The 56,013-nt window shown below is 60.5% G+C and carries 52 protein-coding genes (1 of these 52 running past the window's edge); 24 read left to right on the plus strand and 28 right to left on the minus strand.

Going from position 1 to position 56,013, the window contains the following annotated elements:
* On the plus strand, positions 1–772 hold the 3' portion of the coding sequence (locus AC1RBR_RS11050; protein ID WP_492564328.1) for an SDR family NAD(P)-dependent oxidoreductase. The gene continues 26 nt to the left of window position 1, outside the view; the window shows 772 of its 798 coding nt (coding positions 27–798); the start codon falls outside the window, past its left edge; the stop codon is at positions 770–772.
* 30 nt (positions 773–802) lie between these two features.
* Positions 803–1,213 (plus strand): SRPBCC family protein, encoded by a 411-nt coding sequence (locus AC1RBR_RS11055; protein ID WP_492564330.1) that lies wholly within the window; start codon positions 803–805, stop codon positions 1,211–1,213.
* Positions 1,214–1,340: 127 nt separating this feature from the next.
* Here AC1RBR_RS11055 and AC1RBR_RS11060 read toward each other — a convergent pair whose 3' ends face one another.
* Together AC1RBR_RS11060 and AC1RBR_RS11065 are read right to left on the minus strand one after the other, a co-directional pair.
* Complete coding sequence (locus AC1RBR_RS11060) at positions 1,341–2,735, minus strand: sensor histidine kinase (RefSeq protein ID WP_204894771.1); 1,395 nt, start codon at positions 2,733–2,735, stop codon at positions 1,341–1,343.
* Positions 2,713–3,396, minus strand: coding sequence for a response regulator transcription factor (locus AC1RBR_RS11065; RefSeq protein ID WP_027613239.1), 684 nt, complete (start codon positions 3,394–3,396; stop codon positions 2,713–2,715). Before AC1RBR_RS11065 ends, AC1RBR_RS11060 begins: the two co-directional genes overlap by 23 nt.
* A gap of 307 nt (positions 3,397–3,703) precedes the next feature.
* On the opposite strand from AC1RBR_RS11065, the gene AC1RBR_RS11070 reads away from it, so the two are divergent.
* From AC1RBR_RS11070 to hcnC, 4 genes are all read left to right on the plus strand, one after another.
* On the plus strand, positions 3,704–4,645 hold the full coding sequence (locus AC1RBR_RS11070; RefSeq protein WP_115987391.1) for a hypothetical protein: 942 nt from the start codon (positions 3,704–3,706) through the stop codon (positions 4,643–4,645).
* Positions 4,646–5,078: 433 nt separating this feature from the next.
* Positions 5,079–5,393: a cyanide-forming glycine dehydrogenase subunit HcnA gene (gene hcnA / locus AC1RBR_RS11075; RefSeq protein WP_027613237.1), complete on the plus strand. Its 315-nt coding sequence runs from the start codon at positions 5,079–5,081 to the stop codon at positions 5,391–5,393.
* Positions 5,390–6,799, plus strand: coding sequence for a cyanide-forming glycine dehydrogenase subunit HcnB (gene hcnB, locus AC1RBR_RS11080; protein ID WP_492564333.1), 1,410 nt, complete (start codon positions 5,390–5,392; stop codon positions 6,797–6,799). Before hcnA ends, hcnB begins: the two co-directional genes overlap by 4 nt.
* Positions 6,792–8,051, plus strand: coding sequence for a cyanide-forming glycine dehydrogenase subunit HcnC (hcnC, locus tag AC1RBR_RS11085; RefSeq protein WP_115987393.1), 1,260 nt, complete (start codon positions 6,792–6,794; stop codon positions 8,049–8,051). The genes hcnB and hcnC overlap by 8 nt, the downstream gene beginning before the upstream one ends.
* A 123-nt stretch (positions 8,052–8,174) precedes the next feature.
* Here the strand turns inward: hcnC and AC1RBR_RS11090 are convergent, their stop codons facing one another.
* Complete coding sequence (locus AC1RBR_RS11090; protein WP_492564335.1) at positions 8,175–9,983, minus strand: monovalent cation:proton antiporter-2 (CPA2) family protein; 1,809 nt, start codon at positions 9,981–9,983, stop codon at positions 8,175–8,177.
* Between the two features lie 251 nt (positions 9,984–10,234).
* Between AC1RBR_RS11090 and AC1RBR_RS11095 the strand changes: the two genes are divergently transcribed.
* The gene (locus AC1RBR_RS11095; RefSeq protein WP_096795894.1) at positions 10,235–11,149 is read left to right on the plus strand and encodes a LysR family transcriptional regulator; all 915 of its coding nucleotides are present in this window, start codon (positions 10,235–10,237) and stop codon (positions 11,147–11,149) included.
* Here AC1RBR_RS11095 and AC1RBR_RS11100 read toward each other — a convergent pair.
* From AC1RBR_RS11100 to AC1RBR_RS11110, 3 genes are all read right to left on the minus strand, one after another.
* Positions 11,139–11,906 carry a substrate-binding domain-containing protein gene (locus AC1RBR_RS11100; protein WP_443536232.1) on the minus strand — a complete coding sequence of 256 codons (768 nt, stop codon included), beginning with the start codon at positions 11,904–11,906 and terminating at the stop codon, positions 11,139–11,141. The two genes, AC1RBR_RS11095 and AC1RBR_RS11100, sit on opposite strands and share 11 nt — an antisense overlap.
* Before the next feature lie 12 nt (positions 11,907–11,918).
* On the minus strand, positions 11,919–13,211 hold the full coding sequence (locus tag AC1RBR_RS11105) for an MFS transporter (protein ID WP_443536230.1): 1,293 nt from the start codon (positions 13,209–13,211) through the stop codon (positions 11,919–11,921).
* A gap of 189 nt (positions 13,212–13,400) precedes the next feature.
* Positions 13,401–14,318 carry an IS110 family RNA-guided transposase gene (locus AC1RBR_RS11110; RefSeq protein ID WP_480403306.1) on the minus strand — a complete coding sequence of 306 codons (918 nt, stop codon included), beginning with the start codon at positions 14,316–14,318 and terminating at the stop codon, positions 13,401–13,403.
* A 470-nt stretch (positions 14,319–14,788) separates the two neighbouring features.
* On the opposite strand from AC1RBR_RS11110, the gene AC1RBR_RS11115 reads away from it, so the two are divergent.
* From AC1RBR_RS11115 to AC1RBR_RS11125, 3 genes are all read left to right on the plus strand, one after another.
* Entirely contained in the window at positions 14,789–15,097 is a 309-nt protein-coding gene (locus tag AC1RBR_RS11115) for an RcnB family protein (protein ID WP_223007986.1), read from the plus strand.
* Between the two features lie 101 nt (positions 15,098–15,198).
* A complete protein-coding gene (locus AC1RBR_RS11120) occupies positions 15,199–15,663 on the plus strand; it encodes a hypothetical protein (RefSeq protein WP_492564340.1) in 465 nt (154 codons plus the stop codon).
* Positions 15,664–15,762: 99 nt separating this feature from the next.
* Positions 15,763–16,101: an FKBP-type peptidyl-prolyl cis-trans isomerase gene (locus AC1RBR_RS11125; RefSeq protein ID WP_108591595.1), complete on the plus strand. Its 339-nt coding sequence runs from the start codon at positions 15,763–15,765 to the stop codon at positions 16,099–16,101.
* A 51-nt stretch (positions 16,102–16,152) separates the two neighbouring features.
* Here AC1RBR_RS11125 and AC1RBR_RS11130 read toward each other — a convergent pair whose 3' ends face one another.
* The 3 genes from AC1RBR_RS11130 to AC1RBR_RS11140 form a co-directional block, all read right to left on the minus strand.
* Positions 16,153–16,464 (minus strand): helix-turn-helix domain-containing protein, encoded by a 312-nt coding sequence (locus tag AC1RBR_RS11130; protein WP_492564342.1) that lies wholly within the window; start codon positions 16,462–16,464, stop codon positions 16,153–16,155.
* Positions 16,465–16,467: 3 nt separating this feature from the next.
* Positions 16,468–16,791: a type II toxin-antitoxin system RelE/ParE family toxin gene (locus tag AC1RBR_RS11135; protein ID WP_027613227.1), complete on the minus strand. Its 324-nt coding sequence runs from the start codon at positions 16,789–16,791 to the stop codon at positions 16,468–16,470.
* A 237-nt stretch (positions 16,792–17,028) separates the two neighbouring features.
* A complete protein-coding gene (locus tag AC1RBR_RS11140; RefSeq protein ID WP_492564344.1) occupies positions 17,029–18,132 on the minus strand; it encodes a cytochrome P450 in 1,104 nt (367 codons plus the stop codon).
* A 78-nt stretch (positions 18,133–18,210) separates the two neighbouring features.
* Between AC1RBR_RS11140 and AC1RBR_RS11145 the strand changes: the two genes are divergently transcribed.
* From AC1RBR_RS11145 to AC1RBR_RS11155, 3 genes are all read left to right on the plus strand, one after another.
* Positions 18,211–18,966: an ArsR/SmtB family transcription factor gene (locus AC1RBR_RS11145; RefSeq protein WP_492564346.1), complete on the plus strand. Its 756-nt coding sequence runs from the start codon at positions 18,211–18,213 to the stop codon at positions 18,964–18,966.
* A 150-nt stretch (positions 18,967–19,116) separates the two neighbouring features.
* Positions 19,117–20,337 carry a putative DNA modification/repair radical SAM protein gene (locus AC1RBR_RS11150; RefSeq protein WP_225138591.1) on the plus strand — a complete coding sequence of 407 codons (1,221 nt, stop codon included), beginning with the start codon at positions 19,117–19,119 and terminating at the stop codon, positions 20,335–20,337.
* Positions 20,334–21,155, plus strand: a complete 822-nt coding sequence (locus AC1RBR_RS11155) for a TIGR03915 family putative DNA repair protein (protein ID WP_492564348.1) — start codon at positions 20,334–20,336, stop codon at positions 21,153–21,155. Before AC1RBR_RS11150 ends, AC1RBR_RS11155 begins: the two co-directional genes overlap by 4 nt.
* 159 nt (positions 21,156–21,314) lie before the next feature.
* On the opposite strand, the gene AC1RBR_RS11160 is transcribed toward AC1RBR_RS11155, so the two are convergent.
* The 5 genes from AC1RBR_RS11160 to AC1RBR_RS11180 all read right to left on the minus strand — a co-directional run bounded on the left by AC1RBR_RS11160 (position 21,315) and on the right by AC1RBR_RS11180 (position 27,562).
* A complete protein-coding gene (locus AC1RBR_RS11160) occupies positions 21,315–22,334 on the minus strand; it encodes a branched-chain amino acid aminotransferase (RefSeq protein WP_027613221.1) in 1,020 nt (339 codons plus the stop codon).
* A 270-nt stretch (positions 22,335–22,604) separates the two neighbouring features.
* Complete coding sequence (gene lpdA, locus AC1RBR_RS11165; protein WP_492564350.1) at positions 22,605–23,978, minus strand: dihydrolipoyl dehydrogenase; 1,374 nt, start codon at positions 23,976–23,978, stop codon at positions 22,605–22,607.
* Positions 23,979–23,985: 7 nt separating this feature from the next.
* Positions 23,986–25,266, minus strand: coding sequence for a dihydrolipoamide acetyltransferase family protein (locus tag AC1RBR_RS11170; RefSeq protein WP_492564352.1), 1,281 nt, complete (start codon positions 25,264–25,266; stop codon positions 23,986–23,988).
* Complete coding sequence (locus AC1RBR_RS11175; RefSeq protein WP_003224000.1) at positions 25,267–26,325, minus strand: alpha-ketoacid dehydrogenase subunit beta; 1,059 nt, start codon at positions 26,323–26,325, stop codon at positions 25,267–25,269.
* A 1-nt stretch (position 26,326) separates the two neighbouring features.
* Positions 26,327–27,562, minus strand: a complete 1,236-nt coding sequence (locus AC1RBR_RS11180; RefSeq protein WP_003224001.1) for a 3-methyl-2-oxobutanoate dehydrogenase (2-methylpropanoyl-transferring) subunit alpha — start codon at positions 27,560–27,562, stop codon at positions 26,327–26,329.
* Between the two features lie 185 nt (positions 27,563–27,747).
* On the opposite strand from AC1RBR_RS11180, the gene bkdR reads away from it, so the two are divergent.
* On the plus strand, positions 27,748–28,236 hold the full coding sequence (gene bkdR, locus AC1RBR_RS11185) for a Bkd operon transcriptional regulator BkdR (RefSeq protein ID WP_027613216.1): 489 nt from the start codon (positions 27,748–27,750) through the stop codon (positions 28,234–28,236).
* A 93-nt stretch (positions 28,237–28,329) separates the two neighbouring features.
* Here bkdR and AC1RBR_RS11190 read toward each other — a convergent pair whose 3' ends face one another.
* Positions 28,330–29,193 (minus strand): MBL fold metallo-hydrolase, encoded by an 864-nt coding sequence (locus AC1RBR_RS11190; protein ID WP_492564354.1) that lies wholly within the window; start codon positions 29,191–29,193, stop codon positions 28,330–28,332.
* A gap of 91 nt (positions 29,194–29,284) precedes the next feature.
* Between AC1RBR_RS11190 and AC1RBR_RS11195 the strand changes: the two genes are divergently transcribed.
* From AC1RBR_RS11195 to AC1RBR_RS11205, 3 genes are all read left to right on the plus strand, one after another.
* Positions 29,285–29,626, plus strand: a complete 342-nt coding sequence (locus AC1RBR_RS11195; protein ID WP_007965280.1) for an ArsR/SmtB family transcription factor — start codon at positions 29,285–29,287, stop codon at positions 29,624–29,626.
* A 166-nt stretch (positions 29,627–29,792) separates the two neighbouring features.
* A complete protein-coding gene (locus tag AC1RBR_RS11200; RefSeq protein WP_492564356.1) occupies positions 29,793–31,037 on the plus strand; it encodes an NAD(P)/FAD-dependent oxidoreductase in 1,245 nt (414 codons plus the stop codon).
* A 9-nt stretch (positions 31,038–31,046) separates the two neighbouring features.
* Positions 31,047–31,847 carry a sulfite exporter TauE/SafE family protein gene (locus tag AC1RBR_RS11205; RefSeq protein ID WP_480405068.1) on the plus strand — a complete coding sequence of 267 codons (801 nt, stop codon included), beginning with the start codon at positions 31,047–31,049 and terminating at the stop codon, positions 31,845–31,847.
* A 102-nt stretch (positions 31,848–31,949) separates the two neighbouring features.
* Here AC1RBR_RS11205 and AC1RBR_RS11210 read toward each other — a convergent pair whose 3' ends face one another.
* The 6 genes from AC1RBR_RS11210 to AC1RBR_RS11235 form a co-directional block, all read right to left on the minus strand.
* Positions 31,950–33,230, minus strand: a complete 1,281-nt coding sequence (locus AC1RBR_RS11210; protein ID WP_027613212.1) for a TRAP transporter large permease — start codon at positions 33,228–33,230, stop codon at positions 31,950–31,952.
* Complete coding sequence (locus AC1RBR_RS11215; protein ID WP_047601543.1) at positions 33,230–33,757, minus strand: TRAP transporter small permease; 528 nt, start codon at positions 33,755–33,757, stop codon at positions 33,230–33,232. Before AC1RBR_RS11215 ends, AC1RBR_RS11210 begins: the two co-directional genes overlap by 1 nt.
* Before the next feature lie 76 nt (positions 33,758–33,833).
* The gene (locus tag AC1RBR_RS11220; protein WP_123588209.1) at positions 33,834–34,805 is read right to left on the minus strand and encodes a TRAP transporter substrate-binding protein; all 972 of its coding nucleotides are present in this window, start codon (positions 34,803–34,805) and stop codon (positions 33,834–33,836) included.
* Between the two features lie 64 nt (positions 34,806–34,869).
* Positions 34,870–35,763, minus strand: coding sequence for an SMP-30/gluconolactonase/LRE family protein (locus AC1RBR_RS11225; RefSeq protein WP_492564358.1), 894 nt, complete (start codon positions 35,761–35,763; stop codon positions 34,870–34,872).
* A gap of 30 nt (positions 35,764–35,793) precedes the next feature.
* Positions 35,794–36,618: an NAD-dependent epimerase/dehydratase family protein gene (locus tag AC1RBR_RS11230; protein WP_492564360.1), complete on the minus strand. Its 825-nt coding sequence runs from the start codon at positions 36,616–36,618 to the stop codon at positions 35,794–35,796.
* A 273-nt stretch (positions 36,619–36,891) separates the two neighbouring features.
* A complete protein-coding gene (locus AC1RBR_RS11235; protein WP_492564362.1) occupies positions 36,892–38,187 on the minus strand; it encodes an OprD family porin in 1,296 nt (431 codons plus the stop codon).
* Positions 38,188–38,576: 389 nt separating this feature from the next.
* Between AC1RBR_RS11235 and AC1RBR_RS11240 the strand changes: the two genes are divergently transcribed.
* Positions 38,577–40,232, plus strand: a complete 1,656-nt coding sequence (locus AC1RBR_RS11240) for an MFS transporter (RefSeq protein ID WP_492564364.1) — start codon at positions 38,577–38,579, stop codon at positions 40,230–40,232.
* Positions 40,229–41,371, plus strand: a complete 1,143-nt coding sequence (locus AC1RBR_RS11245) for an HlyD family secretion protein (protein WP_492564365.1) — start codon at positions 40,229–40,231, stop codon at positions 41,369–41,371. The genes AC1RBR_RS11240 and AC1RBR_RS11245 overlap by 4 nt, the downstream gene beginning before the upstream one ends.
* A gap of 118 nt (positions 41,372–41,489) precedes the next feature.
* On the opposite strand, the gene copD is transcribed toward AC1RBR_RS11245, so the two are convergent.
* Together copD and copC are read right to left on the minus strand one after the other, a co-directional pair.
* A complete protein-coding gene (gene copD / locus AC1RBR_RS11250; protein WP_492564367.1) occupies positions 41,490–42,347 on the minus strand; it encodes a copper homeostasis membrane protein CopD in 858 nt (285 codons plus the stop codon).
* Between the two features lie 3 nt (positions 42,348–42,350).
* A complete protein-coding gene (copC, locus tag AC1RBR_RS11255) occupies positions 42,351–42,713 on the minus strand; it encodes a copper homeostasis periplasmic binding protein CopC (RefSeq protein ID WP_492564369.1) in 363 nt (120 codons plus the stop codon).
* 138 nt (positions 42,714–42,851) lie between these two features.
* On the opposite strand from copC, the gene AC1RBR_RS11260 reads away from it, so the two are divergent.
* The gene (locus tag AC1RBR_RS11260) at positions 42,852–43,472 is read left to right on the plus strand and encodes a TetR/AcrR family transcriptional regulator (RefSeq protein WP_027613201.1); all 621 of its coding nucleotides are present in this window, start codon (positions 42,852–42,854) and stop codon (positions 43,470–43,472) included.
* 118 nt (positions 43,473–43,590) lie between these two features.
* Here AC1RBR_RS11260 and preA read toward each other — a convergent pair whose 3' ends face one another.
* From preA to hydA, 3 genes are all read right to left on the minus strand, one after another.
* Entirely contained in the window at positions 43,591–44,865 is a 1,275-nt protein-coding gene (preA, locus tag AC1RBR_RS11265; protein ID WP_492564371.1) for an NAD-dependent dihydropyrimidine dehydrogenase subunit PreA, read from the minus strand.
* Positions 44,866–46,233 (minus strand): NAD(P)-dependent oxidoreductase, encoded by a 1,368-nt coding sequence (locus AC1RBR_RS11270; protein WP_492564373.1) that lies wholly within the window; start codon positions 46,231–46,233, stop codon positions 44,866–44,868.
* A gap of 159 nt (positions 46,234–46,392) precedes the next feature.
* Positions 46,393–47,832, minus strand: a complete 1,440-nt coding sequence (gene hydA, locus AC1RBR_RS11275; RefSeq protein ID WP_115987420.1) for a dihydropyrimidinase — start codon at positions 47,830–47,832, stop codon at positions 46,393–46,395.
* Positions 47,833–48,456: 624 nt separating this feature from the next.
* On the opposite strand from hydA, the gene AC1RBR_RS11280 reads away from it, so the two are divergent.
* Positions 48,457–49,941, plus strand: a complete 1,485-nt coding sequence (locus AC1RBR_RS11280) for an NCS1 family nucleobase:cation symporter-1 (RefSeq protein WP_492564375.1) — start codon at positions 48,457–48,459, stop codon at positions 49,939–49,941.
* Between the two features lie 143 nt (positions 49,942–50,084).
* Positions 50,085–51,368 carry a Zn-dependent hydrolase gene (locus AC1RBR_RS11285; RefSeq protein ID WP_492564377.1) on the plus strand — a complete coding sequence of 428 codons (1,284 nt, stop codon included), beginning with the start codon at positions 50,085–50,087 and terminating at the stop codon, positions 51,366–51,368.
* A 113-nt stretch (positions 51,369–51,481) separates the two neighbouring features.
* Here AC1RBR_RS11285 and AC1RBR_RS11290 read toward each other — a convergent pair whose 3' ends face one another.
* Positions 51,482–51,691, minus strand: coding sequence for a hypothetical protein (locus tag AC1RBR_RS11290; RefSeq protein ID WP_095139658.1), 210 nt, complete (start codon positions 51,689–51,691; stop codon positions 51,482–51,484).
* 185 nt (positions 51,692–51,876) lie between these two features.
* Here AC1RBR_RS11290 and AC1RBR_RS11295 point away from each other — a divergent pair, with 185 nt between their 5' ends.
* Together AC1RBR_RS11295 and AC1RBR_RS11300 are read left to right on the plus strand one after the other, a co-directional pair.
* The gene (locus AC1RBR_RS11295) at positions 51,877–53,373 is read left to right on the plus strand and encodes a helix-turn-helix transcriptional regulator (protein WP_492564379.1); all 1,497 of its coding nucleotides are present in this window, start codon (positions 51,877–51,879) and stop codon (positions 53,371–53,373) included.
* A gap of 134 nt (positions 53,374–53,507) precedes the next feature.
* Positions 53,508–53,765, plus strand: coding sequence for a DUF1652 domain-containing protein (locus AC1RBR_RS11300; protein ID WP_492564381.1), 258 nt, complete (start codon positions 53,508–53,510; stop codon positions 53,763–53,765).
* A gap of 1,468 nt (positions 53,766–55,233) precedes the next feature.
* Here AC1RBR_RS11300 and AC1RBR_RS11305 read toward each other — a convergent pair.
* Positions 55,234–56,001 (minus strand): SDR family oxidoreductase, encoded by a 768-nt coding sequence (locus AC1RBR_RS11305; RefSeq protein ID WP_492564383.1) that lies wholly within the window; start codon positions 55,999–56,001, stop codon positions 55,234–55,236.
* Positions 56,002–56,013: the final 12 nt, after the last annotated feature.

The following is a 56,013-nucleotide window of genomic DNA, read 5'->3' on the forward strand; positions in this document are numbered from 1 at the left end:
GGCCATTGTCAGCGGCAGTACAGGTGGCATTGGTCTGGGCATCAGTCAGTCGCTGGCCGACGCGGGGGCCACGGTGGTGGTGATCGGCCGCGAGACGGCCAAGGTCGAGCAAGCGCTGGCGAGCATTCGGCAGAACGTGCCGGGTGCGCAGTTGCGGGGTCTGACGGCTGATCTGGGCACTGCCGAAGGTGCGGAAAAGATGTTCGCCGCTGAACCGCGCGCAGACATTCTGGTGAACAATCTGGGGATCTTCGACGCCGTGGATTTCTTCGACACCCCGGACAGCGAGTGGACGCGTTTCTACGAGGTCAACGTGATTTCCGGCGTGCGCCTGTCGCGCCATTACGTGCCGGGGATGGTCGAGCAGGGCTGGGGACGGGTGATTTTCCTGTCTTCGGAATCCGGCGTGGCGACGCCCGCCGACATGCTCAACTATGGCGTGACCAAGAGCGCCAACCTCGCGGTATCCCATGGCTTGGCCAAGCGTCTGGCGGGCACCGGTGTGACGGTCAATGCGATCCTGCCGGGCCCGACCTTTACCGGTGGCGTTGAACACATGCTCAAGGACGCCGCCGCCGAGTCCGGCCGTAATCTGCGTGAAGAGGCTGATGCGTTTGTGCGCAGAGCGCGGCCGACGTCGATCATCCAGCGGGTGGCCGATGTTGCCGAGGTGGCGCATCTGGTCACGTACATCGCTTCGCCGTTTTCCTCCGCCACCACCGGCGCGGCCTTGCGCGTGGATGGCGGTGTAGTCGACAGTATGGCGATCTGAACCGCGAAGACTCTGGAGAAGCGTTTATTTATGGCAACTGCATCAGCAACGATCGATATCCCGGCTTCGGCCGATCAGGTCTGGCAATTGATCGGCGGCTTCAACACGCTGCCGGACTGGCTGCCGTTGATTCCCAAGAGTGAACTGAGCGAAGGCGGCCGCGTGCGCACCCTGCAAACCGCCGACGGCGCGGTGGTGATCGAGCGTCTGCAAGCGTTCGACAACGCTGCCAGGACCTACAGCTACTCGATCGAACAGGCACCGTTCCCGGCGACTGACTATCTGGCGACGATCAAGGTTGAAGCTCAGGGGCAGGGCGCTCGAGTGACGTGGTCGGGACGCTTCAAGGCCAAGGGCGTGAGTGATGAAGAAGTAGTGGCACTGTTCAACGGCATCTATCAGGGTGGCCTTGAGGCGCTGCGGGCCAATTACCCAGCCTGATTGAACACCACAAAAACCCTGGTAGGAGTGAGCCTGCTCGCGATAGCGGTCGATCATTCAACAATTATGTTGGCTGACCCACCGATATCGCGAGCAGGCTCACTCCTACAATGCTGCGCGGTGATTTTCAGGACTGCGAGATCAAACTCTGCCGACAATCCAGCACCAGTTTCGCACCGCCCAGCTCACTGCTGCCGACCTCAAGATTGAAGCCATGCAGGCTGACAATCGCCGCGACAATCGACAATCCCAGGCCAAAGCCGCTCTGCGGTTGCCCACCCTCGGCCCGATAGAAACGCTGAAACACCGCCTCACGCTCTGCCTCGGGAATCCCCGGCCCGGAATCGTGGACTTCGATCCGCGTGTGCCCGGCATCATTCACACCACGCAAAATTACCGTGCCACCCGCCGGGGTGAACTTGATCGAATTGCTCAACAGATTGGCCAGTGCCTCGAACAGCAACGCCCGGTCGCCATTCAGGGGTGGAAGGGTTTCCGGCATGTTCAGCACGAACAGCAGTTCGCCTTCCTCGGCCAGCGGCAGGTAAAACTCATGCAGTTCTTCGAGCAATTGCACCGGATCGAGCTCGACAAAACCTGAGCGGCGCTGACGATCTTCCAGCTCGGAAATCCGCAGCAACCCGCGAAACCGCGCCATCAGCGTATCGGCCTCGGCCAGCACCAGGTCCAGTTGCGCCGCTTCCTGCGAACCTTCACCAGCCTGCTGTTGCATGCGATACAACTGCGCGCGCAAACGCGTCAGCGGCGTGCGCAGGTCGTGGGCGATGTTGTCGCATACGCCTTTGACTTCGTGCATCAGCCGTTCGATGCGATCGAGCATGGCGTTGACGATGGCGGCGAGCATGTCCAGTTCATCGCGGCGGTTGGACAGCGGCAAACGGTGGGTCAGGTCGCCGGCGACAATCGCCTGGGCGCTGTCTTGAATCGCGCGGATGCGGCGCATCGGTCGGCGGCGCAGCAAATGCCAACCGGCAATCCCCGGCAGGATCGTCAGCGACACCCCCCAGAACAACGCATGCAGAATGATCCGCGTCACCGCGAACAGCGAGCCGTTGTCGCGCAGCAACACCAGCCAGCGACCATCGCGGGTCTGGGTTGCCACCGCGTCACAGCTGTCGGCGGGCAGGGTCGGGTCGTCGGAATCAGCGCACTCATTCAGGGTATGAATCTTGCCGTCCAGCGGCAGGCCTTCGGGCAGTTGCTGCAACGCGCCGCCGAGGTACATGCCCTGGGCGTCGAACAAGCCATAGGCGTCGATGCCGCGGATGTCGAAGGTCATGCTGGCGGCGAGCGCTTCTTCCAGTTGCTCACCGCGAAAGTGCGAAAACAGATGCTGACGTTGCATCAGCGAATGCTTGGCAAGGTTATCGAGGTAGCTGGACACCTCGAAATACATGACCCCCATGAGGATCGCGCTCCAGGCCACGAACAGTGAACTGTAGAGCGCCAGCAAGCGGCTGCTGGAGGAGCGCCAGCCGTCAGACGGGTTCGGCAATGACATAACCCGAGCCCCGTACCGTGCGAATCAGCGGGACATTGCCCGCCGCGTCGATCTTCTTGCGCAGACGACCGATGTGTACGTCGATCAGGTTGGTGCCCGGGTCGAAGTGATAGCCCCAGACTTCTTCGAAAATCATCATTCGCGAGAGGATCTGCCCGCTGTTGCGCATGAGGAATTCCAGCAGCTTGTATTCGGTCGGCAGCAGCGTCAGCACCTGCCCGGCGCGGCGTGCTTCGTGGCTGATCAAATCCAGTTCGAGGTCGGCGACCTGCAGCGTGGTGGCCTGGGTGGCGACGCTGTTCTGCCGGCGCAGCAAGACCTCCACACGCGCGGCCATCTCGTCGGTGGCGAACGGTTTGGTCAGGTAATCATCGCCGCCGGCGCGCAAGCCGCGCACGCGCTCATCGACATCGGAGAGGGCGCTGATCATCAGAATCGGCGTGGCCACGCCCATGGTGCGCAGGGTGGTGACGATCGCCAGGCCATCGAGTTCCGGCAGCATGCGGTCGAGGGTGATCAGGTCGTAGTTGCCGCTGACGGCACGGTCGAGGCCTTCGCGGCCATTGTCGACCCAATCCACTTGCAGGCCGTGGCTGCTCAGTTCGGCGACGATTTCACGGGCAGTCACGGCGTCGTCTTCGATGGTCAAAATACGCGTCATAGGGCAGGCCTTGATCGGTTCAAACGGAATGGCTGCATTTTGCCAAGTATTTCGCGTCGCGCTTTAAATTAACTTTCATGTACAGCCTGTCACAAACGTCAATCCAGGGCGCTTTGCCGCTTTGGCGTCAATGCATAAAACCCGCTGCTTTCAGTCCATTGTTGCAAATTGCAATGAATGTAGAAGTTCAGTCTTTTTAAGTCATTGAAACTCAAAGATTTATTTAAAGTTGTCGACTGGCACGGTCGCTGCAATTCCTCTCGTGACGAGTTGTAACACCATTTTTCATGCCTGGAGCACTACAACAATGAATAGATCCCCTGATGGGTTTTATCCTGCCTTCGAAGGAGAGTCGAGCAACGTGTCAGGCGTGTCCTGGGGCGCGATTTTCGCGGGCGCAGCGGCGGCCGCAGCACTGTCGATGATTTTGGTGCTGCTTGGCTTCGGTTTGGGATTCTCTGCCGTTTCACCTTGGGCCGGGGAGGGCGTCAGCGCCAAGAGTCTGGGGATTTCGACGATTGTCTGGCTGGCGGCGACGCAAATCATCGCTTCCGGTCTGGGTGGCTACATCGCCGGTCGCCTGCGGGTGAAGTGGGCCAACATGCACGGGGATGAAGTGTATTTCCGTGATACTGCCCATGGCTTCCTTGCCTGGTGTGTGGCTACGCTGGTCACCGCAGTATTGGTAGTCGGCTCGGTCAGCAGTGTGATCAGTGGCGGTGTGCAGGCCGGTGCCAGTGTCGCCGGTGGCGCAGCGGCTGCCGCGACTCAGGCTGCCGGTAGCGCAGCGGCCAACACCGACAGCAATCAGTACGGTTACTACATCGACAATCTGTTCCGCGATGACCGTCCTGCGTCGGTCAGTGATGATGCCGCCCATGGCGCCGTAGCGCGGATCTTCGCCCAGAGCCTGGCCAACGGCCAACTCAGCCCGGAAGACCGTACCTACCTCGCGCAACTGGTCGCACAACGGACCAATCTGAGTCAGGCCGACGCCGAGCGTCGTGTCGATGAAGTGTACGCCCGCACTCAGAAAGCCATCGCCGACGCCAAAGTCAAAGCCCAACAGGCTGCCGACACCGCCGCGAAAGTCGCTGCCTGGACCTCGCTGTGGATGTTCATCGCGCTGCTGGCCGGTGCGTTCTTCGCCAGTCTCGCCGCCACCTTCGGCGGTCGTCGCCGGGATGCGGTCGAGTACGTTGAAGTCGAGACCTACGCCACCACGACCACTCTGCCTCCAGTCCGTTAACAAGGAGAATCACCATGCGCTCTCTATTACTGTTTTTCCTCGGTGTGCCAATCCCGATCATCATCCTGATCGCCCTGTTCGTACACTGATTCAAATGCTCCATTGAGGCCCATGCCTCGGCCGCTTTCACTTCACGGTGAAAGCGGCTTTTTGCTTTCTGGCGTGCACCATTCGTCTTCTCCAACCGAATCGTTGAACAATCCGACCGCTTTCACTGGCCTGGATCAATATTCGCGTTTGTAACTTCCCCTAACGTAAATGTTCCAGGCCTTTGCTGAGGTTTGAACTACAGTGCTTCACGCGCACTTTGCTGCGCTGACGAAGTACCCGCGAGCCCGCCCGCGATCCAACAATTAAACGGGCCGCACGGTGTAGAGCAGCAAGGAGCTGACGCAATACATTCCCCTGAACCTTTTCACGGATGAACTTCGTAATGCACTGCCTAGAACGCACTTTCGATATCCAGCCCCTGACCCAGGCGGATATGACCGTCCACATCAATGGTCAACCGGTGACGGCGGCCATTGGCGAAACCGTCCTGAGCGTTATCCAGTCCCTTGGCGTGCGCCAGGTCGCACGCAATGACCATGGCCAGATCAGCGGCGCCTACTGCGGCATGGGCGTCTGCCAGTGCTGCCTGGTGAAAATCAACGGCCGCCACAAGCGCCGTGCCTGTCAGACCGTGGTGCGCGACGGCATGCAGATCGAAACCCAGGTCAACCGCATCAACGAGCAGGAGGTCGTATGAGCCTGCAACCGGTGATCGTCGGCGGTGGTCCGGCGGGGATGGCGGCGGCCATCGAGCTGGCAAGTCATGGTGTGCGCTGCACCTTGCTCGAAGAGGCCTCGCGCCTTGGTGGGGTGGTCTATCGCGGGCCGTTGCGCGACGGCGTGCAACTGGATTATCTGGGGCCGCGCTATTCCGAAGCCCTGAACAAACTCCACGGTGATTTCCAGGAACAGTCGGGGTTGATCGACGTGCGCCTCAATCATCGCGTGGTCGGTGCCGAAGGCACCCGTGCGCTGGTGGTGCTCGACGGCGACGAGCAGCTTCACGAGATCGAATATCCGCAATTGCTGCTGGCCGCCGGTTGCCACGAACGCAGCGTGCCGTTCCCCGGCTGGACCCTGCCGGGGGTGATCATGCTCGGCGGCTTGCAACTGCAAATCAAAAGTGGCGTGGTCAAGCCGCAGGGGCCGGTGGTCATCGCCGGTACCGGGCCACTGCTGCCACTGGTGGCAACGCAGCTGCACGCGTCCGGCGTCAAGGTCGCGGGCGTGTACGAAGCCTGCGCCTTCGGCAAGATCGCTCGCGAAAGCCTGGCGTTGCTGAACAAGCCGCAGCTGTTCCTCGATGGTTTGAGCATGCTCGCTTACCTGAAACTGCACGGCATCCCGATGAACTACGGCTGGGGCGTGGTCGAAGCCCACGGCGACGGCGAGCTGAAAAGCGTCACCGTGGCACCGTACTCGGCCAACTGGGAGCCGGACCTGACGCGCATCGAGCGCTTCGAAGCGCAGACCCTGGCGGTCGGTTACGGCTTCATTCCGCGCACTCAGCTCAGTCAGCAGATGGGCCTCGATCACGGTTTCAGCGACGATGGTTACCTGCGCGCCAATTCGAACAACTGGCAGCAAAGCAACGAGCCGCATGTGCACCTGGCCGGTGACATGGGGGGAATTCGCGGCGGTGAAGCGGCGATGCTCGCCGGCAAGATCGCCGCGACTTCGATCCTGCTGCAACGCGGGGTAATCGAAGAAGAACTGGCTCGGGTACGCCGCGACCGTTATCTGGGCAAACTCAAATCCATCGTGCGCTTCCGTGCGGCCGTCGACCGTTACACCGAACGTGGTGTCGGCCAGACCGCTTTGCCGGCCGCCGACACCGTGATCTGCCGCTGCGAACACGCCACCCGCGCGGATATCGATCTGGCACTGGAGCAGGGTGTGCAAGACATCGCCAGCCTGAAAATGCGCACCCGCGTCAGCATGGGCGATTGTCAGGGGCGGATGTGCGTCGGCTACTGCAGCGACCGTCTGCGCCAGGCCACCGGGCGCAAGGACGTTGGCTGGCTGCGCCCGCGCTTCCCGATTGATCCGATTCCTTTTTCCGCGTTCCAGTCCGTCGGCACGGAGGCCGCATCCCATGAGTAAGTTCTATGACGTGATCATCGCCGGCGGCGGCGTGATCGGGGCGTCCTGCGCCTATCAATTGTCCAAGCGCCAAGGCCTCAAGGTGGCGGTGATCGACGCCAAGCGCCCGGGCAACGCGACCCGCGCTTCGGCCGGAGGCTTGTGGGCCATCGGCGAGTCGGTAGGGCTGGGCTGCGGGGTGATTTTCTTCCGCATGATGTCGGCCAACCGCAAGCGCGAAACCCAGGGCGCGGCTGTGGCGGTGGACGCCAGCACGCCACACATCCTGCCGGAGTCGTTCTTCGATTTCGCCTTGCAGTCCAACGCGCTGTACCCGGCGTTGCACCGCGAGCTGAAGGACAAGCACGGGATGGATTTCAAGTTTGAAAAGACCGGGCTGAAGTTCGTCATTTATGACGACGAAGACCGGCTCTACGCCGAGCACATCGTCAGTTGCATTCCGCACCTCGCTGATCAGGTGCGCTGGCTCGATCAGGCCGCGCTGCGTGAAGCCGAACCGAGCGTCAGCCATGAGGCCCGTGGCGCGCTGGAATTTCTTTGCGATCATCAGGTCAGCCCGTTCCGTCTGGCCGATGCCTACATGGAAGGTGCGCGGCAGAATGGCGTCGACATCTTCGTCAACACCAACGTCACTGGCGTGTTGCACCACGGCAGCCGCGTGACGGGTGTGCAGACGGCCGAAGAGGGCGTGTTCCACTGCAAGACGCTGATCAACGCCGGCGGTGCCTGGGCGGCGGATTTGAGCGAGTGGGCCACCGGTGTGCGGATTCCGGTGAAACCGGTCAAGGGCCAGATCCTGCTGACCGAGCGCATGCCGAAAATCCTCAACGGCTGCCTGACTACCAGCGATTGCTATGTGGCGCAAAAGGACAACGGCGAAATCCTGATCGGCAGCACCACCGAAGACAAAGGTTTCGACGTCACCACCACCTACCCGGAAATCGCCGGACTGGTGCAGGGCGCGGTGCGCTGCCTGCCGGAACTCAAGGACGTCAACCTCAAGCGCACCTGGGCCGGCTTGCGTCCGGGTTCGCCGGATGAACTGCCGATCCTCGGGCCGATGCGTGGAGTGGAGGGGTATCTGAATGCCTGCGGACACTTCCGCACCGGTATCCTGACCTCGGCGATCACCGGGGTGCTGCTGGACAAGCTGGTCAACCAGGAAGCGCTGCCGCTGGATATCACACCGTTCCTCGCGGATCGGTTTGAGGTGGCACCGGTCAAGCAAGAACGTGAATTGGAAATGGCCTAAGTCCATCCACAATTCCTGTAGGAGTGAGCCTGCTCGCGATGGCGGTGTGTCAGTAACAGAGATGGCTACTGATAGATTGCAATCGCGAGCAGGCTCACTCCTACAATTGGAATTGTGGTGAATTCAGACCTTGCGCGCTTCCTCTTCCAGTTGATCCGACTCGAACAACCGCGCCAGTTCCGACCGGGCTTCCTGGGCGGTTTGCAGGACTTTGGCCGCGTCGTCGTAAACCGCGTGCTGGGCTTCCAGCACTTGTTCGTCGTGATGCTTGAAGCGCTTGATCCGCGCATCGGCCTGGGCCTGGGTCAGACCGAGGCCGACCAGGGTGCGGCGGCTCATTTCCAGACTGGAGTAATAGGTCTCTCGAATCGGCTCGGCGCCGACATCGACCAGGCGGTGCACGTGCTGACGGTTACGTGCGCGGGCGATGATTTTCATGTGCGGATAGAGCTTGCGCACGATCTCGGCGGTCTTGATGTTGGTCTCCGGATCGTCCGTGGCAATCACGAAATACTCCGCCTCGCCAACCTTTGCCGCATTAAGGATCTCCGGGCGCATCGGGTCGCCGTAGAACACCGGCACACCGCCAAAACTGCGCGACAGTTCGATGGTTTCCACCGAGGTGTCCAGCGCTACGAACTTGATGTTCTGCGCCCGCAGAATCCGCGCCACGATCTGGCCCATCCGGCCCATGCCGGCGATCACCACGCGCGGCGCCTCGGTGTCGATCTCGCGGAATTTCTCCGGTACTTCCACCGGCTGCACCTTAGGGCTGACCAACCGCGCGCAAATCAGCAGCAGTAGCGGCGTCAACGCCATCGACAGAGTAATGGTCAGTACCAGCAGGTCATACAGGCGCGGTTCGAACAGGCCCTGATCGCGCCCGATCTTGAACACCACAAAGGCAAATTCACCGCCGGCGGCGAGCACGATACCCAAGCGAATCGCACTGACTTTCGTCAGCCCACCGGCCAGACGCCCGACCACAAACAGCAGCGGCAACTTCAAACCGATCAACAGTAGCGTCAGGCCCAGCACGGTGATTGGCGCGCTGAGCAGCAGGCTCAGGTTGGCGCCCATGCCGACGCTGATGAAAAACAGCCCGAGCAGCAAGCCTTTGAACGGCTCGATCTGCGCTTCCAGTTCATGGCGATACTCCGAATCCGCCAGCAGCAGGCCGGCGAGGAAAGCTCCGAGGGCCATCGACACGCCGACAAGATCCATCAGCCACGCCGTACCGATCACCACCAGCAAGGCGGTGGCGGTGGACACCTCCGGAAGACCGGTTTTCGCCACTACGCGAAACACCGGACGCAACAGATAACGCCCGCCGACCACCACCACGGCGATCCCGCCGAGCACTTGCAAACCGTGGTTCAGGCTTTCCGCGTTACTGCTGGCGTGGGCGCTGCCGGCGAGCATCGGCACCAGCGCGATCAGCGGGATCGCGGCGATGTCCTGAAACAGCAGAATCGCAAACGCCAGCCGCCCGTGGGGGCTGGTCAGTTCCTTGCGCTCGGCCAGGCTTTGCAGGCCGAATGCGGTGGACGACAGCGCCAAGCCAAGACCGAGCACGATCGCACTGTTCAGCGGCTGACCGAACACGTACAACGCCAGCACACCAATCACCGCCGCCGTCAGCAGCACCTGCGCCAGACCGACGCCGAACACCGACTTGCGCATCACCCACAAGCGGCGGGGTGACAGCTCAAGGCCGATGATGAACAGCAGCAACACCACGCCCAGTTCGGAAATATGCGCAACGCTCTGCGGATTGCCGATCAGTCCCAGCACCGACGGGCCGATGATCACCCCCGCCAACAGATAACCGAGCACCGCGCCCAGTTGCAGACGCTTGGCCAGTGGCACGGTGAGCACGGCTGCGAAGAGAAACACGACAGCGGCTTGTAACAGGTTGCCTTCATGGGGCATGGGTTGACTCCTGACAGCGGTACGGCGGGGGGTGACAAGGATAAAGGCTGCGCCGCTCGTCAATCCACCACAAAACCCTGTGGGAGCGGGCTTGCTCGCGAAAGCGCTGGTTCAGTCGATGTTGATGGCGACTGGTACATCGCATTCGCGAGCAAGCCCGCTCCCGCAAGGGCGATATCATCAAAACTGTAATAATTTGCATCATTTGGTTACATTGATAGCCTTCGCGAATCAATCTTTTCGAGTCCGCCATGGCCATCAACTTCGACCTCAACGACCTGCAAGCCTTTCGCGCCGTGGTCGAGCAGGGCAGTTTCCGCAAGGCCGCCGACACCGTGCGCCTGTCACAACCGGCCCTGAGCCGGCGCATCGAAAAGCTCGAAGACGCCCTCGGCGTAAAGCTGTTTGAGCGCACCACGCGCAAAGTCAGCCTGACCCAGGCCGGGCGTGGTTTCATGCCCAGCGTCGAGCGCTTGCTGGATGATCTGGATGTGGCGTTGCTGGGCATCAGTGAAGTCGCTTCGACCCGATTGGGTCATGTCACCGTGGCCTGCGTGCCGTCGGCGGCGTACTACTTCATGCCGCGGGTGGTTGCTCGCTATCACCAGCAGTTTCCACGGATCAAGGTCAAAGTCCTCGATTCCAGCGCCCACGATGTGCTCAGCGCAGTGGTCAACGGCGAGGCGGATTTCGGTTTGAGTTTTCTCGGCACGCAGGATGCCAAAGTCGACTTTGAACCACTTGTGCAGGAGTGCTATGTCGTTGCTTGCAGGCGCGATCACCCGTTGGCCGGGCGCAGCAGCGTGACCTGGGACGAGTTCTATCAGCAGGATTACATCTCGCTGGACAAGACGTCCGGCAACCGTTTCCTGCTAGATCAGGCTTTGAGCCGTGTGGTGCCGCAGCGCCCGAGCATCTGCGAGACGCGGCATGTGACGACGATGATTGGTCTGGTGGAGGCGGGGCTTGGTGTGGCGGCGGTGCCGTTGATGGCGATGCCCGGGCCGGATCATCCGATTCTGACGCGAGTGCCGTTGACCGATCCGCAAGTGATGCGCAGTGTCGGCATCATCAAGCGCCGGGGTCGCACGTTGACCCCGGCGGCATTGGAACTGGAGCGGCTGGTGGTGGAAATGAAAGTCCAGCCGCCAACGCTCAGCGCTTGACCGAATCCAGCCCGGTGGCCTGCACGTCAGCCTGAGCGGCAGGCGCGGCGAGGTAGTCGAGCAAGGCCTTGGCCTCTTTTGGATGCTGCGCGCCGACCGGGATGCCGGCGGCGAAGCGCGTCACCGACTGCACCGACTCCGGAATCTTGCCGACAAAACTCACCCCCGGCACCGGCAGCAATTCGCTGACCTGCTGGAAGCCCAGTTGATAATCGCCGGTGGCAACCACCGAGCCGACCGGGACTTTCGGGACCATCTTCGCCTTCGGTTTCAACTGATCCTCGACACCGAGTTTGCTGAACAACTCCTTCTCGATGTACACGCCGCTGGCGCTGTCGGAGTAGGCCACCGATTTTGCGTCGAGCAAGGTTTTCTTCAGGCTTTCAACGCTGCTGATGTCCGGCTTCGGCGCGCCTTCACGCACCACCAGACCGATCCGCGAATCCGCCAGTTCGACACGCGAGGCCGGGTCGACCTTGCCCTGTTTGATCAGGTCATCGAGGGCGTAGCCGACCATGATCACCACGTCGGCGTGCTCACCGCGTGCGAGGCGATTAGGGATCGCTTCCGGCGCCTTGCCCATCGACGGGCCGAGTTGGGTGTCGAGGGTGTTGCCGGTGGCGGCCGCGAATTTCGGGCCGAGAATTTTGTAGGCGGCGGTGAAGCCGCCCGACGTCATTACGTTCAGTTGTTCTGCGTGTGCCAGGGCGCTGAAAGCGAAGAGGGCGATGGCGCTGAGATTGATCAGTTTTTTCAAGGTGATTGCTCCTTATGCGGCAACCGGTTGCAAACGGCCGCCTGCGCGGCGATAGAGGTACAGCGTGGCGCACAACGCACACAGTGCGCCGACGCTCATCCAGTAACCTGGCGCGGCTTTGTCGCCGGTGTACTGGATCAGGAAGGTCGACATCGCCGGAGTGAAACCGCCAAAAATCGCGGTCGCCAGGCTGTAGGCGAGAGAGAAACCGGCCACCCGCACCTCCACCGGCATGATCTCGGTCAGCGCCGGAATCATCGCGCCGTTGTACATGCCGTAGATGAACGACAGCCACAGCAGCGACAGCAACATATGGCTGAAACTCGGCGCCTGCACCAGGTACGACAGCGCCGGATAGGTGGTGGCCAGCGCCAGCAGCGACATGGCGATCAGCACCGGACGCCGGCCGATACGGTCGGACAACATGCCGCCAATCGGCAGCCAGAAAAAGTTCGACACGCCCACCAGCAAGGTCACCAGCAACGCATCGGAAGTGCTCAGGTGCAACACAGTCTTGCCGAAGGTCGGCGCGTACACGGTGATCAGGTAAAACGCGGTGGTGGTCAGCGCGACCATCAGCATGCCACCGAGCACCACGCCCCAGTTCTGGCCGAGGGTGCGGAACACTTCCTTCATGCTCGGACGGTGTTTGCGTGCGGCGAACTCTTCGCTTTCTGCCAGATTACGGCGCAGGAAAAAGATGAACGGCACGATCAGGCAGCCTACGAAAAACGGAATCCGCCAGCCCCAATCGGCCACCACGCTCGGCGCCATCCACGCGTTCAGCGCGTAGCCCAGCGCAGCGGCGACGATGATCGCGACTTGCTGACTGGCCGACTGCCAGGCGGTGAAAAAACCTTTGCGACCCGGTGTGGCGATTTCGGACAAGTACACCGAAACACCGCCCAATTCCGCACCGGCGGAGAAGCCCTGCAACAGCCGACCGATCAACACCAGCGCCGGCGCAAAAAGACCGATGGTTTCGTAGCCGGGCACTAGCACAATCAGAATCGTGCCGCTGGCCATGATCGACAGGGTGACGATCAACCCTTTGCGCCGACCGACGTCATCGATGTACGCGCCGAGCACGATCGCCCCCAGCGGACGCATCAGAAAGCCTGCGCCGAATACGGCAAAGGTCATCATCAGTGAAGCGAACTCACTGCTCGCCGGGAAGAACACTGCCGCGATCTGCGTGGCGTAGAAGCCGAACAGAAAGAAGTCGAACTGTTCGAGGAAGTTACCCGAGGTGACCCGGAAAATGGCGCCGGCCCGCGAGCCGCCGTTTGGGATTGAGGCTGTCATAGTAAAAAACTCCACCGCTTTTATGACGTGCGCTACGTGGAAGCGGCGCACGGTTGTTATTGCGGCGGATGGTCGCGCAGCTGTAACAGGATGTTAATTGCATTGTTGGCATGGATTGATGCGCAAAGCGGATCAATCCTGAAAACACCGTCTAACCTGTGGGAGCAACTGTCTTACTGCGACCGTTCGTCACCGCCACTCTGTGCCGTCTCGCAGCATGGCATTCAATCTGATCAGCAGTATTCGCATGCAGGCGATGAGCGCGACTTTCGCGCTCTTGCCTCGTTCTCTTAGTGATTCATAGCGGGCCTTGAAATCGGCTTGATGGCGGATAACGACCCAGCACGACATGTAAAGCGCACGTCTGACGCGTGCTCTCCCTCCGTAAATCTGACGTTTCCCGCTGTGATTACCGCTGTCGTCGTTATAGGGGGCGATTCCCGCCAAGGCGGCGATCTCCCTGCGATCCAGCTCGCCGAGTTCGGGTAGATAAACCATCAAGCTGGCGGTCGCCACAGTGCCGATGCCTTTGACGGAGATAAGCCGATCGGCTTTTTCCGCATCCAGCTCACGCATGCTTCGATCAATGGCTTTGCCAAACTGTTTGATCTGAGTCTGCAGGTAGCGAATATGATCCTTGATCGCCTCTATGGCCGCGGGCAACTGGGCCTGTTGCAGCCGGCGCTTGTTGTCATCACGCTGCTGGACGAAGTGCTCGCGTAATTGAATCAACTCGCGCAGGGCTTCACGCTCAGGCGAGATGGGCTTTTCGCGAGACGCATGCAACGCTTCGGCAAAGTCGGCGAGAACCGCCGCGTCGATGGGATCGGTTTTGGCGTTCTTGCCCATTGCTACGGCAAAGGCTCTGGCCCGGCGAGGATTGATCCTCAACACGCTGAAACTTGCCTGCTGCAATGCCGCCATGACCTTGCGTTCATAGCCGCCTGTGGCTTCCAGCAATACACGGCCAACCGTGTACTGAGCTAAACGTGCGATCAGCACATCAAAGCCTTCAACCGTATTGGGAACTTCAAAGCCGTCTTTCTGTGGTTGAACCCAGACGACGAGATTGGATTTGGAGATATCGATGCCGACCCAGGAAATCATGGCAAAACCCTCTTACACTCAGAAGTGAGAGTGCTCTGGCTTTGCCCACGCTTGTGATTCGAGTGGCGCTCGTCCAACTGTCCGGGCTTAGGGGCCAGAGTAGAAAGGTGGATGGCAGCTTTGCTCCCACTCGTGCTTTAAGCACCGCGGACTCACAGCTTGCCATCCACCCCTCTCACCCCAGAGTTTATCCCCTTACTCAGACACAAGCGGGCTTGCTCGCGAAAGCGGTGGTTCAGGCGGAAAAGTGTTGAATGTGCAGGCCTCTTCGCGAGCAAGCCCGCTCCCACAGTTTCCCGGGTCGATCACAAATCTTGTTTCATCACCGGACCCTGTGGGAGCTGGCTTGCCAGCGATGAAGATCGGCCCGCCAACTACAATCCCCCAACCACCCCAGACAAAAAACAAGGAATGATTCCAGTCCTCCGCAGTCGGAGTTCAGGTATCACACATCTGAAGGAGGTTCACCGATGAACAGCAAAACCCTAATCGCCAGCCTGGCCCTCGTCGCCGGCATTGCCGGGATCAGTCCACTTGTTCAAGCGGCGCAAACCTCAAGCGATCCCACGGTCCAGTCGCCGACCAGCGACCGCGAATTGAAGGTCAACGACCGGGCTCCAGACATTTATCAGCGCAGCGACAAAGCGTTGAAAAACTGGAAACAGAAAGGCTTGAAAGCCCCGGTCGATCAGGCGCAGTGGGTGCAGATCAATGACAAGTACGTGATGGTCATGATCACCAACGGCACCATTGTCGAGATGCAACCTGTCGAGCGCTAAGCGTTTCGGCAACAATTGGCCATGGACGGTCGATTGCATTCGGGCGCTATTCGGGTAAAACGCGAAGGGCGTTTCGAGTGACTGGATGTCAGGAGCAATCGTTGGAAAAGAAACCTCTTTATCGCAAAGTAAATACCACTGCTCACAACGTCTGGCGCAACAATCAGGGCAGTCACTATCGGTATGAGCGTAATACCAAAGCCGAGAGGCGTAGCGAGGCGACGCGGGGTTCGATGCATGGAATCAAGCATCACGGCTACGATTACACTCCATTATTTCGCTTTCTGTTATCTCGTGCCGGAGGTAACTGGGATGAGATTTACAGTGAGGCGGTGGCGCGCCTTGATCGTCCGGAGCCAGTGTTCTGGATGGTGTCCATCCATGAAGATGATCGCGAGGACATTGTGCGACTGGGTGAGTCGAGCTACTTCAATGGCCTGTACGTCGATGAGCAAAAGCGTCTGCAAATCGTCAACCCGGACTTGAAGGCCGAGGAGATGAAACCCCATTGCCAGTGTTGCACCCATACTTTCAATGGCGTTGTGTTTGGCTTGCCTCCTGACTGAGTGTTTCCACTCGATAAACCGCCAATCATTGGTTAATGAGTTGCGAACAGCTGCCATTTCTGGGAAAACGGCCGCCAGTTAAGCAATTGAGTGAATGTCATGACTGATGAACTGCAGGTAATCGATCTTCAGGTGGGCGAGGGCAAGGCTGCCGTCAAAGGCGCGCTGATTACTACCCAATACACTGGCTGGCTGGAAGACGGCAGCGAGTTCGATTCTTCCCACAGCCGTGGCAAACCTTTCCAGTGCGTGATTGGCACTGGCCGGGTAATCAAGGGTTGGGATCAGGGACTGATGGGCATGCAAGTGGGCGGCAAGCGCAAACTGCTGGTGCCGGCGCACTTGGGCTATGGCGAGCGGACCATGGGCAAGATTCCGCCGCATTCGAATCTGGTGTTTGAGATTGAGTTATTGGAGGTTTTGACGCGGGAGGATTGAGGCGGATGTAGTAATGACCGCCTCTCGTAAGCCTGAGAATCCGAGCGGGCGTCACGCCCAGTGCAGTGGTGGGGCCTGGGGGAAGCAGATGTCTACTTCCAGTTTCGCTGCGGCCGATAGATTGACCAGCGCATCCAGAGAAAATTTGTCGATTTTCCCGTTGAGCACGTCATTGAGGCGTGGCTGAGTAATTCCCAAGCGCTTGGCGGCCTCCTTTTGAGGAAGCTCCCAGGCACGAACCGTCTCGCAAAGCGTGCGCATAAGTTTGGCCCGCAGGCGCATGTTGGCCGCGTCCTGCGGCGTGTCTTCCAGTGCGTCCCAGATGCTTGAGAAATGCTGGGAAGGGTATTGATGGTCCTTCATGGCTTAACCTATTTCCTGGTATCTGGCGCGTGCCAGTTCGATATCTCGCGTTTCAGTTTTGCGAGTGGTCTTTTGCATGGCGTGCAGCACATAGATCGCGTCAGGCCGATTGACCACGTAAAACACTCGAAACGCTCCTGAGTCTTCGGTGATTCTGATTTCATTGACACCCCGTCCTACGGTTTTCATGGGGCGCCAATCAAAAGGCTCGTCGCCCTGTTGCAACAGATCCAATTGAAATCCCGCAGCTCTGCGAGCATCCAAAGGAAAAGCTCTCAGATCCTTGAGTGCACTTGCGACAAACACCACATCCTTGTGTCTTGGCATCGACTTCTCCTTTGTTGAAAGGAGAAGCGTAATGGCTCCGACGAAAACGCGTTGCGGCGGTGTGTTGCAAAGAATGGCAGAGGTCACCTATCAGCAGGCTATATCGAAACCGATATAAATCAAGCTTGATTTTCCTTATCTGATAGTCGGTATCGACATCGCCAGTTTGCTCCCACAGGGGATTAGAGTAGGGCACGCACATCATGAGCCTGAACCCCAAGCGCTGAGCCACAGCGCCTAAGTCTGTGCCGCGCTGAACAGCGGGATCCGCCCAGTGAGCGATGGGCGGTAATGCCACGTCAGCTGTTGCAGATTCACACCCTGATCGAGGATTTCTCTGACAGTCGCAGCGGCAATGCTCAGCGCCAGCGCTTCTCCCGGACACTGATGCCGGCCGCTGCCAAAGCTGAAACTGCGCCGGTCAGGACGATCCAGCACAAATCGCTCAGGCTCCTCATTTAACAAGGGATCGCGGTTGGCCGAGGCCAGCAGCACCAGAATTATCTCGCCGGCCTCGAGCCGCACGCCATCGATCTCGCAAGTCTGTGCGACAAAACGCCGGGTGTTCTGCACCGGCGGATCAAAGCGCTGAACCTCGGCCAACAGTGCTTCCACAGCGGCGTCATGCAACTCAGGCTGACGTCGCAGCGCGATCAGTGCATTGCCGATCAGTCCCGCACTGGCCTCGAACGTCTGCGAACAGAGACCGATCAGGTTGGCAATCAGGGTTTCTTCGTCTCCTGCAAATCGCTGTTCGATAGCCCTGAGCAACTCGCTATCGGCTTCGGCCAGCAACTCGATGAAGTAACCGCGCAATTGCTCCGCCGCCGCGTGCGCCGCCGCCAGTTGCAGGTCATTGCTCAGCGGCGACAGGCAGGCGACGAAATCCGCCGTCAATTCACTGATCGCCCGGCCTTGCGCCGGGGTGAAGCCGAGCAGCGCCGCGACCACGCACACCGGCCCGCGAAACATCGCCTTATACAAGCCGTCGGCGTCCGCTGTAATCAGACGCGCAGCCACTAGTGCGCGTACTTGCTCGTCATCTATCAACTGCAGTGACGGCTCGATTGCCGCACGCGGACAGCGTTGACGTTCGCCATCGTTCATCCGCATCAACTGCCCGAACACCTTGCCAGCCAGCCCCGAGGCAATCGTCTTGGGCACCGGTTCCTGCGGCGGTCGCACCCGACAATCGGCGTGCGTCAGCACTGCGCTCACCGTTCGGGCGCTGCTGGCGACCCACAGTTTTAATCCATGATCGAAGGTCAGTCCGCCCTCGGCGCGCAGTTTGGCGTAGTAGGGGTAGGGATCGGCATGCGTCGCAGCGATGATCGGGTTCATGGTGCACAGCCTTGTCGTCGGGAAAGTGATGCGAGTATCTTCAGTTCGCAGCGACGACGATTCGTCGGGGAGCGAAATATGCACGCAGAACATCAAGACGTCGGCGTATCGCAGGTGGCGGCCGCCATCGCCGAACCGGCACGCACGAAAATTCTCTGCTCGCTGATGGACGGCCACGCCCGTACCAGCACTGAATTGGCCGCCGTTGCCGAGGTCAGCGCGTCCACTGCCAGCGCGCACCTGGCCAAACTCAAGGATCTGTCGCTGGTGCGCCTGCATGTGCAGGGCCGCCATCGTTATTACAGCCTCGCCGATCAGCGCGTGGCGCAGGCGCTGGAAGCGTTGATGGTGATCGGCCAGAACGCCGCACCGAGCTTCAAGCCGCACACCCCGGATCGCATGCAATTCGCCCGCACCTGCTACGACCACATGGCCGGCACGCTGGCGGTGTTGCTGCATGACCGTTTGCTTGAGGCGGGGTGGCTGGTGGAAACCGACGAGCGGGTTTATAGCTTGAGCGAAAGTGGCGAGGCGCTGTTCGAAGGCTTGGGGATTGAGGTGCAGGATTTGAGTAATTTGCGTCGCAAGTTCGCCTGCCCGTGCCTGGACTGGAGCATGCGCCGGCCGCATCTGGGCGGTTCGCTGGGGGGGGCGCTGTTGCAAATGGCGCTGAAACGCAAGTGGGTGACGCAGGATCTTGATAGTCGGGCGTTGGCGCTGACCGTGGCGGGGCGAAAGGAAATGGGCCTGCGATTTGCTCTCGAGTTGCCGATAGACGCGAAGGTCAAAAGATCGCAGCCTGCGGCAGCTCCTACAGGGAGTGTGCACATCTGAAAAATGTCGACTATTGCGATTTAATGTAGGAGCTGCCGCAGGCTGCGATCCTTTGATCTTGAGCTTCTGCCCGACGAGGTGCGCTTCTTGCACCTTGTAACCCTGTGCTCGGATCTATACTGTATATCCACACAGTAAAGAGCCCGCGCCATGCAAATCATCGACAAGCTCAGCATTCTCGCCGACGCCGCCAAGTACGACGCCTCCTGCGCCAGCAGCGGTGCGCCCAAGCGCAGCTCCGAGGGCAAGAGCGGGTTGGGCTCGACCGATGGCATGGGCATCTGCCATAGCTATACGCCGGACGGCCGTTGCGTGTCGCTGTTGAAAATCCTCCTGACCAATTTCTGTCTCTACGACTGCCAGTACTGCGTCAACCGCCGCTCCAGCGATGTGCCGCGCGCACGTTTCACCCCCGAGGAAGTGGTCACGCTGACCCTGGATTTTTACCGGCGCAACTGCGTCAGCGGGCTGTTTCTCAGTTCGGGGATCATCCGCTCGGCGGACTACACCATGGAGCAACTGGTACGCGTGGCGAAGCTGTTGCGCGAGCAGCACGAGTTTCGCGGCTACATTCACCTCAAGACCATTCCCGAGGCCGATCCGGCATTGATCGAAGAGGCCGGGCGCTACGCCGATCGCCTCAGCGTCAATATCGAACTGCCCACCGACGCCAGCCTGCAAACCCTCGCGCCGGAGAAGCAGATCGGTTCGATCAAGCAAGCGATGAACACCATCTACACCGGCGTGCAAACGGTGCTCAACGAACCGCGTTCGGCGAAGTTCGCCCCGGCCGGGCAGAGTACGCAAATGATCGTTGGCGCCGATGACACCGACGACAGCACGATCCTGCACAGCGCTCAGTCGCTGTATGGCAACTACCGCCTGCGGCGCGTTTACTATTCGGCCTTCAGCCCGATCCCCGACAGCCCGAAAAGCGTGCCATTGGCCGCACCACCGCTGATGCGCGAACATCGTTTGTATCAAGCCGATTTCCTCTTGCGCAGCTATGGCTACAGCGCCGATGAGTTGCTCAAGGGCCCAGGTAATCTGGCGCTGGATATCGATCCGAAACTGGCTTGGGCGCTGCAGAATCGCGAGGTGTTTCCGCTGGACCTGAATCGCGCCGAGCCGTCGCTGATCGCGCGCATCCCGGGCATCGGTCTGCGCACCACCGAGCGTCTGGTGCAATTGCGCCAGCAACGGCGTATCCGCTATGAAGACGTGGCGCGTATGCGTTGTGTGCTGGCCAAGGCCAAGCCGTTCATCATCACCAGCGACTACCACCCGCAACAGGCCGAAGTCACCAGCCAAATGCTTTACCAGCAACTGCGCGACCGGCCGCAACCGCAGCAGATGGGGTTGTGGGGATGATCAATCTCGATTGCGACGACCTGTTCGACACTTGGCGCCAGCAGGCGCGCTGGCTGCTCAGTCATGAAGTCGACCCGAGTCTGGTGAGTTGGGCGTCGGAAGGGGTGAGCGATCTGTTTGCCAGTGACGTCTCGGTACCCGAGGGGCAGGGGCCGTTTCAGGCACGCATCCCCCGTGCACTGCTCGAGACCCTGGAACAAGCTGCACGCTACCGGGGCGACCAGCGCTGGAGTCTGTTGTATGAAGTGCTGTGGCGCGTCAGCCATGGCGATCGCACGGCGATGATGGCCGGCGACAAGCTCGGCAGCGAGTTGCAGCGGCGGATCAAGCAGGTGCAGCGTGAAGCCCACCATTTGCATGCGTTCGTGCGTTTCATCGAACGCCCGCAGGATCAGCCAGGCCCGCAATACATTGCGTGGCACGAACCGGCCCACGACATCCTGCACAGCGCCAGCGAACATTTCATCGGGCGCATGGGTCGCCACCGCTGGTTGATCGCCACGCCGCGTGACGGGGTTTATTACGATGGCGAACAGTTGATTCATCAGCGCCAGTGCCCGATGGAGTGGCAGCAACTGGCGCAGAACATCGATGATCCGCACGGCGAGTTGTGGCTGACGTACTACAGCCACATCTTCAACCCGGCGCGATTGAACGAGAAGGTCATGCAAGGGCACTTGCCGGTGCGATTCTGGAAGAATCTGCCGGAGGGCGAGTTGATCCCCGGATTGATAACCCAGGCGCGGATGGGCAAGCAGCAGAATGGGCAGGCGAGCGGGATAGCTGCGCGAGGCGGTAAGCGGATTGCGCTGAAATAGAAAATCAAAAGATCGTCCGAACGCGGCCCGAGCCTGCGGCAGCTCCTACAGGAGATCTGTGTAGGAGCTGCCGCAGGCTGCGATCTTTTGATCTTGCTTCCAATAAAAAGCCCCCATCGATCACTCGATGGGGGCTTTTGTGCATCAGCAGCCGTCAGATCAAACCTTGACGATCCAGCCCGCTGGCGCTTCGATGTCGCCGGTCTGCACGCCAGTCAGCTCTTTGTAGAGCTTCTGGGTGACCGGGCCGACTTCGGTTTCGCTGTGGAACACATGCAGGTGGTCGTTGTAGCTGATCCCGCCGATCGGGGTGATCACCGCCGCAGTACCGCAAGCACCGGCTTCCTTGAAGTCCGACAGTTTGTCGATCAGCACATCGCCTTCAATCACTTCCAGACCCAGACGGGTTTTCGCCAGTTCGATCAGCGACAGACGGGTGATGCCTGGCAGCACGGATGGCGAGTTCGGGGTGATGAACTTGTTGTCGTGGGTGATCCCGAAGAAGTTGGCCGAACCGACTTCCTCGATCTTCTTGTGGGTCAGCGGATCCAGGTAGATGGCGTCAGCGAAGTGCGCCTTCTTGGCCTGAGAGCCCGGCATCAGGCTGGCGGCGTAGTTGCCACCGACCTTGGCCGCACCGGTGCCTTGTGGGGCGGCGCGGTCGAAGCTGGAGATCTGGAAGTTGTGCGGAGTCAGGCCGCCCTTGAAGTAGGCGCCGACCGGGATCGCGAACACCGAGAAGATGAACTCCGGCGCGGTACGCACGCCGATGTTGTCACCCACGCCGATCACGAACGGACGCAGGTACAGCGCGCCGCCGGTGCCGTATGGCGGGATGAAGCGCTCGTTGGCGCGAACCACTTCCTTGCACGCTTCAATGAACTGCTCGGTCGACACGTGCGGCATCAGCAGGCGGGCGCAGCTGCGCTGCATGCGCGCGGCGTTCTGGTCGGGACGGAACAGGTTGATCGAGCCGTCCTTGCAACGATAGGCCTTCAGGCCTTCGAAGCACTGCTGGCCATAGTGAAGAGCAGTCGAGCCTTCGCTGATGTGCAGCACGTTGTCTTCGGTCAGGGTGCCTTTGTCCCACTCGCCATTGCGAAAGTACGACAGATAGCGTTTGTCGGTCTTGATGTAGTCAAAACCCAGCTTGTCCCAATTGATGCTCTCGTTACCCATGACACCCTCTATCACTGAACAACCGTCGAAACGGTTCAAGGCTTCTGACGTTTTTTTGGATGGGCACAACAATACTTCATTCTTGCGCGGTTTCGCAGCCCGGACTATCGGATGACAGGCAGATAAATCGTGTCGGCCTCAAGAATTCGCGAGCAAGCCCGCTCCCACAGGGGGAATGCATTTTCCTGAAGAAGCCGCTCCCACATTTTGGAATGCATTTCCCTGTGGGAGCGGGCTTGCTCGCGAAGAGGCCATCACTGCCACCGTCCATCACAGATGCAACGCATGCCCCAAAGCACGCAACGCCGCTTCCTGCACCGCTTCACCCAAGGTCGGATGCGCATGAATGGTGCCGCCGATGTCTTCCAGACGCGCACCCATTTCCAGGCTTTGCGCGAACGCGGTCGACAACTCGGAAACCCCAACACCCACCGCCTGCCAGCCGACAATCACATGATTGTCACGACGTGCGACCACGCGCACGAAGCCGCTTTTCGATTCCAGGGTCATCGCCCGGCCATTGGCAGCGAACGGGAAGCTGGAAACGATGCAGTCCCACCCGGCAGCCTTGGCTTCGTCCGGGGTCTGGCCGACCACCACCAGTTCCGGGTCGGTAAAGCACACGGCGGCAATGGCGGTCGGGTTGAATTCGCGGGATTTGCCGCTGATCAGTTCGGCAACCATTTCGCCCTGAGCCATGGCGCGGTGCGCGAGCATCGGTTCGCCGCTCAGGTCGCCGATGGCGTAGACGTTGCGCATGCTGGTCTGGCAGCGGCTGTCGATCTTGATCGCCGAGCCGTTCATGTCCAGATTCAGTGCTTCGAGGTTCCAGCCCTGCGTATTCGGCTTGCGACCGACCGCCACTAGCACCTGATCGGTTTCCAGATTCAAGGTGTCGCCGTTCGGGTCACGCACCTGCAAGGTGCCGTCGAAACCCAGCACGCTGTGCTTGAGATAGAGCTTCACGCCCAGTTGCTTCAGCGCTTCGTGCACCGGCTGGGTCAGCTCGGCATCGTAGGCTGGCAGGATACTATCCTGCGCCTCGACTACACTGACCTCGGCGCCGAGCTTGCGGTAAGCAATGCCCAGCTCCAGACCGATGTAACCGCCGCCCACCACCACCAGGCGTTTCGGCACGGACTTCGGCGCCAGCGCTTCGGTGGAGGAAATGATCGGCCCGCCAATCGGCAGGATCGGCAGGTTGACGCTGGTCGAACCGGTGGCCAGCACCAGATGTTCGCACTGGATGCGTGTATCGCCGACTTCCACGGTTTTGCCGTCAATGACTTTGGCCCAGCCATGGATGACTTGAACCTTGTGCTTTTTCAGCAGCGCGGCGACGCCGGTGGTCAGGCGATCGACGATGCCGTCCTTCCACTCGACGCTTTTGCTGATGTCGAGGGTTGGCGCCGAGACGCTGATGCCCAGCGCAGAATGCTGACTGTGATGTTGTGTCTGGTGAAACTGCTCAGCCACATGAATCAACGCTTTGGACGGAATGCAGCCGATATTCAGGCAAGTGCCACCGAGCGATTGGCCTTCGACCAGAATGGTCGAAATGCCCAGTTGCCCGGCGCGGATCGCCGTGACATAACCGCCGGGGCCGCCGCCGATGATCAGCAGCGTAGTGTTCAGAGATTGCATGCGAGCCTTACTCCACAAACAAAGTGGCAGGTTGTTCGATCAAGCCACGAATGGCCTGGATGAAGAGCGCCGCGTCCATGCCGTCGACCACGCGGTGATCGAAGGAGCTGGAGAGGTTCATCATCTTGCGGATCACCACCTGACCTTTGACGACCATTGGCCGTTCGACGATTTTGTTCACGCCGACGATTGCCACTTCCGGCAGGTTCAGCACCGGCGTGCTGACGATGCCGCCCAGCGCACCGAGGCTGGTCAGGGTGATGGTCGAGCCGGACAGTTCATCGCGGCTGGCCTTGCCATTGCGCGCGGCGTTGGCCAGACGCGAGATCTCCGCGGCGCTGTCCCACAGGCTGCGCGCCTCGGCGTGACGCACCACCGGCACCATCAGGCCGACGTCGCTTTGCGTGGCGACACCGACATGCACCGCGCCGAGGCGGGTGATGACTTGGGCTTCGTCATCGTAACGGGCGTTCATCTGCGGGAAGTCGCGCAGAGCCACGACCAGTGCGCGGACGAGGAACGGCAGCAAGGTCAACTTGCCCCGGCTGGCACCGTGTTTTTCATTCAGATGCGCGCGCAGTTCTTCAATCGCGGTAACGTCGATTTCCTCGACGTAGCTGAAGTGTGCGGCACGCTGGGTGGCGTCCTGCATGCGCTGGGCGATCTTGCGGCGCATGCCGATAACCTGAATCTGTTCTTCATCGTGACGCTGGGCATACGCGGCGGTTGCCGGTGCCGAAGCGTTCGATTGACCTTGCGCCAGATAGGCCTCAAGGTCTTCGTGCAGTACGCGACCGGCGGGGCCGGTTCCGCGTACCAGGCGCAATTGAATGCCCAGATCCAGTGCATGTTTGCGCACGGCCGGCGAGGCCAGCGGACGTTCATCAGCCTCGCGGGCAACCATCGGGCCCTGGCAAACCGGCGCCGGGCGCGGCGCGGCAGCGGCGGCAGGTTTGCTCTCGGCAACTGTTTCAACTTTCGGCGCAGCAGGCGGCTCTTTTGCAGCAACAGGCGCTGGTGCGGCGGACTCTTTCAGGTTGCCGGCACCTTCCACTTCAATGCTGATCAGCACACTGCCGACCGCCATCACTTCACCCGGCTGACCGCCGAGCGCAATCACCTTGCCGTGGACCGGCGACGGAATATCGACCATGGCCTTGTCGGTCATGACATCGGCCAGCACCTGGTCTTCGACGACCAGGTCACCGACCTTGACGTGCCACTGCGACAGTTCGACTTCTGCGATGCCTTCGCCGATGTCCGGCATCTTGATAACGTGCGTGCCCATTCAGACCTCCATGACCCGTTTCAACGCCGCGCCCACTCGGGACGGCCCTGGGAAATACGCCCACTCTTGCGCGTGCGGGTAGGGGGTGTCCCAACCGGTGACGCGTTCGATCGGCGCTTCCAGGTGATGGAAGCAGTGCTCTTGCACCAGCGACACCAGCTCGGCGCCGAAACCGCAGGTACGGGTAGCTTCGTGCACCACCACGCAGCGACCGGTTTTCTTCACCGACTTGACGATGGTTTCCAGATCCAGCGGCCACAAACTGCGCAGGTCGATGACTTCGGCGTCAACGCCACTTTCTTCAGCAGCAACTTGCGACACGTACACGGTGGTGCCGTAGGTCAGCACGGTGACGTCCTTGCCCGGACGAGTGATCGCGGCGACGTCCAGCGGCACGGTGTAGTAACCGTCCGGAACCTGGGCCTGCGGATGTTTCGACCACGGGGTTACCGGGCGGTCGTGGTGGCCGTCGAACGGGCCGTTGTACAGGCGTTTCGGCTCGAGGAAGATCACCGGGTCATCGTTTTCGATGGAGGCGATCAGCAGGCCTTTGGCGTCATACGGGTTGGACGGCATCACGGTGCGCAGGCCGCACACCTGGGTGAACATCGCCTCGATGCTCTGGCTGTGGGTCTGACCGCCGTAGATGCCGCCGCCGCATGGCATGCGCAGGGTCATCGGCGCGGTGAACTCGCCGGCCGAGCGATAACGCAGGCGCGCCGCTTCGGAAATGATCTGGTCGGAAGCCGGGTAGACGTAGTCGGCGAACTGAATCTCGGCCACCGGACGCAAACCGTAGGCGCCCATGCCCACGGCCACGCCGACGATGCCGCTTTCGGAGATTGGTGCGTCGAATACCCGCGAGGTGCCGTACTTGGTCTGCAGGCCTTCGGTGCAACGGAACACGCCGCCGAAGTAGCCGACGTCCTGACCGAACACCACCACATTGTCGTCACGCTCAAGCATCACATCCATGGCCGAGCGCAGGGCCTGGATCATGGTCATGGTGGTCGTGGTCATGGCGGTTTCCAACTGAATATTGTTGTTGTGATCGTTCATGTCAGATCCCCAACTGCTGACGCTGGCGCTTCAAGTGCTCCGGCATCTCTTTGTAGACGTCTTCGAACATGGTCGCGGCGCTTGGAATCTGCCCGCCGGCGAGGGTGCCGTACTGTTCGGCCTGTTTCTGCGCGGCAATCACTTCGGCTTCGAGCTCGGCGCTGACGGCGGCGTGCTCTTCTTCCGACCAGTGGCCGACCTTGATCAGGTGCTGCTTCAGGCGGGCAATCGGGTCGCCCAGCGGGAAGTGGCTCCAGTCGTCGGCAGGACGGTATTTGGAGGGATCGTCGGAGGTCGAGTGCGGGCCGGCGCGGTAGGTGACCCATTCGATCATGGTCGGGCCGAGGTTGCGCCGGGCGCGTTCGGCAGCCCAGGCGGAAGCGGCGTAGACCGCATAGAAGTCGTTGCCGTCGACGCGCAGCGAGGCGATACCGCAACCGACGCCGCGTCCGGCGAAAGTGGTGGCTTCACCGCCGGCGATAGCCTGGAAGGTCGAGATCGCCCACTGGTTGTTGACCACGTTGAGAATCACTGGCGCGCGGTAAACGTGAGCGAAGGTGAGGGCGGTGTGGAAGTCCGATTCGGCGGTAGCGCCGTCACCGATCCACGCCGAGGCGATTTTCGTGTCGCCCTTGATCGCCGAGGCCATGCCCCAGCCGACGGCCTGAATGAATTGGGTGGCGAGGTTGCCGGAGATGGTGAAGAAACCGGCGTCCTTGACCGAGTACATGATCGGCAACTGCCGGCCCTTGAGCGGATCGCGCTCGTTGGACAGCAGTTGGCATATCAGGTCGACCAGCGGCACTTCGCGGGCCATCAGGATGCTTTGCTGGCGGTAGGTCGGGAAGCACATGTCGTCGATGTTCAAGGCCAGGGCCTGGGCGCTGCCGATGGCTTCTTCGCCAAGGCTTTGCATGTAGAACGACATTTTCTTCTGACGCTGGGCGACCACCATGCGGTTGTCGTAGATCCGCGTCTTGAGCATGGCGCGCATGCCCTTGCGCAGGATCTCGACCGGCACGTTTTCAGCCCAGGGGCCGAGGGCGTTACCCTGATCGTCGAGCACCCGAATCAGCCCACGCGCCAGGTCGGCGGTGTCGGCAGGTTCGACGTCGATGGAAGGTTTGCGCACCGTGCCGGCATCGGTCAGATGCAGGTAGGAGAAGTCGGTTTTGCAGCCTGGGCGGCCCGAGGGTTCAGGGACGTGCAGACGCAGCGGTTCATACGCTTGGGTCATGGCTTCTACGCTCGATCTTGTGAATTTCTTGTAGTGAGCTGGCAATCATTCTTGGGTGAAAGAAATCTTGTCCTACAACAATCATAGGCCCGGGCCAGAAGAATATTTCTCTCTGTTTCGTTGCGCTGGAGACGATTTGCAGATAGAAATTCTGCATAAACATAAAAAACAGGTGATTTTGTCTCATGCGCAAACTGGACCGTACCGACATCGGCATTCTCAACAGCCTTCAGGAGAATGCGCGCATCACCAACGCCGACCTCGCGCGCTCGGTGAATCTGTCGCCGACGCCGTGTTTCAACCGGGTCAAGGCGATGGAGGAATTAGGGCTGATTCGCGAGCAGGTGACGCTGCTGGATGCCGACCTGTTGGGCCTGCACGTGAACGTGTTCATTCACGTCAGCCTGGAGAAACAGGTCGAGGAGGCGTTGCAGCATTTCGAAGAGGCGATCTCCGACCGCCCCGAAGTGATGGAGTGCTACCTGATGGCCGGCGACCCGGACTATCTGATCCGGGTGCTGGTGCCGACGATTCAGGCGCTAGAGCGGTTCATGATGGACTTTCTGACCAAGGTGCCGGGGGTGGCGAATATCCGCTCGAGTTTTGCCTTGAAGCAGGTGCGCTACAAGACGGCGTTGCCGTTGCCGGCGAATGGGTTGACCCTCGGGTCCTGAAGATCAAAAGATCGCAGCCTTCGGCAGCTCCTACACAGAGCACACATAAACCGTGTTCCTGTAGGAGCTACCGCAGGCTGCGATCTTTTGCTTCTAGAGCTTATTGATCGGCACCTTCAGGTAAACCACACCATTGTCCTCGGCCGCCGGAAAATTCCCCGCCCGCACATTCACCTGAATTGCCGGCAGCAACAGCGTCGGCATGCCCAGCCCGGCATCGCGTTTGGTGCGCATCGCGACAAACGCCGCTTCATCAATCCCGTCATGCACATGAATATTGCTCAGGCGCTGCTCGCCGACGGTGGTTTGGCACTGCGACTCGCGGCCTTCGGGCGGGTAGTCGTGGCAGACGTAGAGTTTCACGCTGGCGGGGAAGGCCAGCAGTTTGTGGATCGAGTTGAACAGTTGATGCGCGTTGCCGCCGGGGAAGTCGCAGCGGGCGGTGCCGACGTCGGGCATGAACAGCGTGTCGCCGACCAGAATCTGTTCGCCGTCGATCAGGTAAGCCATGTCCGCCGGGGTGTGGCCGGGGACGTGCAGGGCGGTGGCGTTGAGGTTACCGATCATGAACGATTCGTTCGGTGCGAACAGGTGATCGAACTGCGAGCCGTCGACGCAGAATTCCGGTTCCAGGTTGAACAGCACCTTGAACACGTTCTGCACCTTGCTGATCGACTGGCCGATGGCGATCTTGCCGCCCAGTACGCGGCGCAGGTACGGCGCGGCGGACAGGTGATCGGCGTGGGCGTGGGTTTCCAGCAGCCATTGCACCTGCAAACGGTGTTCACGGACGAAGGCGATGAGCTTGTCGGCCTGCACGGTGCCGGTGCGACCGGCAGCGCCGTCGTAATCGAGTACCGGATCGACGATTGCACACTGCCCGCCATCAGCTTCATAGACCACGTAGCTGTAGGTCGAGGAGGCGGGGTCGAGGAAAGCTTCAATCTGCGCGGGCATGGTCACCAACCTGAACCAGGGAAATGGGTTGCAACACTTTATCTAAAAACATAATGTTCGCAGCTTAAGTGACGTTGAAGGCATCGTGCAAATGCAATCCAGTCTGACCGAATGTGAAGTCGCCCAGTTGCGGGCGTCCGCCTCCAAGGCCTGCGCGCTGCTCAAGGCGCTGGCCAATGAGGATCGTCTGTTGATCCTGTGCCAGCTGACCCAAGGCGAGCGCAATGTCGGCGAACTGGAAAAAATGACCGGCGTGCGCCAGCCGACGCTGTCCCAGCAACTGGGCATCCTGCGCGATGAAGGCCTGGTGGCGACCCGTCGTGAAGGCAAATACATCTTTTACGGTCTGGCCAGTCCTGAAGTGATTCAGGTGATGAAAACCCTGTCCGGGTTGTATTGCGGAGCGGTGCTGAAAAGCCTGGGCCATCAATAAATGTCAGCCACCACACAATCCCTGTAGGAGTGAGCCTGCTCGCGATAGCGGTGTATCAGCCAACATCTTCATAGACTGACATACCGCTATCGCGAGCAGGCTCACTCCTACAATGGATTTGTGGGATGGCCAAGAAATCCTTGCATGCAGCAATAAGGAACAAGCAATGAACGATCAACACTGGGGCCCATCCATCAGTGCCGATATCGTGGTCATCGGCGGCGGCACCGCCGGCATCGGCTTCGTCGCCAGTCTGCTCAAGCGTGATCCCACTCTGAACATCACCGTGATCGAGCCAAGCGCCCAGCACTACTACCAACCGGCGTGGACGCTGGTTGGCGGTGGCGCCTACGACGTCAAAGACACCGTCCGCCCGATGAGCAAAGTGATGCCGCGTCAGGCCACCTGGATTCAGGCGGCGGTGACTGGCGTCGATCCCGATCAGCGCCAGTTGACCCTCAACGATCAGCGCACCGTCACTTACCAGAACCTGATCGTCTGCCCCGGTCTGCGTCTGGCCTGGGAGAAGATCGAAGGCCTGCAGGAAAGCCTCGGCCAGCACGGCGTGACGTCCAACTACAGCTATCAGCACTCGCAGTACACCTGGGATCAAGTGCAGAAACTGCGTGGCGGCAAGGCATTGTTTACCCAGCCGGCGATGCCGATCAAATGCGCCGGCGCGCCGCAGAAGGCGTTATACCTGTCGTGCGATCACTGGCGCAAAACCGCTGTGCTGAACAACATCAAAGTCGAGTTCAACCTGGCCGGCGCCGCGCTGTTCGGTGTCGCGACCTTCGTTCCGCCGCTGATGAAGTACATCGAAAAATACAACGCGCAACTGGCCTTCAACAGCAGTCTGGTCAAGGTTGACGGCCCGGCAAAAACCGCGTGGTTCGAGATCAAGGACGCCGACGGTAACGTCACCACACAGGCGAAAACCTTCGATCTGCTGCATGTAGTCCCGCCGCAAGTCTCGCCAGATTTCATCGCGCAAAGTGCGCTGGCCGACGGTGCTGGCTGGTGCGAAGTCAATCCGCATAGCCTGCAACATCCGCGTTACCCCGAGGTGTTCGGCCTCGGTGATATCTGCGGCACCAGCAATGCGAAAACCGCTGCGGCGGTGCGCAAGCAGATTGTGGTGGTCGCGGAAAATCTGCTGGCCGTGCGCAAGCAACAACCGCTGCCACTGAAGTACGACGGCTACGGTTCGTGCCCGCTAACGGTGGAGAAGGGCAAGGTGATCCTCGCCGAGTTTGGTTACGGCGGAAAGTTGCTGCCGACCTTCGCCCTCGATGCGACCGTGCCGCGCCGCTCGGCGTGGTTTCTCAAGGCGACGCTGCTGCCGTGGTTCTACTGGAACGGCATGCTCAAGGGCCGCGAGTGGCTGACCGGTTTGTCCAAAGTCGACTGAGAACTCCCTATGTTGCTGGCAAGTCTGTTTGGCGTGTTGATGGGGCTGATTCTCGGACTGACCGGGGCGGGCGGCGGGATTCTCGCGGTGCCGGCGCTGGTGCTTGGTCTCGGCTGGAGCATGACCCAGGCCGCGCCCGTGGCGTTGTTCGCCGTCGGCAGTGCGGCGGCAGTCGGGGCGATCGACGGTTTGCGTCATGGTCTGGTGCGTTATCGCGCGGCGCTGCTGATTGCCGCGCTCGGTGCGCTGTTTTCGCCGCTGGGCATTTATTTCGCGCACCAGTTGCCGGAGAAGATCCTGATGATCCTCTTCAGTCTGCTGATGGTCATGGTGGCCTGGCGCATGCTGCGCCGCGAGCGTGCGCAAGAGGGGCCGAGCGACCACGGCCACGCGAGCTGGGGGCAGAAAAACTGCATGCTCAATGAGCAGACCGGGCGTTTCGACTGGACCGCCAAATGCACCGCGACCCTGGCGGCATTGGGCGCGGTGACCGGTGTGGTTTCGGGCTTGCTTGGCGTTGGCGGTGGTTTCCTGATCGTGCCGGCGTTCAAGCAACTGACCGATGTGCAAATGCGCGGGATTGTCGCGACGTCGCTGATGGTGATCAGCCTGATTTCGGCAATTGGCGTGATCGGTTCCTTTCACGCGGGCGTGCGGATTGACGCTCAGGGCGCGGCGTTTATCGTGGCCAGCATTGTCGGCATGATCATCGGCCGCAAACTCTGCGCCCAGGTGCCGGCGAGGACGTTGCAGGTGGGGTTTGCCAGCGTGTGTCTGGTGGTGGCGGGATACATGTTGTTGCGGGCCTGAATGTTGGCAGATCAAAAGATCGCAGCCTTCGGCAGCTCCTACAGGAATCGCATTCCCATGCAGGAGCTGTCGAGTGAAACGAGGCTGCGATCTTTCAGGCTGTTACAACACCAAGTGCGGTAGCCACAGGGAAATGGCGGGGATGTAAGTGACCAGCATCAACACCAGAAACAGCACCGCATAAAACGGCAGCAGCGCTTTCACGGTGCTCTCGATACTGACCTTGCCCACCGCCGAGCCGACAAACAGCACCGCGCCCACCGGCGGTGTTATCAGCCCGATCCCGAGGTTGACCAGCATGATCATGCCGAACTGCACCGGGTCGACACCGATGCCGAGAATCACCGGCATCAGGATCGGCGTCAGAATCAGGATCAGCGGCGCCATATCCATCACCGTGCCGAGCAACAGCAGCATGACGTTGATGCACATCAGGATCACGTAGCGGTTGTCCGACAGGGTCAGGAACAGCGTGGTGATTTTCGCCGGAATCTGCATCAGGGTCATGATGTAGCCGAAGCTCGCGGCGAAACCGATCAGGATCATCACGATGGAAATGGTGCGTACCGTGCGGTGCATCAGCTTCGGCAGTTCACGCCACTTGTAGTCGCGGTAGATGAACATGGTCACGAAGAACGACCACAACACGGCGATGGCCGCCGATTCCGTAGCGGTGAAAATCCCCGAGAGGATGCCGCCGAGGATGATCACCATCGCCATCAGGCCCCAGAGGGCTTCGCCGACGATTTTCAACGCCTGGCGCATCGGGATGACTTCACCCTTGGGGTAGTCGCGTTTTTTCGCGAAGATCAGACACAGCACCATCAGGCAGGCGCTCATCAGCAACCCCGGCACGATGCCCGCCATGAACAGCGAGGCAATCGAAACCGTACCACCGGCGGCCAGGGAGTAGAGCACGGAGTTGTGGCTTGGCGGAGTGAGCAGGGCTTGCACCGAGCCGCTGACGGTCACCGCGGTGGAGAAATCCCGTGGATAGCCCTTGCGTTCCATTTCCGGAATCAGCACCGAACCCACCGACGCGGTGTCGGCCACCGAGGAACCGGAGATCGCGCCGAAGAAGGTCGAGGCGACGATATTGACCAGCGACAGGCCGCCGCGCACGAAGCCCACCAGCACCCCGGCACACGCCACCAAACGCCGGGACATGCCGCCCTCGGCCATGATCGCCCCGGCCAGGACGAAGAACGGAATGGCCAGCAGCGAGAATTTGTTCACCCCCGACGCGACCTGGATCATCACCGCCTGGAACGGGATGTCGATCCACCATGCACCGATCAGCGCGGCGGCGCCCAGCGCATAGGCGACTGGCATGCCGATCAGGATCAACAGGATAAAACTGCCCAGCAGAATCAGAGCGTCCATTAAGCGCCACCTTCACTTTCTTCAACCAGATCGAACTGCACGACCCGCCGTTTGCTCTGGTCACCGAGCAAGAGTTTTTCCAGGACGAAAACCAGCGTCAGCAAGCCGCCCACGGGAATCGGCAGATAGGTCACGCCAACCCGCAGATCGGGCAGGGCTGCCATGAACTGGTTCCAGGTGGACATGCACAACTTGGCGCCCCAGATCGTCATGAAAATGCAGATCGCCGCCATGAGCAGTTGGGAAAAAATCGCCGCCGCGGATCTCACGTGCGGTGGCATGCGGTCGGTGAGCATGGCCACGGCCATGTGCGCACCGGCGCGGTAACTGGCGGCGGCACCGATGAAGGTGAACACCATCATCAGCAGGATCGCCGTGGGCTCGGGCCAGCTCGAACCGGTGCCCAGCACGTAGCGAGCGAACACGCCCCAGGGAATCATCAGGGAAATTGCCAGGACGGAAAGACCGGCGACCCAGATACACGTCATGTAGATCTTGTCGTTGATACGCAGCAGTAGATTCTTCATCGGGTTCCACCGTAACCGGGCGCGCCTGAGTCATCAGGTGCGCCGGGCCTGGTTAATGAGGACGGAGCGGGAGGCGTTACTGAACGGCTTCGATTTTCTTGATCAGGTCGGCGTACTTCGCACCGTACTTTTCCCGCACCGGTGCGGTGGCGTCGTAGAAGGGTTTTTTGTCAACCTGGATAAACTCGACGCCAGCGGCCTTGAGTTTTTCTTCGCTGGCAGCGGACTTCTTGTCCCACAGCACGCGCTCTTCAGCCTGGGCAGCCTTGGCGGCGGTCTTGACCAGCGCCTGTTGATCCGGGGTGAGTTTTTCCCAAGTGATTTTCGACATCACAATCGGCTCTGGCAGGATCAGGTGACCGGTCAGGCTGTAGAACTTGGCGTTCTGGAAGTGGTTGTGTTCGAGCAGGGTCGGCGGGTTGTTTTCCGCGCCGTCGATCACGCCGGTCTGCAAGGCACTGAAGATCTCCCCGGTGTCCATGGCGATACCGTTTCCGCCCATGGCGTTCATCATGTCGATGAACATCGGGTTGCCCTGCACACGAATCTTCATGCCTTTGAGGTCTTCGAGCTTGCGTACCGGTTTCTTGGTGTAGACGTTGCGTGTGCCTCCGTCCATCCAGGCCAGAGCCACGAGGCCGAATTCGGAGTTGGTGATTTTGTCGAGGATCTCGTCGCCCACCGCGCCGTCGATGACGTTACGCATGTGTTGATGGTCGCGGAAGATGAACGGCATGTTGAACACGTTCACATCCGGCACTACCGGGCCGACGATACCCAGGCTGACGCGAGACAGCTGTACCGCGCCGACTTGCATCTGCTCGATGACTTCCTTTTCCGAGCCCAGCACGCCGCCGGGAAAGTATTGGAAGGTCAGCTCGCCGTTGGTTTCCCTGGTCAGGGTCTTGCCCATGTTTTCTTCGGCCACCACGGTGGGATAACCGGCGGGATGGATGTCAGCGAATTTGAGTTGCAAGGCCTGGGCGGCGCCTGTGAAGGTAAACATCAGCGGGAGTGCAGCGGCCAGCAAGGTGCGTTTGAAGTTCATGGGGGTGAGTCTCCAGTCTTGTTATTTTTGTGTTCAAGGCGCAGCGGTGCAGCAGAGGCGGGTGTTACAGGGAATCGTCGAACAGCGGTTCTTCCAGGCCTTTGACCCCGGGGTTGAGGGTAAACACCCCGCCGGCCAGGGATTGCGGATCGTGGTCGTCGCCGGGACGAATCGAGGTCACGAAGAGGGTGTCCAGGCGGCTGCCGCCGAAGGCACACATCGTCGGTTTCTTCACCGGCACTTGCAGCGAGAAATCGAGGCGGCCGTCCGGGGTAAAACGGTGAATCAGGCCGGCGTCGTTGGCGCAGATCCAGTAGCAGCCTTCGGCATCCACGGCAGCGCCATCCGGTCGGCCGGGGAAGTGGTTCATGTCAACGAAGATCCGCCGGTTCGACGGTGTGCCGGTCTCGGTGTCGTAATCGAAGGCCCAGATCAATTGCACGTGCGGATGTGAATCGGACAGGTACATCGTCTTGCCGTCAGGGCTGAAGCCGAGGCCGTTGGGCACGATGAAACCGTCGAGCTGCGCTTCGATTACACCAGACTGCTCGGCGCCGTAGCGGTAGAGTCGGCCTTCGTACGCACTCAGGCCCATGTTCAGCACCATGCTGCCGGCCCAGAAACGGCCCTGGCGGTCGCAGCGACCATCGTTGAGGCGCATGTCACGTCGGCTGTGCTCGACGGCGGCGAGCCATTCGCTGTCGAGGCTGCCATCGCTGTGCGGGTGCAGATGAAAAAAGCCGCTCTCCATGCCGGCAACCCAGCCGCCATCGCTGTGACGGGCGATGCAAGCGAGCATTTGCGGGGTTTTCCAGGCATGCACATGGCCGGTGTCAGCGCTCCAGCGTTGCAGTCCGCCGTTGGGAATATCGACCCAATACAGTGCGTTTTCCTGCGGCACCCAGACCGGGCTTTCGCCCACGGCGTTGCGCGCATCGACGATCAATTCGGCTTGCATACTCATTCCTTTGCGTCGTTGGCAGAGTGTTCAGTCACCGAAGGGGCCGGCCGCGACGAACGCGCCGCCCTGATAGACCCGCGCCGGGTCATCCGCGGCGGGCATAGGCTGTGCTTCGACTTTTTCGCGGAACACTTCGGAGCTGTCCTTGGCTTCAAAATCGAGGTGACTGGCGAAGCGGTTGTCCCACCAGACGTCCTTGTTGGCGGACATGCCGTAGACCACGGTATGGCCAACGTTTGGTGTGTACAGCGCGCGCTCGAGCAAGTGCGTGAGGTCGTCGAAACTCAGCCAGGTGTGCATCATCCGGCGGTTCTGCGGCTCGGGAAATGAAGAGCCGATGCGGATGCTGACCGTCTCGATGCCGTAGCGATCGAAGTAGAAACTGGCCATGTCTTCGCCGTAGGACTTGGACAATCCGTAGTAGCCGTCGGGGCGGCGGGCGCAGCTGGCGTCGAGCGGCTCGTCCTGTTTGTAGAAGCCGATGACGTGGTTGGAACTGGCGAAGATCACTCGCTTCACACCATGGCGGCGTGCAGCTTCGTAGATGTGAAAGACACCGCAGATGTTGGCGCCGAGGATTTCTTCGAAGGGCCGCTCTACGGAGACACCGCCGAAATGCAGGATCGCGTCGACGCCTTCGACCAGTTGGTGCACCGCCTGTTTGTCGGCAAGGTCGCAGGGGACGATTTCTTCGCGATCATCAACGGCTGGGGTGAGAGCGGCAATGTCTGACAGGCGCAGGACATGGGCATAAGGGCGCATGCGTTCGCGCAGGACTTTGCCCAGGCCACCGGCAGCGCCGGTCAGCAGCAGACGGTTGAACGGGGCGCGGGGAGTAGAGGTAGACGTCATGGCAATCCCTTACACGTTGTTATTAGGTTTGTTGTAGGTTGTCGTATGACTGCGCTGAAGTATCGGTAGGGTTTCCGGAACTTGTCAACGCGACTTTTGGTGCAAGTGACGGAAGGCCCGGTTCCTTTCCCTTCAACACAATTCCTTCCCTGCAATGCAATCCCCTGTAGGAGTGAGCCTGCTCGCGATAGCGTTGTGTCAGTTGAGGAAGAGGCGGCTTACACACCGCTATCGCGAGCAGGCTCACTCCTACAGGGGAGCGGCGCCTGGCGGTTACAACAACGAAATCGGATAGCTGACAAAGATCCGGTTCTCATCGAACTCATTGGTGCTGAAGTCCCGGCGTATCGTCGCGTTGCGCCATCTCACATTGAGGTTTTTCAGCGGCCCGCTCTGCACGGTGTATCCCAGTTCCGACTCGCGACCCCATTCCTTGCCATCGGTAATCGTCCCGGTGTGCACGTTGTCGCCGCTGATGTAGCGGTTCATCAGGGTCAGGCCGGGAATGCCGAGGGCAACGAAGTTGTAGTCATGACGCAACTGCCAGGAGCGCTCTTTGGCGTTGTCATAACTGGCGTTGTAGCTGTCGTTGGCCAGGGTGCCGCCGCTGGTGCCGTTGACGCGCATCCACGCGTCGTCGCCGCTGAGTTTTTGCAGGCCGACATAGAAGGTGTTGCCGCCGTAGCGGGCCGAAAGCATGGCAAATGCAGTCTTGTTATCGAGGTCGCCGGCCTGGGCGCTGCCGTCTTCCTTGCCAGTGAAGAAACCGAGGTTGGCGCCCAGCGTCCAGTCGCCCAGCGGCTGGCTGTGGCTGAGGTTGAAATACTGCTGCTGGTAGATGTCGCTGAGTTCGGCGTACCACACGCCGACCAGGGTGCGCTTGTCGTTGAAGGTGTATTCGCCGCCGCCGAAGTTGAAACGGTCGGAGGTGAAGGCGCCGCGGCCGTTCATCGACATGTCTTCCATGCTCGCATCGTTGCGCGGGCTGTTGCCACGGAACTGCCCGCCGTAGAGGGTCAGGCCGTTGATTTCGGTGGAGGTGATCTGGCCACCGCGAAAGGTCTGCGGCAGGGAGCGGCCATCGTCCGAGCGCAGGATCGGCAGCACCGGCATCCATTCGCCGACCTTCAATTCGGTCTTCGACACTTTGGCCTTCAGCGCCACGCCGAGGCGACCGAAGTTGTCCGCCGGACGCCCGTCATCGTGAATCGGCAACAGTTGCGTACCGCCGGTGCCCTTGCCGCCATCGAGTTTTTGCGAATACATCCCCAGCACATCGAGACCGAAACCAACGGTGCCTTGGGTAAAGCCGGATTTGGCATCGAGGATGAAGTTCTGCGTCCACTCTTGCGCCTTGCCCTGCGGGTAGTTCGGGTTGACGAAGTTGCGATTGAAGTAGGCGTTGCGCAGGTTCAGCGTGGCTTTGCTGTCTTCGATGAAGCCCTCGGCGTCTGCACTCATCGGCAAAACCAGGGCGAGGCTGCTGCAGCCGATCAAGCTCAGGGTGGAACGCGGGCGGGGGATGGAAAAACGGGACGTGCGAACGGAATTGCAGACGAGTGTGCTCACTGTGACGCTCCCTGTTGCATTTGTTGTTTTTATTATTTGTTATACGTCGTCGTACAACATGGTTGCGGATAGTTGCGAGGTTTTCCGCAAAAGTCAACAGGGCTTTTTACGACGAGTTTGCGCGAGGTGGCAGCCCTCCAAATGCGGCGAAGAGGGCTGTTTCGTTGCCCGGCGGGGGAAAAATCCGTTGCGGGCGAGAAGACCTTTAAACAGAATTTACCAATCCACCGCGGACCCTGTGGGAGCGGGCTTGCCCGCGATAGCGGTCTGCCAGTCAGCTTGTTGCCGAGCCGACTGCCGTCATCGCTGGCAAGCCAGCGCCCACAGGATTGTGGGTTTGCCGCAGGATTTGCGGCAAACTCCCGGCAACACATGCACAAGGCCTTTCAATGGATCGATACGCCCCGCGCAACTGGCAGCCTCACGAGAAGCCCAGTCTGCCCGGTTCCCCCTCGACGCCGCTGCACTCCAACCCCAAGCGCCTGGCCTATGCGCTGGTCGGGCTGCTGGTGGCGGTGACCGGTGGTTTGGGTAACTCGCTGGTGGTCGCCAACCTGCCTTACCTGCAAGGTGCGCTGGGTGCGACCACGGCGGAGATGGCCTGGCTGCCGGCTGCGTTTGTGATGACCAACGTGTCGATGAACCTGCTGCTGGTGAAGTTTCGTCAGCAGTTCGGCCTGCGTGCATTCACCGAAGTGTTTCTGGTGCTGTATGCACTAGTGACGTTCGGTCATCTGTTCGTCAACGACCTGAGCTCGGCCATCGCGGTGCGGGCGGCGCATGGCATGGTCGGTGCGGCGCTGAGTTCGCTGGGCCTGTATTACATGGTTCAGGCATTTCCGGCCAAGTGGCGGTTGAAGGCGCTGGTGCTGGGCCTCGGCGCCTCGCAACTGGCTTTGCCGCTGGCGCGATTGTTCTCCGAAGACTTGCTGCAGATTGCCGAATGGCGCGGCTTGTACTTGTTCGAATTGGGCATGGCCTTGCTGTCGCTGGGCTGCGTGCTGCTGCTCAAGTTGCCGCCCGGTGACCGCTTCAAAACCTTTGAACCGCTGGACTTTCTGACCTTCGCGATTCTCGCCAGTGGCGTGGCACTGCTGTGCGCGGTGTTGTCGCTGGGGCGCATCGACTGGTGGCTGGAAGCCAATTGGATCGGCTACGCGCTGGCGGCCTCGATTGCCCTGATCCTCGCCGGCCTGGCGATCGAGCACAATCGCAGCAACCCGATGCTGATGACCCGCTGGCTCGGTAGCGGCACGATGATCCGCCTGGCGCTGGCGGTGACCCTGATTCGCATGGTTACCTCGGAACAGTCCACCGGCGCCGTCGGTTTCATGCAGAACCTCAACATGGGTTATGAGCAGTTGCACAGCCTGTACGTGGTGATGCTGATCGGCAGCATCGCCGGGTTGGCGACCAGCGCCCTGACCATCGACCCCAAGCACCTGCTGATGCCGCTGATCATCTCGCTGGCGCTGATGGCCACCGGTTCGGTGATGGACAGCTTTTCCAACAACCTGACCCGCCCGCAAAACCTGTATTTCAGTCAGTTTCTGCTGGCCTTCGGCAGCACGTTTTTTCTGGGACCGACCATGGTTTTCGGCACCCGCAACGTGCTGACCAACCCACGTAATCTGGTGAGTTTTTCGGTGTTGTTCGGGATCTGCAACAACCTCGGTGGCCTGCTCGGCGCGGCGTTGTTGGGTACGTTCCAGATCGTGCGCGAGAAATTTCATTCCAGCCATCTGGTCGAGCACCTGACGCTGTCCGATCCGTTGGTGGCTGCCCGCGTACAGAGCGGCGGGTCGGCGGTCGGCTCGGTGCTGGCCGACCCCAGCCTGCGCAACCTGCAGGGCATTCGCAGCCTGGCGAATGCCGCGACTCGCGAAGCCAACGTGCTGGCCTATAACGATGTATTCATGCTGATCGCCGTGATTGCGGTGCTGACCATGATCTGGCTGTCCATTCGTGCGCTGTGGCTGATGAGCACCACCAAAGCCGTCGACCCCGCGCCTTCCGTACCTTCTAGCGGTGCCTCCAATTCATGACCGAACCGACTACCACAACCACCAATGCCATCGCCGCCACCCCGGAAGGCGTGGCGCCGCCGTCTTCGCCGAACACCGAGCCGCGCTCGTTGCGGGTGCGGATCATCTCGTCGCTGGGCTTTGCCGCGATTGCCGTCGTCGGCGTGCTGATCGTGCTCTACGCCTGGCAGTTGCCGCCGTTCAGCAGCGCGGTCGAGACCACCGAAAACGCCCTGGTGCGCGGCCAGGTGACGATCATCGGCCCGCAGCTCAGTGGCTACGTGTTTGAGGTGCCGGTGCAGGACTTCCAGTACGTGAAGACCGGCGACTTGCTGGTGCGTCTGGACGACCGGATTTATCAGCAGCGCCTCGATCAGGCGCTGGCGCAACTGGCGGTGCAGAAGGCTGCGCTGGCCAACGTGGTGCAGCAACGCAACAGCGCCGAAGCGACGATCAAACTGCGTCAGGCGGTGGTGGCTGACAGCGAGGCGCAGTTGCGCAAAAGCGAGGCGGATCTGCGCCGTAACAAGGAGCTGGTGAGTGACGGCTCGGTGTCGAAACGCGAGATGGACGTGGCGCTCGCGGCCAATGCGCAGAGCATTGCGGCGGTGGCGCAGGCCAAGGCCAATCTGGAAATCGCCCGGCAGGATCTGCAAACGGTGATCGTCAATCGCGGCTCGCTGGAAGCCGCAGTGGCCAGCGCTGAAGCGGCGGTGCAACTGGCGCGGATCGATTTGTCGAATACGCGCATTGTTGCCCCGCGTGACGGCCAGCTCGGACAGATCGGCGTGCGTCTGGGCGCTTACGTCAACTCCGGGGCGCAGTTGATGGCGTTGGTGCCGAACCAGAAATGGGTGATCGCCAACATGAAGGAAACCCAGATGAACAACGTGCGCGTCGGGCAGCCGGTGCGCTTCACCGTCGATGCGCTGAACCACCGCAAGTTCACCGGCCATGTGCAGCATATTTCGCCCGGCACCGGTTCGGAATTCGCCCTGTTACAGGCCGACAACGCCACCGGCAACTTCGTGAAAATCGCCCAGCGCGTGCCGGTGCGGATCACCATCGATGAGGGGCAGCAGGAAGAGGAACGCTTGCGCCCGGGGATGTCGGTGGTCGTCAGCATCGACACCGCAGCGGGCGATACACAACCGCATTGACCTGCGCAGATCAAAAATGTGGGAGCGGGCTTGCTCGCGAAAGCGGTGTGTCAGGCGATATTTTCGTATCTGACACACCGCTTTCGCGAGCAAGCCCGCTCCCACACTCAGATTGGGTTTATCCAGCAATCATCGGCGGCAGTGTGCCGAGCAGGGAGACGGCTGCAACAGCACCCATGCCCAGCAACCATTCCAGCAGCACACTGCGTTTGAGCGTGCCCATCCGCTCTTCGCAATCATCAATCCGCAAGCGGTTGAACAACGCCAGCGCGAGCATGCCCAGCACCAGCAACGCCTTGATCAGCAGAATCAAGGCAAAGCCTGCAAACAGCGGCGTCGGCCACCATTGCCCGGTCAGCACGCGCACGTTGATCAACCCGGTGATCAGCAGCCCGCCAACGATCGCATAACCGACACCGCTGAAGCGCTGCAGGATCCGGCCCATCGCTGCGCCTGGCTGGCGCAGGATCAACACCAGCAGCAACAAGCCGCCAAGCCATGCGGCGACGCAGGTCAGGTGGACGATCTGGTTGAGGATCAGCAGTTGCCCGCTGAGGCCGTCGAGCATTGCGCCGTGACCGACCGGCGCCAGGGTCGCCAGGAGCAGCGCGCTCAAGCCCAGGCGCAACGCCAGGCTTGATCGCCAGGGCGTGAACAGCAACGCCAGCAACAGCGCGTTGATCAGCAGCTGCCAACGCCAGACCTGGCCGAAAAAGGTGTTGCCGAGCACCACGCCAATGGTCGTCGGGTCGAACGCGGCCGCCGCCGAACCGGCCATGCTCGCGGTGATCAACAGTGCCCAGGTCACACCGCTGAGCAGCGCAATCGCCGTCAGCCAGCGCGCCATTCGCGCTTGTTGCCGATCCAGTGTCGGCACTGGCGCCTTGAGCAGCAGCGGCCGAAACAGCCAGGCGCCGAACAGCATCAACACCGCGCTGAAATGCACAAAGCGGCACAGCACCAGCGCTTCACTCATGAATTACTGGCCAACCCTGAACTGGTAGGCGCCTTCGCTTTTGTGCGTGTCGACCGACACCGCGTGCCATTCGACTTTGTATTCACCGGCGGCGAGTGGTGTGGCGGGGGTGACGATCAGGGTTTTCTTGTCGCCTTCGGTGGTCAGCGGTTTGATCGCGACCGGGGCGCCATCGTGGGTCAGGCTGACTTTGGTGAAACTGGCTTCGACGCCTTCAGAAAAGGTCAGGCGCAGATCGGCCGGAGCGGCGACGGTGCTGTCGGCGGCCGGGGTCTGGCTTTTCAAGTGGGCGTGGGCGAAAACCGAAGATGCGGCGAACAGCGAAGCGAGCAGGGCAGTGGTGGTCAGGACGTTCTTGAACAGCATCGCGGATACCTCTGAGGCAGGACAAAGAAGCGCCAGTTTAGCCATGCGCAGACCTTCGTACGAAGTTTTGTTTGCAGCGGTCGCCCCGAGGCCAGAGCGGATGCTAGTCTTCAGCAACGTCGTTGTCAGGGAGCCCTCATGGGCAATCACAAGATCGAGATCCGTCGCAGTAACGTCGAGAAAATCCTGCTCGCGGCGGAAAAAGTCTTCGCCGAAAAAGGCTTCGGCGGCACCGCCATGGCCGACATCGCGGCCGAAGTGCAACTGCCGCGATCCAACCTGCATTACTACTTCTCGACCAAGAGCGAACTGTACAGCGCGGTGCTGTTCGACCTGCTGGAAGTGTGGAAGCAGGATGCACTGTGCTTCGAGATGTTCGATGACCCGCGCGTGGTGCTGAGCAGCTACATCCGCGCCAAGATGAACCACTCGCGCAGCCGGCCTTATGGTTCGAAAGTCTGGGCCAACGAGATCATCCACGGCGCGCCAACATTAGGTGAGGCGCTGGATCTGAGCCTGTATGACTGGGCGAAAATGAAGGAAGCGAAGATCCGCCAATGGGTCGAGGACAAGCGGATTCTGCCGGTGGAGCCGTCGAGCCTGCTGTACATGATCTGGGCCTCGACCCAGCATTACGCCGACTTCGATCATCAGGTGAATATTCTGAACGAGCATCAGCCGCTGTCGGACATGCAGTTCGAGCGGGCGGTGCAGACGGTGACCAGTGTGATCTTGCGCGGGATCGGGTTGGAGCCCTGATATATGAGTTGAAGCGGCTGGCCTCTTCGCGAGCAAGCTCGCTCCCACAGTTTTGAAATGCATTCCAGATGTGGGAGCGGGCTTGCTCGCGAAGGCGTGAGTTCAGACGCTACCTGCCCTAAGCTGAGACATGGTACGGATTGCGCGGATCATGATTCCAGTCCAGAAACGGCTTGCCGGTTTCCATCGGCACCATCTCGATACAGTCCGCCACCGGACAAGTGATCTGGCACAAGTTGCACCCCACACACTCCTCATCGATCACTTCATATTTGTGTGTGCCGTCAGCCTGTTTCAGGCTGCTGATCGCCTGGTGTGAAGTGTCTTCGCAAGCAATGTGGCAACGCCCGCAACCGATGCACGCGTCCTGGTCGATCCTGGCGATGACCTGATAGTTGATGTCGAGGTACTTCCAGTCGGTGGTATTGCCCACTGCGCGCCCGGAAAACTCGGCGATGTTGGCGTAGCCCTGACTGTCCATCCAGCGCGACAGCCCGTCCTTCATCTCCTCGACAATCCGGAACCCGTGGAGCATCGCCGCCGTGCAAACCTGCACCGCGCCGCTGCCCAGCGCCATGAACTCCGCCGCGTCACGCCAACTGCCGATGCCACCAATGCCGCAGATCGGCAGGCCTTGAGTCTGCGAATCACGGGCGATCTCGGCGACCATGTTCAGCGCGATCGGTTTGACGGCCGAGCCACAGTAACCGCCGTGGGTGCTTTTGCTGCCGACGGTGGGCAGGGCGACCATGTGTTCCAGGTCGACGCTGGTGATCGAGTTGATGGTGTTGATCAGCGACACCGCATCGGCGCCCCCGCGATGCGCAGCGCGGGCGGCGACACGGATGTCGGTGATGTTCGGTGTCAGTTTGACGATCACCGGTAGCGAGCAATAGGTCTTGCACCAGCGCGTCACCTGCTCGACGTACTCCGGCACCTGACCCACCGCTGCGCCCATGCCGCGCTCGGGCATGCCGTGCGGGCAACCGAAATTCAGCTCGATGCCGTCGGCACCGGTGGCTTCCACCAGCGGCAGGATGTGTTTCCACGACTCCTCGACGCACGGCACCATCAGCGAGACGATCAGCGCACGATCCGGCCAATCCTTCTTGACCTGAGTGATCTCGCGCAGGTTGATCTCCAGCGAGCGGTCGGTGATCAGTTCGATGTTGTTGATGCCCAGCACTTCACGGTTGTTGCCGTAGTGTGCCGAGTAGCGCGACGAGACGTTGACCGCTGCCGGGTCCTCGCCGAGGGTTTTCCAGACCACGCCACCCCAGCCGGCCTCGAAGGCGCGAACCACGTTGTAGGCCTTGTCGGTCGGTGGCGCGGAGGCCAGCCAGAAGGGATTGGGCGCTTTGATGCCGGCGAAGACTATCGAGAGATCGGCCATTTATGCAGCCTCCACGTTGAGCATCAGTTGCGCGTTGATCGCCTCGGCGGCGAGTTTGCCGTGCTGTACCGCTTGCACGGTGAGGTCCTGATCGAGGCTGGTGCAGTCGCCGCCGGCATACACGCCGGGAATGCTGGTGCGCAGGTTGTCATCGACCTGAATCCGTTCGCCCTGACGCTTGAGTTCACGGGCCAGCGGGTCGGCGAGGGCGCTGCTGTCGAAGGCCTGGCCGATGGCTTTGAAGATCGCGTCGGCGGCCAGTTCGAAGGTCTCCCCAGTGGTTTGCAGACGACCGTCGACCAGTTGCGTGCGGGCGAAACGCATGCCGCGCACCTTGCCTTGCGCGTCGAGCAGCACTTCCTCCGGTTGCGCCCAGGTCAACAGACGCACCTGACTGGCTTTGGCGATGTCTTGTTCGTGACCGGTGGCGCCCATGTCCGCCGCACCCCGGCGATACACCAGATTCACGTCACGCGCTCCGAGGCGGGCCATTTGCACGGCCATGTCGATCGCGGTGTTGCCGGCGCCGAGGACGATGCAGCGTTCGGCCAGTGGCAGTTGCGTCAGGTCATCGGCCTGGCGCAGTTCGCGGATGTAGTCGGTGGCGGCGAGCAGGCCAGGGGCGTCTTCGTGCGGCAGGCCGAGCTGTTTGCTGGCGTTGAGGCCGAGGCCGAGGAACACCGCGTCGAACTGCTGATGCAGCTCGCTGAGGGTCAGATTCTCGCCGAGTTTCTGCCCATGACGGATTTCGATGCCGCCGATCTGCAGAAGGAAATCCAGCTCCTTCTGCGCGTAGTCGTCGACCAGTTTGTACTTGGCGATCCCGTATTCATTGAGGCCGCCAGCCTTCTCCCGTGCTTCGAAAATCACCACGTCATGCCCGTGCATCGCGCTGCGGTGAGCGCAGGACAAACCTGCTGGCCCGGCGCCGACCACGGCGATGCGCTTGCCGGTGGTGGCGGCGCGCTGAAACGGGTGCTCGGTGAAGTGTGCGTTGTCCACGGCGTAGCGTTGCAGCAGGCCGATCAGTACCGGCGCGCATTCCTGGGCGTTGTTGCGCACGCAGGCTTGCTGACAAAGAATTTCCGTCGGACAGACCCGGGCGCAACTGCCGCCGAGGATGTTCGCCGAAAGAATTTTCTGCGCCGCACCGGGCACGTTGTCCTGATGGATGTTGCGGATGAACGACGGAATATCGATCTCGCTCGGGCATGCGTTGACGCATGGCGCGTCGTAGCAATACAGGCAGCGCGACGCTTCCAGATGCGCCTGCCGGGCGTTGAGCGGTGGCGCCAGATCAGTGAAATGGCCGGCGAGGGCGGCCGCGCTTTCGTGCGGGTGCGGGAGATGGTTCAGGGTCTCGATCACGGTTTTTTGCCTCACGGTTATTGAGGTTCTCTGCCTCTGATGGGCAGTGGTTTTTTTTGTTGTCTGAACTGGCGCTATCGCGAGCAGGCTCACTCCTACAATTGGAATGCGTACACCTGTAGGAGTGAGCCTGCTCGCGATGAGGCCGAAGGCCTCGCTTTAGCGCTTAACGGCAGTCGGGCGATGTTGCTCAGCCCGCTTGCTCAGCAAATCAAACACCGCCGGATACGCCGGTCGTTCGACATAGCGCCCGGCCCCACGCTCGGCGCGCAGGTCGCCGTCGGCCCAGACCACTTTGCCCTGGCTGACGGTATGGCTCGGCACGCCGCGCACGGTCTTGCCTTCGAAGATGTTGAAGTCCACCTGCTGATGGTGGGTCTTGGCGGAAATGGTGCGGGTGCCTTGCGGATCCCACAGCACCAGATCGGCATCGGCGCCGACGCGGATCGCGCCTTTGCGCGGGTAGAGGTTGAAGATTTTCGCGGTGTTGGTGGAGGTGAGGGCGACGAAATCCTGCATCGACAAACGACCACTGTTGACGCCTTCATCCCACAACACCGCCATGCGATCTTCAATGCCGGCGGTGCCGTTGGGGATCTTGCTGAAGTCATCGCGCCCGGCGGCTTTTTGCTCGGCGCAGAAGCAGCAGTGGTCGGTGGCGGTGGTGTGCAGATTGCCGCTTTGCAGGCCATGCCACAGCGCCTCTTGATGACCGCGCGGACGGAACGGCGGGCTCATCACGTAACCGGCAGCGGTCTGCCAGTCCGGGTGTTGATAGACGCTGTCGTCGAGCAGCAAATGCCCGGCGAGGACTTCGCCATACACCGGTTGGCCTTTGCTGCGCGCATAGGTGATTTCGTCGAGGGCTTCCTTGGTCGAAACGTGCACCAGGTACAACGGCGTGCCGATGGTTTCAGCGATACGGATCGCCCGGCTCGCCGCTTCGCCTTCCACCTGCGAGGGCCGCGACAGCGGATGCGCCTCCGGCCCGGTGATGCCCTGGGCCATCAACTTGCGTTGCAGGTGATAAACCAGTTCGCCGTTTTCCGCGTGCACGGTGGGCACGGCGCCGAGTTCCAGGCAGCGTTCGAAACTGGCCACCAGCGTGTCGTCGGCGGCCATGATCGCGTTCTTGTAGGCCATGAAATGCTTGAAGCTGTTGATCCCGTGATGGCTGACCAGCTCGGCCATTTCCTCACGCACCTGTTCGCTCCACCAGGTGATCGCGACGTGGAAGCCATAGTCCGACGCGGATTTTTCCGCCCAGCCGCGCCACTGGTGAAACGCTTCCATCAGTGACTGCTGCGGATTGGGAATCACGAAATCGATGATCGACGTGGTGCCGCCGGCCAGACCTGCGGCAGTGCCGCTGTAGAAATCTTCACTGGCCACGGTGCCCATGAAGGGCAGTTGCATGTGGGTGTGTGGATCGATGCCGCCGGGCATCAGGTATTGGCCGCTGCCGTCGAGCACTTCGGCACCGGCGGGAACATCCAGGTTCTGACCAATGGCTTTGATCACGCCGTCGGCGCAATAGACGTCGGCGCGATAACTTTCATCATGGGTAACAACGGTGGCGCCACGGATCAACAGAGACATTCCGAGTTCCTCGCAGGCATGACCGACTTGTGCCGGTTCTAAATGTTTTATTGATGTACAACGCTGATCGGCGTATTCCTGTCAGCGCTGTCAGGAATAGAAACTAGTCGCAGTTTTGCAATTGATCAAGATTATTTTTTATAAGCTTATGACAGTTTTAACTGTATGAAAAATAACGATAAAAAACCTAAATCACCAAAATGGTGAGGCTGTTCACCATTTTGACGCACTTGACAGGATGGAAATATGAGCAAGATTTCCTATGTGAAATCAGCCGCTTGAAGTTGAGCTGCGGTTGAGCGCCCGTGATGAAAAAAAGTGCAGTGCACCAGATTGAGTCCTGACAGTTCGAACAACTTGGCAAACGTTTGGCCTGAGCGTGCAGACAAGTTTTCGCGGACTCTTTCGGTGAATAATTAAAACCGAGCAATATCAGAAAGTTGCAATGTGTTTGAACCACGGCCCTACCGTCAAGCGGGGCACCCGGCACGTTTATTGATGCCGCCGCTGACACCATGGCCGGTACACGAAAGTTGTCAGTTCCTCCGGCCATCGTCCGGCTCGCACCCCGGTGTGCAGCCGCCTGATGAGCAAAAAAATAATCAGAAGAACAGTGGAGCGGCCATGCAACAGATCAGATCGCAAATGACCGAGCGCGACGGCTTGTTCGAACTCGAAGCCGGCAGCGACGTCCTCGACAGTCCCCGTTACAACCACGACATGGCACCGACCAAGGTGCGCGAACGAACCTGGAACAAATGGCACATCACCGCGCTGTGGGTCGGCATGTCGATCTGCGTGCCGACTTACACCCTCGGCGGCGTGCTGACGGCGTACTTCGGCCTGACCGTTGGTGAGGCGCTGCTGGCGATTCTTTTCGCCAACATCATCGTGTTGATTCCCCTGACGCTCAACGCCTTTCCCGGCACCAAGTACGGCATTCCGTTTCCGGTATTGCTGCGCTCTTCATTCGGTATTCTCGGTTCCAATGTGCCGTGCCTGATTCGTGCGCTGGTGGCGTGCGGCTGGTTCGGCATCCAGACCATGTTCGGCGGGCTGGCGATTCACCTGTTTCTCGGCTCGGTGTTCGAGGGCTGGAAATCCCTCGGCGGCACGGGGGAGGTGATCGGCTTCATGATCTTCTGGGCGCTGAACCTGTGGGTAGTGATCCGTGGCGCCGAGTCGATCAAGTGGCTGGAAACCCTGTCGGCGCCGCTGCTGGTAGCGGTCGGCATCGGTCTGCTGGTGTGGGCGATGCCCAATGTGTCGATGACCGAGTTGCTGGCGATTCCGCCCAAGCGTCCTGAAGGCGCCAGCGTGGTCAGCTACTTCGCCGCCGGGCTGACGGCGATGGTCGGTTTCTGGGCCACGCTGTCGCTGAACATTCCCGACTTCAGTCGCTACGCCAAGAGCCAGAAGGACCAGATACTCGGGCAGATTTTCGGCCTGCCGCTGACCATGTTCCTGTTCGCTGCGCTGGGGGTGGTGATGACCGCCGCGTCGGTGAAACTGGTCGGCGTGACCGTGTCGGATCCGGTGAGCCTGATCGGCCATATCCAGAGCCCGGTGTGGGTCGCGGTGGCCATGGCGCTGATCATCGTCGCCACCCTGTCGACCAACACCGCAGCGAACATCGTCTCGCCGACCAACGACTTCCAGAACATCGCGCCCAAGGTGATCAATCGCACCAAAGCGGTGTTGCTCACTGGCTTGGTCGGGCTGGCGTTGATGGCTCACGAGCTGCTGAAAAAACTCGGGCTGATTGTTTCCGATGTCAGCCTGGAAACCGTGTATTCCAACTGGCTGCTCGGCTATTCGAGCCTGCTCGGGCCGATCGCCGGGATCATGGTGGTGGACTATTTCCTGATCAAGAAACAGCAACTGGACTTGGCCGGGCTGTACCGCGACGACGTATATCCGGCATGGAACTGGGCTGGGTTTACCGCGTTTGGCGTGCCGGTGGTGCTGACCTTGCTGTCGCTGGGCAGCGATGCGTTCAGCTGGTTTTACAGCTATGGCTGGTTTACCGGTTCGGCGCTGGGCGGGGTGATTTATTACGGGTTGTGCGTGATGCGGGCGCAGCCTTCGGTCGTGAAATCGGCGGTGTAGCGGAGGGCGCTTTCGCGAGCAAGCCCGCTCCCACAGGGTGAACGCATTCTAAATGTGGGAGCGGGCTTGCTCGCGAAGACGGCCTCAAATACACACAAGAACTGCCTGAAGAAACTCATAAAAAACTGCCTGAGGAGATCAACATGAACGCAGCCGTAGACGTTCTGCAATCCACCCATCAGCACATCAACCGCGACCGGCTCTGGGCCTCGCTCATGGAGCTGGCCAAGCTCGGCGCCACGGTCAAGGGCGGGGTCTGTCGCCTGGCCCTGACCGAACTCGACCGTCAGGCCCGCGACCTGTTCGTGCAGTGGTGCAAGGACGCCGGGTGCAGCGTCACGGTGGATGAAGTCGGCAACATCTTCGCCCGTCGCCCGGGACGCAATCCGAACCTGCCGCCGGTGATGACCGGCAGTCACATCGACACCCAGCCCACCGGCGGCAAGTTCGATGGCTGCTTCGGCGTGCTCGCCGGCGTCGAAGTGCTGCGTACCCTCAATGACCTCAGCGTGGAAACCGAAGCGCCGCTGGAAGTGGTGGTCTGGACCAACGAAGAAGGCTCGCGCTTCGCCCCGTGCATGATGGGCTCCGGGGTGTTCGCCGAGAAATTCACCCTTGAAGAAACTCTGGCTAAAGTCGACGCCGAGGGCATCACCGTGGGCGAAGCGCTCAACGCCATTGGTTACGCCGGATCACGCAAAGTCAGCGGGCATCAAGTCGGCGCCTACTTCGAAGCACACATCGAACAAGGCCCGATCCTCGAAGACGAGCAGAAAACCATCGGCGTGGTACTCGGCGCCCTCGGGCAGAAGTGGTTCGATCTGAAGCTACGCGGCGTCGAAGCCCACGCCGGGCCAACGCCGATGCACCTGCGCAAGGATGCCTTGGTCGGCGCCTCGGTAATCGTCGGTGCGGTCAACCGCGCGGCCCTCGGTCATCAGCCCCACGCCTGCGGCACCGTCGGTTGCCTGCAAGCCTATCCCGGCTCGCGCAACGTCATCCCCGGCGAAGTGCGCATGACCCTCGACTTCCGCCATCTGCAGCCAGAACGTCTGGACTCGATGATCGCCGAGGTGAAGCAGGTCATCGACGCCACCTGCGAAGAACACGGCCTGACCTATGAACTGACCCCGACGGCCGACTTTCCGCCGCTGTACTTCGAAAAGGGCTGCGTCGAGGCGGTACGCGGCGCGGCAAAAGGTCTGGGCCTGTCGCACATGGACATCGTCAGCGGTGCCGGGCATGACGCCATCTTCCTCGCTGAACTCGGCCCGGCCGGGATGATCTTCGTGCCGTGCGAGGGCGGGATCAGCCACAACGAAATCGAGAATGCCGCGCCGGACGATCTGGCGGCCGGGTGTGCGGTGTTGTTGCGGGCGATGCTGGCGGCTTCGGCGATGGTGGCAGCGGGGCAGCGCGCGGCTTGAATATCAAAAGATCGCAGCCTGCGGCAGCTCCTACAGTGGGATTGCGTTCAACTTGTAGGAGCTGCCGCAGGCTGCGATCTTTTAGTGTTCACCTGTAGGAACGTCTGGTTTGATCAACCGGGCCGGTCATTTTTGCCGGCAGTGCCCTGGCGTCGGTCAGAGCCGTTGGGGTTGCCCAAATCCAGCAACCGTCGTTCGACCAGGACATTCTCCAGTGCCTGACGCTCGACCGGCGCCATTTGGTGTTCGCGCTTTTTCAGCTCCAGCAGAATCGGGCTGGACCAGGTGCGATAAGTCTGTTCGATGTTGCGACGCGACGTCATCAGTCTCTCCTTGATCAAGAGCCCGGTATAGCTGGCAGGGGCTCAATCCGATGAGGAGTTAACGTTAGTCGACAATCCCTGAAGTCGCGAATCCTGCAGGGTTTTGTGGTGTTGTCGAACTGCTCGGCACGATCACGAACGCCCGCGGTCGTAATCTTCACACGCGAATTCCCTGTGGAGATCCAATGAGCCAGGAAGTCCTGACCACCGAAACCAACCGTCGCCAGTTGCAGCAGATCATCGCCGGGCTGTCCGACGGGGTGATTCTGCTTGAGCTTGATCAGAGCATCCTCTGGGCCAATGAGGCGGCGCTGGCCATGCACGGTGTCAGCCGGATCGGGGAGCTCGGCATTAATGCCGATGAGTACGCCAAGCGGTTCACTCTGCGTTATCGCAACAATCACCTGTTACCGCCCGAGAACTATCCGATCAGCCGCGTCGCGCGCTGTGAAGTGTTCAGCGACCTACTGATCGAGATGCATGCCGTGGATGACCCGGAACGGGTCTGGGTGCACAGTGTGCGCAGCATGGTGCTGACCGACCGCGAAGGGCAGCCGGAGTCACTGGTGCTGATCATGAGCGACGTCACTGATTGGGCCAACGCCGAGCAGCGCTTCGAAAAGACCTTCAATGCCAACCCGGCGCCGGCGGTCATCTGCCGCCTCAGCGATTTGCGCTACATCAAGGTCAATCCGGGGTTTCTGGAGATGACCGGTTACACCCGCGACCAGGTGATCGGCACCTCGGCTTATGAAATCGATATTTTCGAGCAGGCCGAGCAAAGGGATCTGGCGATCCAGCGCTTGCGCGACGTGGCGACCATTCCGCAGATGCAGGCTCAATTGCGTCTGCCCGAGGGCGGCAGCAAGCAAGTGATCGTCGCCGGGCAACCGTTGGTGCTCAATGATGAAGATTGCATGCTGTTTTCCTTTGTCGACATGGAGCTGCGCCACAAGGCCGAAGTCGCGCTGCGTCAGAGTGAAGAGCGCTTTGCCAAGGCGTTCCGCCTGACTCCGGTGCCGATTCTGATCTGCACCGCCGACGAGCAGCAGGTGATCGATGTCAATCAGGCGTTTCTCGACACCCTGGCTTACGCCAACGACGATGTCGTGGGCAAAACCGTGACCCAGCTGAATTTCATTGACGACGATGGCGCCCGGGCCCGACTGCTGACCGCACTGGCGAAAAGTGGACGATTGGACCGGGTCGATGTGCGGGTGCGCAAGAAGGACGCGGATCTGCTGGAGTGCGCGGTATCGGCCGACACCGTGAATATCCAGGACACGCCGTGCTATCTGCTGGTGCTGATGGACATCACCGAGCGCAAGCGCACCGAGCTGGAGCTGGTGGCGGCGATTGAAGAGGTGATGAAAGACGCTTCGTGGTTCAGCCGGACGCTGATCGAAAAACTGGCCAATGTGAAGAAGGTCAACTCGCCGCAACTGCCGAGCGTGTCGTTTACTGATCTGACGGCGCGGGAGCGCGACGTACTGGGACTGATCTGCGAAGGGCTGGCTGACAAGGAGATCGCCGCACGCCTGAAACTCGCGCCGAACACCGTGCGCAATCATGTGGCGACCGTGTATTCCAAGCTTGATGTGCACAGTCGCAGCGAGGCGATTGTCTGGGCGCGGGAGCGTGGTCTGTTTTCCGGTGAATGGAACGGGAAGGGGCAACGGTAGGTGCAAATGCACTAGTTGATACGGTGCAAATGGAGGTTTTGGTGGGGTGGGGCAGTTCTTAGTCTGGTGGCGTGCGATACGAGCCTGTCGGCTCGGGATCGTCTCCCTTCGAAGCAGCTAAAGGAACAGCCTCCATGATGAATCTTGCGCAGTTGCGCTCCCGCCTGGAGCAGAGTTTTTCGCCGTTGGCGTGTGAGTGTCTGGTGGATGGTGATCATTCATTGACGGTGAAGTTGTATCACCCGGAGACCGGGCAGGTGGATCTGGTGATCAGTGGGCTGAAGCTCAACTTGTTGCGTACGCCGGAGGCTGTGGCGGCGTTGATTGATGAGTTGCGGTATGAGTTGGAGAGCAACTCTTTGCGGGCTGCTCGGGATCCGGATATGGCTTAGGTTTTTTTTGGGGGTATATCCGTTGCTGCGGGGGTTGCTGATTAGGGTTCCGCCCTTACGGCGGGTCACTTTTGACAAACGCCTCAAAAGTAACCAAAAAGGCTTTACCCTGACGTTCGGCCCTCGCTTAGGCTCGGGTTCCTTCGCTGCGGGATTCATCCGGGGGCAGCGCCTACGGTTTGCTTCGCTGCACCTCCTCTCGCTGTGTTTGGCTGCGCCAAACGGTCGCTGCGCTCCCACCCCCGGATAAATCCCTCCACTCAGCCTGCCGACGGGCCCTCAGATCAAAAGCGGTACTCGAGCTAACGCTCATTGTGTTGAGTGGGGCGGCTTCGCCGCATGCGGGGCACGGTCTCTGAATTGTAGGAGCCAGCCTGCTGGCGATGGCGGCCTGACAGCCGACCCATTTCCAACTGAACACACCCATTCCAACTGTGGGAGCTGGCTTGCCAGCGATGGCGGCCTACGAGCCGACCGAATTCTAACTGAACACACCCATTCCAACTGTGGGAGCGGGCTTGCTCGCGAAGGCGGCCTGACAGCCGACCCATTTCCAACTGAACACACCCATTCCAACTGTGGGAGCTGGCTTGCCAGCGAAGGCGGCCTGACAGCCGACCGAATTCTAACTGAATGCACTCAGTCCAACTGTGGGAGCGGGCTTGCTCGCGAAGGCGGCCTGACAGCCGACCGAATTCTAACTGAATGCACTCAGTCCAACTGTGGGAGCGGGCTTGCTCGCGAAGGCGGCCTGCCAGTCGACCGAATTCTAACTGAATGCACTCAGTCCAAATGTGGGAGCGGGCTTGCTCGCGAAGGCGGCCTGACAGCCGACCCATTTCCAACTGAACACACCCTTCCCAACTGTGGGAGCTGGCCTGCCAGCGATTGCGGCCTTCCAGTGAACAGATTTCTTGCTGAAGTACTCCTCCAATAAGGTCTGATCCCCACAAAATCGACAGCCAATTCCCTTATCCCCCTCCATTTCACTGGCGCTTACAGGGTGGTCGGCTATAAAGAATGAGTGATCAGGTCTTCTGTCATTCGCTGCAGTTGTGCGCGACGGCGGAAGTGGCTTTTCCATTCATCGCGGGTCGTCCTATGAATAATCCTGGGAAACGCGTGTATCTGGCGTTGTCACTGGCTTTTTCTGTCGCGCTGTCCAGCGGCTGCGCCAGTCCTCCGCCACCGCCTCCTGCTGCACCTCCACCACCGCCAGTGCGTACCTGTCAGACGCTGGAAGACACTCAGGTGTCGGGCAATATGTACGTTGACGAGCAGGTCACCCGACATATCACCACCACCCGGTGTGTCACGCAGTAGTGCTGTGGGGGACATTGTCTGACAGCTAACCCGTGTGGGAGCGGACTTGCTCGCGAATGCGGTGTGTCATTCAAGGCAATGCCGCCTGACACTCCGCATTCGCGAGCAAGCCTGCTCCCACCGGGTTAATCATTTGTCAGAGAAATCAGGACAAGAACCCGCCATCCACATTCAGCGAAACCCCGGTGGTGTAGCTCGACGCGTCGCTGGCCAGGTACAACACTGCGCCGGCCATTTCACTCGGATCGGCCACGCGCTTGAGCGGAATCTGCGTCAGCGCCTGCTTGAGGATCGCGTCATTCTTCACCAGCGCCGAGGCGAATTTGGTGTCGGTCAGGCCCGGCAGCAGGGCGTTGCACCGGATGCCGAATTGCGCGCATTCCTTGGCGAAGACCTTGGTCATGTTGATCACGGCGGCCTTGGTCACCGAGTAGATGCCCTGGAAGATCCCCGGTGAAATACCGTTGATCGACGCGACGTTGATGATGCTGCCGCCGCCGTTCTCGCGCATCAGCTTGCCGGCTTCCACCGACATGAAGAAGTAGCCGCGAATGTTCACGTCGACGGTCTTCTGGAACGCGCCCAGATCGGTGTCCAGCACGTTGCAGAACTGCGGGTTGGTCGCAGCGTTGTTCACCAGAATATCGAGGCGACCGAACTGTTCCTTGATCCCGGCGAAGACCTGGCTGATCTGCTCCATATCACCAATGTGGCAAGCCACGGCGGTAGCTTTGCCGCCGGCAGCGATGATCGCGTCGGCCACGTGCTGGCAGCCTTCGAGTTTGCGGCTCGAGACGATCACGTGGGCGCCTTGCTGGGCCAGCAGTTTGGCGATGGCTTCGCCGATGCCACGGCTGGCGCCGGAGACGAATGCGATTTTGCCGTCGAGGTCGAACAACTGAGTCTTGGACATAGGGGTTCCTTG

It is taken from the genome of Pseudomonas sp. GW823-FHT01D03 (assembly GCF_058798255.1).

Bases quoted from the DNA above. Each gene is read 5' to 3' on its own strand.
- AC1RBR_RS11055 (WP_492564330.1), top strand. From the start codon at position 803: ATGGCAACTGCATCAGCAACGATCGATATCCCGGCTTCGGCCGATCAG.
- AC1RBR_RS11060 (WP_204894771.1), bottom strand. From the start codon at position 2,735: ATGTCATTGCCGAACCCGTCTGACGGCTGGCGCTCCTCCAGCAGCCGC.
- AC1RBR_RS11065 (WP_027613239.1), bottom strand. From the start codon at position 3,396: ATGACGCGTATTTTGACCATCGAAGACGACGCCGTGACTGCCCGTGAA.
- AC1RBR_RS11070 (WP_115987391.1), top strand. From the start codon at position 3,704: ATGAATAGATCCCCTGATGGGTTTTATCCTGCCTTCGAAGGAGAGTCG.
- hcnA (WP_027613237.1), top strand. From the start codon at position 5,079: ATGCACTGCCTAGAACGCACTTTCGATATCCAGCCCCTGACCCAGGCG.
- hcnB (WP_492564333.1), top strand. From the start codon at position 5,390: ATGAGCCTGCAACCGGTGATCGTCGGCGGTGGTCCGGCGGGGATGGCG.
- hcnC (WP_115987393.1), top strand. From the start codon at position 6,792: ATGAGTAAGTTCTATGACGTGATCATCGCCGGCGGCGGCGTGATCGGG.
- AC1RBR_RS11090 (WP_492564335.1), bottom strand. From the start codon at position 9,983: ATGCCCCATGAAGGCAACCTGTTACAAGCCGCTGTCGTGTTTCTCTTC.
- AC1RBR_RS11095 (WP_096795894.1), top strand. From the start codon at position 10,235: ATGGCCATCAACTTCGACCTCAACGACCTGCAAGCCTTTCGCGCCGTG.
- AC1RBR_RS11105 (WP_443536230.1), bottom strand. From the start codon at position 13,211: ATGACAGCCTCAATCCCAAACGGCGGCTCGCGGGCCGGCGCCATTTTC.
- AC1RBR_RS11110 (WP_480403306.1), bottom strand. From the start codon at position 14,318: ATGATTTCCTGGGTCGGCATCGATATCTCCAAATCCAATCTCGTCGTC.
- AC1RBR_RS11115 (WP_223007986.1), top strand. From the start codon at position 14,789: ATGAACAGCAAAACCCTAATCGCCAGCCTGGCCCTCGTCGCCGGCATT.
- AC1RBR_RS11125 (WP_108591595.1), top strand. From the start codon at position 15,763: ATGACTGATGAACTGCAGGTAATCGATCTTCAGGTGGGCGAGGGCAAG.
- AC1RBR_RS11130 (WP_492564342.1), bottom strand. From the start codon at position 16,464: ATGAAGGACCATCAATACCCTTCCCAGCATTTCTCAAGCATCTGGGAC.
- AC1RBR_RS11135 (WP_027613227.1), bottom strand. From the start codon at position 16,791: ATGCCAAGACACAAGGATGTGGTGTTTGTCGCAAGTGCACTCAAGGAT.
- AC1RBR_RS11140 (WP_492564344.1), bottom strand. From the start codon at position 18,132: ATGAACCCGATCATCGCTGCGACGCATGCCGATCCCTACCCCTACTAC.
- AC1RBR_RS11145 (WP_492564346.1), top strand. From the start codon at position 18,211: ATGCACGCAGAACATCAAGACGTCGGCGTATCGCAGGTGGCGGCCGCC.
- AC1RBR_RS11150 (WP_225138591.1), top strand. From the start codon at position 19,117: ATGCAAATCATCGACAAGCTCAGCATTCTCGCCGACGCCGCCAAGTAC.
- AC1RBR_RS11155 (WP_492564348.1), top strand. From the start codon at position 20,334: ATGATCAATCTCGATTGCGACGACCTGTTCGACACTTGGCGCCAGCAG.
- AC1RBR_RS11160 (WP_027613221.1), bottom strand. From the start codon at position 22,334: ATGGGTAACGAGAGCATCAATTGGGACAAGCTGGGTTTTGACTACATC.
- lpdA (WP_492564350.1), bottom strand. From the start codon at position 23,978: ATGCAATCTCTGAACACTACGCTGCTGATCATCGGCGGCGGCCCCGGC.
- AC1RBR_RS11170 (WP_492564352.1), bottom strand. From the start codon at position 25,266: ATGGGCACGCACGTTATCAAGATGCCGGACATCGGCGAAGGCATCGCA.
- AC1RBR_RS11175 (WP_003224000.1), bottom strand. From the start codon at position 26,325: ATGAACGATCACAACAACAATATTCAGTTGGAAACCGCCATGACCACG.
- AC1RBR_RS11180 (WP_003224001.1), bottom strand. From the start codon at position 27,562: ATGACCCAAGCGTATGAACCGCTGCGTCTGCACGTCCCTGAACCCTCG.
- bkdR (WP_027613216.1), top strand. From the start codon at position 27,748: ATGCGCAAACTGGACCGTACCGACATCGGCATTCTCAACAGCCTTCAG.
- AC1RBR_RS11190 (WP_492564354.1), bottom strand. From the start codon at position 29,193: ATGCCCGCGCAGATTGAAGCTTTCCTCGACCCCGCCTCCTCGACCTAC.
- AC1RBR_RS11195 (WP_007965280.1), top strand. From the start codon at position 29,285: ATGCAATCCAGTCTGACCGAATGTGAAGTCGCCCAGTTGCGGGCGTCC.
- AC1RBR_RS11200 (WP_492564356.1), top strand. From the start codon at position 29,793: ATGAACGATCAACACTGGGGCCCATCCATCAGTGCCGATATCGTGGTC.
- AC1RBR_RS11205 (WP_480405068.1), top strand. From the start codon at position 31,047: ATGTTGCTGGCAAGTCTGTTTGGCGTGTTGATGGGGCTGATTCTCGGA.
- AC1RBR_RS11210 (WP_027613212.1), bottom strand. From the start codon at position 33,230: ATGGACGCTCTGATTCTGCTGGGCAGTTTTATCCTGTTGATCCTGATC.
- AC1RBR_RS11215 (WP_047601543.1), bottom strand. From the start codon at position 33,757: ATGAAGAATCTACTGCTGCGTATCAACGACAAGATCTACATGACGTGT.
- AC1RBR_RS11220 (WP_123588209.1), bottom strand. From the start codon at position 34,805: ATGAACTTCAAACGCACCTTGCTGGCCGCTGCACTCCCGCTGATGTTT.
- AC1RBR_RS11225 (WP_492564358.1), bottom strand. From the start codon at position 35,763: ATGCAAGCCGAATTGATCGTCGATGCGCGCAACGCCGTGGGCGAAAGC.
- AC1RBR_RS11230 (WP_492564360.1), bottom strand. From the start codon at position 36,618: ATGACGTCTACCTCTACTCCCCGCGCCCCGTTCAACCGTCTGCTGCTG.
- AC1RBR_RS11240 (WP_492564364.1), top strand. From the start codon at position 38,577: ATGGATCGATACGCCCCGCGCAACTGGCAGCCTCACGAGAAGCCCAGT.
- AC1RBR_RS11245 (WP_492564365.1), top strand. From the start codon at position 40,229: ATGACCGAACCGACTACCACAACCACCAATGCCATCGCCGCCACCCCG.
- copD (WP_492564367.1), bottom strand. From the start codon at position 42,347: ATGAGTGAAGCGCTGGTGCTGTGCCGCTTTGTGCATTTCAGCGCGGTG.
- copC (WP_492564369.1), bottom strand. From the start codon at position 42,713: ATGCTGTTCAAGAACGTCCTGACCACCACTGCCCTGCTCGCTTCGCTG.
- AC1RBR_RS11260 (WP_027613201.1), top strand. From the start codon at position 42,852: ATGGGCAATCACAAGATCGAGATCCGTCGCAGTAACGTCGAGAAAATC.
- preA (WP_492564371.1), bottom strand. From the start codon at position 44,865: ATGGCCGATCTCTCGATAGTCTTCGCCGGCATCAAAGCGCCCAATCCC.
- hydA (WP_115987420.1), bottom strand. From the start codon at position 47,832: ATGTCTCTGTTGATCCGTGGCGCCACCGTTGTTACCCATGATGAAAGT.
- AC1RBR_RS11280 (WP_492564375.1), top strand. From the start codon at position 48,457: ATGCAACAGATCAGATCGCAAATGACCGAGCGCGACGGCTTGTTCGAA.
- AC1RBR_RS11285 (WP_492564377.1), top strand. From the start codon at position 50,085: ATGAACGCAGCCGTAGACGTTCTGCAATCCACCCATCAGCACATCAAC.
- AC1RBR_RS11290 (WP_095139658.1), bottom strand. From the start codon at position 51,691: ATGACGTCGCGTCGCAACATCGAACAGACTTATCGCACCTGGTCCAGC.
- AC1RBR_RS11295 (WP_492564379.1), top strand. From the start codon at position 51,877: ATGAGCCAGGAAGTCCTGACCACCGAAACCAACCGTCGCCAGTTGCAG.
- AC1RBR_RS11300 (WP_492564381.1), top strand. From the start codon at position 53,508: ATGATGAATCTTGCGCAGTTGCGCTCCCGCCTGGAGCAGAGTTTTTCG.
- AC1RBR_RS11305 (WP_492564383.1), bottom strand. From the start codon at position 56,001: ATGTCCAAGACTCAGTTGTTCGACCTCGACGGCAAAATCGCATTCGTC.